This is a genomic window from Cecembia lonarensis LW9, assembly GCF_000298295.1.
Classification (GTDB): Bacteria; Bacteroidota; Bacteroidia; order Cytophagales; family Cyclobacteriaceae; genus Cecembia; species Cecembia lonarensis.
The window spans coordinates 1-43,607 of the sequence record NZ_AMGM01000033.1; the positions used below are offsets into that span (position 1 = coordinate 1).

Below are 43,607 nucleotides of genomic sequence, written 5' to 3' on the forward strand. Positions count from 1 at the left end.
CCTTTTCCAAAACAGGCGTAGACCGGTAGATTTTTTCTACTGATAGGTTGGAAATTTCAGCCAAAGACTTGGCTGAAGGAATAATATCGGTTAAAGCCTTGTCAAAAGCACCGGACAACATGTCTTCTTCATGATCTTTAAAGGCTTGAACACACTCATCGATCAGCTGTCCTATGGCCAAAGCCCGAAGAATAGCCAATTTTTGCGCATTGCTACCATATTTTTCTAATTTATCTGGTTGAAATTTATCGCCTAAAATCTGGCCCAATAGCGAAATACTTTGATCTATACCTACCAACCCCAGAGTAGACCCATCCTCCAAATCAATGATGCTGTAACAAATATCATCTGCAGCCTCCACCAAAAAAGCCAAGGGATGCCTTAACCAACTGTCAGAATTAACTTTTGCCAATCCCAAAACAGAAGCCAATTGTTCAAAATCTTTCTGTTGGTCATTGAAGAAACCAAATTTTTTCTGACTTCTCCTTGTAAGGTCTCTTTCAAAAATGAGGGAGGGACGTGGATATTTGGTGAATGCCGCTAAAGTTGCATAAGATAACAAAAGCCCACTTGTTTTGGAAACCAGCATCCTAAAGCCTTGCGCATTACCTTCAAAGTTGCAAAGATCTGACCATTCCTGTGCACTTACATGAGGTTGCCAGATATAACCATAAGGATGGTAATTGAAAAAATCAGAAATGGCTACTTCTCCTGCATGCCCAAAGGGCGGATTACCAATATCATGGGTTAACGCCGCAGCTGCCACAATTGCACCCACATCAGTTGCACTTACATTGGTAGCTTTAAGCTCAGGGTATTTGTCGATCAAATACTCACCTACAGACTTGCCTAGGGACCTTCCAACACTGGACACTTCTAGGCTATGGGTCAGCCGGGTATGGACAAAGTGATGTTCAGGTAAAGGGAAAACCTGTGTTTTATCCTGTAAATTCCTAAATGGAGCTGAAAATATAATCCTGTCGTAATCTCTTTCGAAGCTTGTCCTTATCGTTTCCAGATTTTCTTTTTGAGAAATCATCGGATCAAACCTCCCCGAAGTCAATAACTTTTTCCAATGCATCATGGCCAAAAATACTAAAGCTACAAGTTTATTCTCCTATCATTGGTAAAAAAAGAAGACTTAGCCAATTTTGGCATTAAGCTTGCCATTGTTTTGGCTAAACCAACATGATTAACTATGAAATATTTTATCAATTACCTGGCCCTAGCATCCTTCGTGCTGATTTTATTTTCTTCCTGTGACATAGATAGCAAAGAAGAGGGAATTAGCGATGGTCATGCACGGTTAAATGTCTTTTTAATTGATGCCCCGGCTGCTTACGATGAAGTATGGGTTGAAGTACTGGAAGTACAGATTTTGATGAAAGGAAATGAGGAATCCAATGAAAGTGCATGGATTAACCTTCCTTACGAGAAAAATGACCAAAAAATCAACTTACTTGCTTTAACCGGTGGTAATTCTGAGCATTTGGGCGAGGTAGAAATTCCTGCCGGAACCATCTCACAGATCAGGTTGCTTCTTGGAGATGACAATTACATTATCCAAAACGGTCAAAGAATAAACCTGAAGACACCCAGCGCTCAACAAAGTGGTCTTAAACTTAAGGTAGATAAGCCCTTATCTGCAGGTGTTTCTTACGACTTGATCATAGATTTTGATGCTTCCAGGTCTATTTTCAGGGCCGGAAATTCAGGATTGTATATATTAAAGCCTGTACTGAGGGTAGTGGCAGAAGAGCTGGCAACTGTAGAAGGAACAGTGCTTCCGCTTGTAGCGGGTCCTGTGAGGGTTTCCGCCATATTGGATCAAGATACTGTTGGCACTTTCACCGATGAAAATGGCCTATTTATCTTGCGTGGATTAAGAGGTGGTAATTATAATTTCTGGTTTGTTCCAAACAGTGAAGATTTTGAAGAATTCTTACTGGAAGGTAAAATGTTGCCAGTGGGTCAGACCACCAAACTTGAACCAATTACTTTAGATGAAGCTGCTGAAGAAGAACCCGAAGAAGAGGATGAGAATGAAGGTTAAAAACTAAACAAAAACCCGGCTTTTGGCCGGGTTTTTTAATTCTTTTGATAAATTATACCAATACCCTTACATTTGGGTGTGAAAAAAATCAATCAATTTCTGCTGATCTTTTTAATGTGTTTTTTATCCTGCTCGGATGATGGAGAAAGAAGCAATAGCTTGGTCAATGTCTTTATCATCGGTGCTCCAGGAGAATTCAATGATATTTTCCTTGAAATTTTGGGGGTTGAAATAAAAACCTTGGGAAGCAGAGGCACAGACAATACAGAATCGGTTTTTTTCCCTAATACGCTGGTTGATAAAAGGGTCAATGTCGCCACACTCACAGCCAATGCTCAATTTTTGGTAGGAAGAGGTGAATTGGCAACCAACCCCATCACTGAAATTAAATTAATGCTTGGTGGTGATAATTTTGTTACTGTAGGCAATAATAGAATACCCATACAGATTAACAACGAATCCGCTGCTAACCCTACCTTTCAGGTGAATTTTTCCTTAGTTGGTGGAATTTCCCATGATATTTTCCTGGACTTCGACCCATTTCGTTCGTTTATCATCACACCTGGACTTGAACCTCGTGTTGAGCTAAATCCCTTCATTCGGCCCTTCATGTCACTCGAAAAAGGCAGGGCCAGTGGTACGATCAGCCCGCCCAATCAAAGAGTTGGTATTTTTACTTTTGACGAAAATGGCCAATGGGTTTCCAGTACAGGCTCACAAGCTCCTTCAGGAAATTTTGCTGTAAGAGGATTACAGGAAAACAAATGGCACAGGATACTGATTTTACCCTTCAATGAAAGCTATCTGCCTGACACATTGGACAGTGTCAAGGTGAATATCAGAGAAATCACCCAATTGGGAACCATCAACTTGAGACTCATTGAAGAATAATGGATAAGCAGGAAAAATTCATGCTTCGTGCCATTGAGCTGGCTGAAAAGGGAAGAGGAAGTGTAAGCCCTAATCCAATGGTCGGCTGTGTGATAGTTCATGAGGAGCAAATCATCGGAGAAGGTTATCATGAAGTCTATGGCGGGCCTCATGCTGAACCCAATGCTATCAATTCGGTAATTCACCCAGCACTTTTGCGTCAAGCTACTGCCTTTGTAAGCCTTGAACCCTGTGCCCACTGGGGAAAGACTCCCCCTTGTGCCAATCTATTGGTAGAGAAAGGCCTGAAAAAGGTGGTCATAGGAGCAGTAGACAGTAATCCATTAGTGGGTGGCAAGGGCATTCAAATCCTAAAGCATGCAGGGATTGAAGTGGAGACAGGTCTACTTGAAAAAAAAGTACGGGACCAAAATATCCGTTTTTTCACCTATATGGAGAAAAAACGCCCCTATATCATCCTCAAATGGGCACAAACAAAGGATGGCTTTATAGCCCGCGAAAATTACGATTCCAAATGGATAAGCAATCCCTACAGTAGACAACTGGTGCACAAATGGAGATCAGAGGAGGACGCGATAATGGTAGGAACACTGACTGCACAATATGATAACCCTAAACTCAATGTGAGGGAGTGGTATGGCAAAAACCCTGTAAGGGTTGTCATCGATAGAAATTTAAAGTTAAATCCTGGATTATTTCTTTTTGACAAAAGCCAAACCACACTTTGTTACAATCAGATACATTCCCTAGTCGAACAAAATTTGGAAAAAGTAAAACTGAGCGAAGACTTTGAACTGGAGGAAATATTTGAAGACCTTTATCATCGGCAAATTCAGAGCATCATTGTAGAAGGAGGCGCCCAGATATTGAATAAATTGATTGAAATGGAACTTTGGGATGAAGCACGGGTTTTTACAGGAAATCAAAACTTTATAAAGGGTATCCCAGCTCCCATATTAAAAGGATCCCTAATTTCAGAATCAAATGTAATGGGAGACAAAATCTCCATTTGGAAACCTTATCATTGATATTACATGGCAGAATCCATTTATCTACCCGAAAATGCTTCAAAAGCAGAAAAATATGAAGCCATTTTACCTCAAATAGAGGCCTTAATCAGTTCAGAAACAGATCTTTACGCCAACTTGGCCAATGTCTCAGCAGTATTAAAAGAAGCCTTTGGTTTTTTTTGGGTAGGCTTTTACCTGGTTAAAGAGGAAAATTTGGTCTTAGGTCCTTTTCAGGGCCCTTTGGCTTGTACGAGGATTGCTTTTGGCAAGGGTGTTTGCGGAACAGCTTGGAAAGAGGCTAAAACCCAACTAGTTCCTGATGTGGATTTCTTTCCAGGTCATATAGCTTGCAGTTCTGCGTCAAAATCTGAAATTGTAATTCCTGGAATTGCAGATGGAAAGGTCTGGTGTGTTCTTGATGTAGACAGTGATCAATTGGATGATTTCGACACTACGGATCAAATTCATCTGGAAAATTTGATGCAATTATTGAGTAAAGTGAATTTCAAAGTGTATTAAGATCACTTTTCTTTCTGGATGGTTCTAAGGTAAAGGTCCTCCACTTTCTTTCTGGCCCAGTCGGTTTTTCTTAAAAATTTAAGGCTTGAATTGATGGATGGATCGAATTGAAAACACCGGATGGGGATGCGTTTTCCTAATTCTTCCCATCCATAATAATCGGCTAAATATTCCAAAATATCTACCAAACGGACGCCATGTAAGGGGTTATTGGGCTGACTCATCTGTTTTAAATATATGCTAAGGCTACTTTACTTCCCATTTTTCTATATGAGTAGGCTCAAATGCAGTCATTTTATCCAGTAACTCTGATGGATTATCACTAACAATCAACAAGTCTAACTGTGCTTGGTGAAGGAACCCCTCCTTGACGGCATGCTGTAAAAACTGCAGCAGGCCATCATAGTAGCCATTCACGTTAAAAAGTGCCAAAGGCTTCCGGATATAAGCCAATTGGTTCAATGTCATGATTTCAAAAAGTTCCTCAAATGTGCCTATTCCTCCCGGCATGGCGATAAAGCCATCTCCCTTTTCAGCCATCAACCATTTGCGGTCCCGCATGGTCTCTACTACCGTAAGCTCTGTACAACCTTCATGGGCTACTTCGATTTCAACCAATTTTTGGGGGATGATCCCATAGACTTTTTTACACGCTGTCAGCAAAGCATCTGCCAATACGCCCATCAGGCCTACATTTCCTGCACCATATACCAATGAAAGGTCCCTTTTTATCATTTCTTGAGCTAAAGCCAAAGCTCCTTGAGCAAAAACCGGATTTTTCCCTTTATTAGACCCGCAGTACACTGTAATCTTTTCCATGCTCAAATTTAACAAAGTATAAATAAAGAAAAAGCCTGGAAAAACCAGGCCTATATCAATTCATGATTTTTTATGGCTAAACTGCTTTTTGGTTTAAAGCATCGACCAGCTCACGTTTGAGCTTTCTTTCCCTCTCAAGCGTATTCTTTCTATGCTGGTCAAACTCTTCCTTTGTTTCATCCAAATCTTTTCTGGCCTTTGAAATCACTTTATAGCTTTGGGTATATTGATATAGGAAAAACAAAAATGCCCCAAGAAGCACTGCGACCAATGTCCACATCAGACTATTATAAAATGCTTTATGAATAGGGAAACCCAAAAAAGAAAAACTATCTCTTGCTTCCTCCGCTGCTGCCAACTGCTCTTGAAGTCCTGACATTTGTGTGTTCAAATCAGCAATATCAGTTTGACGGTCTTTCATGCCCTGTTTCAACGTTGCCAAATCTTCTTTGAAAACTTTCAAAGAGTCTGTAACATTTTGACGGATCTTATCAAGATGAGCCTTCTTTACTACTTTATATTCTTGATAATTGTTGGAAATGCTATTGAGGTAATCAAACTGACTTTCTATTGTACCACTATTGAGTGAACCAGTTTCTTCCTGAGCGAACAGGACTCCTGAAAAAGTTAAAAAAGTAAAAAGAGCGAGTATTAAGTTTTTTTTCATCGGATCTAGGTGATTTTGTACTTATTTTATTTAGAATAATTGATGACTTATTCCAAAGCCGACTAATCACAATAAATATGCCCAATTTGAATGATTTACACAAAAAATTATTTATAAAAAGATGATTTTTTTTATTCATTTTTAAGTTATTACACTATAAAATAGATGTATTTTATCATAATAAAAATTATTATTTACCTATATCAATATTTAATATTACTTTAATTATTTTGAAAAATATTTTGGCAGCTTATATTCTGACTTTTAAATAAATTTTATTGCCATTCAACCCAAAAGCACCATTTTATTTCACGAAAAATTGAAATTTAGGAAGTTATTGAACACTTTTTGTAAATTTCAAGTGAAAACAAAGCATTTTGAAATGGATAACAAATTGTTTTTAGACATAGGAGATTACTTCTTTACGGTTTTCCATTCTCTTTTAATCCTATTCAATCTATTTGCCTGGATCTGGAAGCCTTTGAGAAAATGGCATTTGTGGACTATTTCCCTGACTTTTTCATCTTGGATAATATTAGGAATTTGGTATGGCTGGGGATACTGCCCTCTTACAGATTGGCATTGGGAAATCCTAAGACAAAAAGGGGTATACAATTTACCTAATTCCTATATCAGCTATTTGCTTGCACGAATACTGAAGCTTGAACTTCCAGCTAAAACCGTAGATTTGCTGACCCTTGTCTTGGCTTTAGCAGCCCTTATCATTTCCATTTGGGTGAATTTTTTAAAAAAACCTAAATATAAAGGCAAGTAAAACCCAACCCTCAACAGAATTTTCTAATACAATCTCCCCTTTACACAGCATGTGATTTCATCAATTTATGAAATCACTACAACTCATTATAAAAACTTCAAAACAAAGCTAAAAAACAAACATCTAATTAGCGTTTTTTTATTTATAGACATTAAAAATTATTTTTAGTGTAATTTTTTATCATTTTTATTGAATTAATTTTAAAATAACAGATGTTTTATTAACTTTGAATCATCAACAAAGACAAAAGGTCTTCACATACTGTAGGATGTTGAAATTGGCAGACAAGCCCTCCTGTCTCGGGGGTGGGGATTCCGGAATAAAGCGAACATGGAGCTCGTGTTCTTGCCTAACTGCCCCGTGGAGGTTCGAATCCTTCTCCTACAGCTGGTTATTTTGGGTTTATTGTTAATTGACTAAAGCTGTGAGAGTGTTTTTCACAGCTTTTTTTATTTACAAATCATTCGGCTTTACCTTCGCTGCAATCAAAGCTGGTCTGTATGAGGCTAAAAATGTAATGGTTATCACAGCAAGACTGGTCCATAAAAAATCTGTCCATAACATTTTTACAGGATAATTTTCGATCACTGAGGAGGCAATCCCTAAAGAAACCAGTCCAAACCTGTCCTGTGCCCATACCAGCAAAAATCCCATGGTCAAACCGATCAGTGCTCCTGTAAAAGCAATTATTGCACCTTGCTTCATATAAATACCTTTGACAAGTCTATTTCTGGCACCTAAGGCAAAAAGCACAGCTGTATCCCTTTTTTTTTCAATGGCCATCATAGATAAGGAAAAGAAAATATTAAAAGAGGCCACTGCCAATATGAAGCTTAAAGTAATAAACACAAAAAGTTTTTCAATTTTAATGGTTCGTAATAATCCAGCATGCTGTTCATCCGTATCTTTCACCGTAAAACCATCCCCTAAATGTTCTCTCAATCTTTTTTTCACCTTTTGGATGGCATAACCCTCCTTCACTTTGATTTCAAGGGCTGTCCTTCTATCACCATAGTTGAGCAGATCAGCCACAAAAGATAATGGAGCAATGATATAATTATCATCAAACTCCTTATCTACACTGAAAAATGCAGAGGGCTTCAGAACCGCTGAATTATACATTTGGGAAGGGTCTATGGTACCCGCAGACCTGGGCGCTTTTGGATAAAAGACTTGGAGCATTTCAAATTCATTGTCCAAATCCATGGAAAGGAAAAAACCAACGCCTCTACCTACAATCGCCATTGGCCTTCCCGCTGTACCCAAGTCCAAATTGCCCCAAACATACCCTGCCCCAAACCGGTCATGATCCAGGTAATTATTGGAAACTCCTTTTAAACGGGCAAGGTGTTGAAAATCCCGGTACTTGAATAAAGCATTGTCTTCAATAACTTCAGTCACAATAGCAACACCCTCCACCTCATGTATAGACTGTACCCAAGCTTCATCGACATTAAATGATTTCCCAAGGGATGTCTCAACTTTCAGTTCGGCATCAAAAGAGGCGTACAGGGATCTCACCAAGTCTTCCAGACCATTAAAAACGGACAAAACTACTACCAAAGCCATGGTTCCAACGGCCACGCCAATCATGGAGATCCGGGATAAAACGGTAATGAAGTTCCGTTTTTTCTTACTCCGGAAGTATCGGGACGCTATAAAAAATGACAGGTTCAAGGCTTAATCGGATCAGTCTTCTTCCTCCTCATCATCTTCACCTGCCTCTGGAATATCCAAGTCAGAAATCACTTTGTCCATATGCTGAGCATAAGAGGCTGAATCATCCATGAATAGTGCCAATTCCGGGATAACCCTGACACTTTTACCAATCCTGTTGCCCAAATGTTTTCTTAATTCACTTTTCTTTTCATTGATTTTATCGAAAACTGGCTTATCCTTTTCAAGTAAAAAGCTCAAATAAACCTTTGCAAGACCCAAATCAGGACTTACCATAACACGGGAGACGGTTACAAAAGATGCCCCGACCAAGTGTTTGGCCTCTTTTTGGAAAATCTCCCCTACCTCTTTTTGAATCAATTTGCTGTATTTCTGCTGTCTTTTACTTTCCATAACTCATTTTAATTGATGCAAATTTAGTGAATTAAAAGCGTAACCTTTAATTTCGTGCATTCCGATTCTCACAACATAGCCCTTAATTTCTTACTTTGATCAGCTTTTTTAAAATCAATGACCCTTTACGCCTTTTTGCCATCATTGGCATCATGTTTCTTTTTAGTGGCATATATTGGGCTGTTCTTAATCCGCCTATAACCCAGCCGGAGTTAATATGGCTGTTAATCGGAGAAAAAATGGCAGAAGGAAAATTAATGTACCGCGATATTCTCGATGACACGGGCCCATTTTCTGCCACTGTTTATTGGCTACTGAACCTTATCTTTGGTAAAAGCCTGCTATCGCATAAAATCGTAGCGGGAGCCATCCTCTTCGTTCAAATGGCATACATCAATAAACTACTCAATCGGTATAAATCTTTTGAAGAGAGTAGCTACGTGCCAGCTTTTGTAACCGTCATCCTTGTCCATGCATCTTTTGATTTATTGAGTCTTTCTCCCGCTCTGATGGGAAGCACCTTTATATTGTTAGCCCTTGGACAGTTATTTTCTCAAACAGTACTCCAAAAAGAAGGCAGCGACTCAGTTTTATTAACAGGGATCTTTTCTGGTATTGCACTCTGTTTTCACTTTCCTATGATCTTTTTCCTTCCATACATGCTATTTATGGGTATTATAATCAGTGGATTTAGTTTAAAGCAACTTTTTCTTTCACTTGCAGGCTATGCCTTGCCATTTATGATATGCTCCACCTATTACTTTTGGCAAGACGCATTCACTGACTTCTTCTCCAAATACGTTCTGACCTCAAGAAACCTTGACCTCTATATTCATGTAAGACTTCGAGACATACTTATACTTTTCGCAGCCCCGATTCTTTTTTCCTTTTTAGGAATTTTTTTGGGAGCTGTCATCAAATCACTTACCGTTAACCAACAGAAACAACTTCAATTGATGGTGTTGTTTTTCATTTTTGCAACAGCCTCATTTTTCCTCACCAATAGAAGAGCCCCTTATCAGTTTGTAATCCTTCTACCACCATTTACCTATTTTGTTTCCATGCTCCTACTGGCCTTGCGTAAAAAAAATCTAGCCAATGCCATGAGCATCTCCTTTTTGATTTTGGTGCCATTCATTGGCTATTCTTGGCTCTTGGTAAAGACTGTTCAAAGTGATCTGAATAGCTATGGGGTTTTTGTGACCGAAAATCACGAAGTAGCAAAGGATATGAAAGTTTTGGTTTTGGATTATGATATCGCCTATTATCAAAAAGGAAAACAAACAAGTCCTTACCTTAATTATCAACTGACCAAGGATATTTTATCAAGTTCAGATCAGCCAAAAATTACTGCATTGGCATCAAAAAATATACTTTCTGATTTGCCGGAGTTGGTTGTGGACGGAGAGGGACTATTTGAAACATTCTTGGAAAAAGTCCCCTTGATCAAGGCAAAATACAAAAAGGAAGGCCGCTATTTTCACCTCATTAAAGAATAAGAAATACTGCCCAATACCCATGGACAGCATTTTCTTATTTTTTCAGTATTGGATCAGCCACAGGAAATCTTATTAACCCTGTTTTGATGCCTGCCACCTTCGAAATCAGTTTTCAGAAACGTAAAAACCATCTTTTCAGCCATTTCAAAAGGCACAAAACGGGCAGGAATAGCGAGCACATTGGCATCATTGTGCTGTCTGGCCAATGCTGCGAGATCTTCATTCCAACACAAAGCAGCCCTGATACCCTGATGCTTATTAGCAGTAATGGCTACCCCGTTTCCACTGCCACAAATAACAATACCCTGATCAAATTCTCCCTCTTCAATGGCTGAACTTAAAGGATGTACATAATCCGGATAGTCTACAGAGGCCTCTGAAAAAGGGCCAAAATCTTTAACTTCATAGCCAAGCTGCTCTAACTTGGCAACCACTTGCTTTTTATATTCGAAACCTGCATGGTCTCCTCCTATGGCGATTTTCTTGGACATGGTATGAATTTTAATAATTTTCCTCCAACTCTTGTTTTGCTCTTTTCCTTTCTAACCTTTTGGCAATTTGAATGCCAGCTTCATACAATACCAAAATCGGCATGGCAATCAAAATTTGACTGATCACATCGGGAGGCGTAATTACTGCAGCAAGTATCAAAATTACCACAATAGCATGTCTTCGGTATGCCCTCAACATGGCAGCAGTTACCAGGCCGGACATGGAAAGAAAGTAAATCACCACAGGCAATTGGAACATAATGGCTGAGGCCAAAACCAACATGGTCAGCGTAGTCACGTAAGAAGTGATGTCAAACTCATTTAGAATACTTGGATCCAATTGGTAATTGGACAAGAAATTGATCGACAAGGGCGCCAATATGAAGTATCCAAAAGCCGCACCGGCAAAAAACAGGAGGCTAACAAAGAATACAGCTCCTCTTGCCGCCTGACGCTCTTTGGAATACAGGCCCGGACTGATGAATCTCCAAACTTCCCAAAAAAGATATGGGAAAGAAGCTATCAGACCTACAACTACAGATGAGGTCAAGTGCATGGAGAACTGTCCTGTCATCTGCCTACTCTGAATGGTAAAAGGCAAATTATCAATACACAGTACCGGTGTTGAAAGTGCATCTGCGATCCTGCAAAGCATTTGATAAGTGAAAAAATCAATCCTGGAAGGTCCTAAAATCACTTTTCCAAACACTATGCTTTTTGCAAGAAATGCAGCAACGGTAAATATTAAAATGGCAGCAACGGAGCGTAACAGATGCCAACGCAACTGCTCCAAATGGTCCAAAAAGGACATGCCTTCATCTTCCTCTTCTTCTCTATACTGATCTAAGGCCACGCTTTAGGTAAATTATTAGTACAACGGAAACTGAACCATCCAATCATTTACTTCATTTTTCACCTGCTTTAAAACAGATTCATCGTCATGGTTGTGCAGCGCTTTATCAATCAAAGCAACAATCCGCTTCATATCTTCTTCTTTCAAGCCCCGAGTAGTCACCGCTGCCGTACCAACCCGCATTCCTGAAGTAACAAATGGAGAGCGGGTATCGAAGGGTACCATGTTTTTATTGATGGTAATATCAACTTTTCCCAAGGTTTCTTCTGCTAATTTTCCTGTGAGATCTTTGTTTCTCAAGTCAATCAACATCAGGTGATTATCTGTTCCTCCTGAAATAATCTGATATCCCAGGCGTACAAATTCCTCTGCCATCACTGCAGCGTTCTTTTTAACCTGAATCACATATTCCATGTATTCATCAGATAGGGCTTCTTGAAAAGCCACTGCCTTTGCTGCAATAATATGCTCCAAAGGCCCACCTTGAGTTCCTGGAAAAACGCCGGAATCCAAAAGAGAGGACATTTTTCTTAACTCACCCTTTGGTGTTTTCAGTCCAAATGGGTTGTCAAAATCTTCGCGCATCAAAATCAAACCTCCTCTTGGCCCTCTCAACGTCTTGTGGGTAGTAGTAGTCACAATATGGCAATATTCCAAAGGGTCATTCAAAAGCCCTCGGGCAATCAACCCGGAAGGATGGGATATGTCCGCCAACAAAATAGCGCCGACCTGATCTGCGATATCCCTTAACCTTTCATAATCCCAATCACGGCTGTAGGCCGAAGCACCACAAATCAATAATTTTGGTTTTACAGCTAAAGCCTTGGCTTCAACTTTATCATAATCTATCAAACCCGTCTCTTCCTCTACACCATAAAAATGGGGCTGGTAAAGTTTCCCGGAGAAATTCACCGGAGAACCATGGGTCAAATGTCCTCCATGCGCCAAATCAAAACCTAAAATGGCATCACCAGCATTCAAACAAGCAAGAAAAACTGCAGCATTGGCTTGGGCTCCTGAATGGGGCTGTACATTGGCCCAGCTTGCGCCAAATAACTCCTTAGCCCTATCTATGGCCAATTGTTCAATTTGATCTACAATCTCACAGCCTCCATAATACCTTTTATTGGGTAGGCCTTCTGCATATTTATTGGTCAATACAGAACCTGCGGCCTCCATTACTTGCTTGGATGCAAAGTTCTCAGAAGCAATCAATTCTATACCTGTCTTTTGTCTATTTTCTTCTTGGGAAATTAGGTCAAAAATGACTTGATCTCTTTTCATGAGGGGAAATTAAATGATGTGCCCAAAAATAGTTTGATTCAATGGATTATCCAATTGAATAGCCGATGGAAATCATCCTTTTTACAATTAATCCAAGCGCGGTAAACTCAACTTATATTTTACCGCGATCAAACGGATGGATATCACGATCGAAATAGATATCAGGAGGTTGTAGTCTCTGTCAAGTCCCAAATAATTCAGAACCAGGTAAAGTATCGCTCCGGTCAGACAAGCAGAAGCGTAAATTTCTTTTCGAAAAAGGATGGGAATTTCATTGACCAAGGTGTCGCGGATGACACCGCCCATCACTGCGGTAAACATACCCATGATGGCTGCAATTTCGGGCCTAAAACCCAAGCTTAGTGCCTTTTCAACTCCCAAAACAGTGAAAAAACCTATACCGATGGTATCAAAAAGAAACATGGTTTTTCTCAACTTCAGCAAAAACTTTGGAAAAACAAAAGCTGCCAATACCCCTAGCAAAATGGCATATAAAAAATGAACGTCCCCTATCCAAACCAAAGGATAGGCTCCCAAAAGCACATCCCGCAATGTCCCCCCTCCAATGGCCGTGATAAATCCTGTAAATCCGGCACCAAATAGATCATGCTCCTTATCCCTGACGGCCAAGGCCCCTGAAATGGCAAAGACAAATGTACCGATTAATTCAAGTGGATATTGTAAATCCATAGTTGACAGAAATAAGAAGGGTCTCCAGCCCCTCCTTATAAGCTTTTTATTGAAAACTTTCTTTCAAATACTTGGCAGTATAATTCCCCTCTTGCTCCATCAGTTCCTCAGGCGTTCCCTGGAAAGTAACATACCCCCCTTTCTCTCCACCCTCAGGCCCTAAATCAATTACCCAATCCGCCGCCTTGATCACTTCTGTATTGTGCTCAATGATGATCACAGAATGTCCTTGATCTATCAATGCATTGATGGAGTGCAACAACTTTCGTATATCATGAAAATGAAGACCTGTGGTCGGTTCATCAAAGATAAACAGGATATGGTCACCTACTTTGGTACCGCCTTTGCCCAAAAAAGAAGCCAATTTTACCCGCTGCGCTTCACCACCGGACAAAGTATTAGAAGACTGCCCCATTCCTACATAGCCCAACCCAACTTCCTGTAGGGGTTGTAGCTTATTGATGATCTGGGTCTTGCCTTTGAAAAAGTCCATGGCCTCATCAATGGTCATGGCCAAAATATCGGAGATATCTTTTTCCTTGTATTTAACATCCAATATTTCATTTTTGAAGCGCTTCCCTTTACAAGACTCACAAGTGAGGTGAATATCAGCCATAAACTGCATTTCCACGGTCACAGTACCTTCCCCCTGACAAGCTTCGCAGCGCCCCCCATCTACATTAAAACTGAAAAATGCTGGCTTATACCCCCGCTGCTTGGCCAAGGACTGATCCGAATAAAGCGTACGGATGGCATCATATGCCTTCACATAGGTTACCGGATTGGAGCGGGAAGATTTTCCTATCGGATTTTGATCCACAAATTCCACTTGAGTGATTTTTTTGTAATCACCTTCCAACTTATCGAATTTTCCTGTTTCATCCAGGACCGTTCCCATGATCTTTCCCAAAGCAGGATACAAGACCTTTTTGATCAAAGTAGATTTACCCGAACCACTGACACCTGTCACCACTGTTAAGGTATGTAGCGGAAATTGAACACTTAAATTCTTCAGGTTATTTTCCCTTGCCCCCTTGACAAACAGGCTATTTTTCCATTTTCTGTTGGCTGTTTTTTCCTGGATTTTTTCCTCCCCTTTTAGGTAGCGCGCCGTATGAGACTTCCCACTGACAATGAGTTCATTAAGATCGCCCTGGAAGACCAATTCACCTCCCAAAACACCCGCATCAGGTCCAATATCAATGATCTGATCCGCAGCTTTCATGATTTTTTCCTCATGCTCTACAACTATGACCGTATTGCCCAAGTCCCTTAAAGACTTCAGAACCTCTATCAATCGATCACTGTCCCTTGGATGCAGCCCTATACTGGGCTCATCCAAAATATACATGGAACCCACTAAAGCCGAACCTAAGGAAGTGGCCAATTTGATACGCTGGTATTCCCCCCCTGACAAACTAGAGGTCAACCTATTGAGGGTTAAATATCCCAAGCCTACCTTATCGATATATTCCAGGCGATTTAGGATTTCCTTTAGTAAACGGTTAGCTACCTTTTTTTCTGACTCGCTAAGCTCCAGCTGTTGAAAATAGCCCAAAGCCTTATCAATGGGCATCAGTACAATATCCGTGATGGACTTCCCTCCAATCTTCACATAAGAAGCATCTTTTCTTAGACGGGTACCCTTACAATCAGGACAAGTGGTCCTTCCCCTAAATCTGGACAACATCACCCGGTATTGTATTTTGTGAGTCTTGGACTGCAAATCAGCAAAAAAATCATTCAGACCTCTGAAATAGGAATTGCCCGCCCATATTAACGCTTTTTCGGATTCTGTCAAGTCCTCATAGGCCCTGTGGATGGGAAAGTCAAAATAAATCCCTTTTTTCACTAAGGGCTCCAACCACTTCCCTGTTGTCTCTCCTCTCCAAGGAGCGATAGCGCCTTCATATACAGAAAGGCTTTTATCTGGAATGACCAGGTCCGGATCAATACCCAAAACGGAACCAAAACCCTCACAGGTTTTACAGGCTCCATAAGGATTGTTAAAAGAGAAAAAATTCACAGTAGGCAATTCAAAATTCATCCCGTCCAGTTCAAACCTGTCCGAAAAAGTCCTTTTATCTTTCCCCGGAACCAAAACCGTACATTCCCCATGCCCCTCAAAAAATGCTGTTTGAACAGAATCTGCTATCCTAAACTGGTTATCCTCATCCTCATGTCTGATGGAGACCCTATCAATCAGAATTTCATAATCACCGTTGGGTACCTCAGCAGCACCGATCAGATCCTCCACAAAGTAAGCATCTCCATTGATCAGAATTCGGGTGAAGCCTTTTTGCAACAACAATTCCAGTTCCTGATGCATGGTCCTCCCCTTCATGAGATGTAAAGGGCAGGAAATCATCACCTTTTCTCCTTCTTCGAAGCCATGAATGAAATCCACCACATCCGTCACAGTATGGTGCTTGACTTCATCCCCGCTGACAGGAGATATGGTCTTACCTATTCGGCTGAAAAGTAATTTCAGGTAATCATAAACCTCCGTCGTTGTACCGACGGTAGACCTTGGATTCTTAGTAGTTACCTTTTGCTGAATCGCAATCGCGGGGGATACACCTTTGATGTACTCCACATCGGGCTTCTCCATCCTGCCCAAAAACTGCCTGGCATAGGAACTCAGGCTTTCAACATACATCCTTTGACCTTCAGCAAAAAGCGTATCAAATGCCAGAGAAGATTTGCCGGAACCGGAAAGGCCGGTAATGACCACCAACTTATTTCTGGGAATCGCTACACTCAGACTTTTCAGGTTGTTTACCCTGGCGTTTTTGATAATGATATATTCCTTGGGGTCAAGGAGGTCTACAGAAGGGGAAATCATTTCTTGGCTCAAACTCATAAACAGCAAAGTTACCAATTCAACCCTTCAAATGGTAATTTGTTGGAAACATTAGCGCTGAACAAGCCACAAAATATAGGCATAGACAAAATACCTGACGATTCTTAGCAAACTGTATTTGATATAGGTACTTCTATCCAAGCCCCCTGCACCAGACAAAAGCGCAATCGCAGAAAAAGGCAATGGGCTGACAGAGGCTACAATGACCAAAAACCCCCCGTATTTGGTAAAAAGATTGACATACTTCCTCACGAATTTATTTCTGGATTTCAGAAAACCACTGTTGTGCTGTATGAGACGCCCTACATTAAAATTCAAATATCCTGCTGCATAGGAGATAATGGAAAGAATACCTATACTGAAAAAATAAGGGCCAATCATCCCCGTTTCAAAGGACCAAAGCATAAAGATTTCTGGCGGAATGATCCCAAACAAGATCTCAGAGCCCACAAATACCAGCATGACCAAGTAGGGGTTGTTGTAGATGGATCCAAACCATTCCAACCGCTCATCTTCGGACAAGGCATTCCTGATCAAGAAAAAAAGGCCCACCAAAATCCCCAAATACAAAAACCCCCTGAGAATGCTCCGGATCAAAAACCTGCCTTTTTCTCCAATGAATGGCTTTTTATGTATAGAATTGCCCAATTGTTATCAAGTCTTTTGTCCAGATGTAAAAATAAATGCTGATCTTAGAATCTAAACCTTAATTCAGTAATTTATTCTTATAAATGATGGAAGAACATACCGGACTTTTCAAATTTTTTGATGGCATTCATCCAATTTCTGCCAAAGCCATAGAAGCCTTAAGAAAGATATGCTTTGAGTTAGCCATGCCAAAAGGAAAGGATTTGCAGTCCATTGGACATACCTGTAGAACCATATACTACGTGGAAAAGGGTCTTGCCCGAACCTACTATTACAAAGATGGAAATGACATTACGGAATTATTTGCCTTTGAAAATTCTCTTATTGCCAGGGCGGAAAGTCTTTTTACCGGAAATCCAAGTAAAAAAGGCATCCAACTTCTTGAAGATAGTATCCTGATTGGAATTCCATCTCCTGATTTATTTAACTTATATGACCAACACCACGATATTGAACGGCTTTTCAGGAGAATTTTTGAGGCAGCCTATGTAGAAACAGTCAATAGAATAGAAAGCCTACAATTTCATACAGCGGAAGAACGCTACAAGGATTTATTGAGCACCTCCCCAAATCTTTTGCAGCGGGTACCGCTCAAACATATTGCTTCCTACTTAGGAATTACCCAGGTAAGCCTCAGCAGAATCCGCGCACAAATTTGATTTTTTAACAAATGATAAAGGAAAAGTAGCAAATGGACAGGATCTTTGTAAAAACAAATTAAAATGATGCAAAAATTCCACTTAATTGCTACTGAAACCCTTGATGTCTGGATAAAAGCGGGGAAAAATATTTTCGAGGAAGATGCAACGGGTTATGACAGCTGGTTTGACAAACATCCGATTCTTTTTGAAAATGAGTTGCAAGCCATACGAATGTTGTTGCCTAATGAAGTTAAGGGCTTGGAAATCGGTGTGGGCACTGGCAGGTTTGCCCTTGCCCTTGGTGTCAAGGAAGGACTCGAACCTGCCAAAGGCATGGCCAAAATTGCAGCACAAAGGGGAATACAAGTAAAAGAGGGCATAGCCGAAGCTTTGCCTTATGAAGGTGAAAGTTTTGATTTTTTGCTGATGGTAACTACCCTTTGTTTTTTGGATGACATCCCCAAGGCTTTTGTGGAAGCCCATCGGGTTTTGAGAAAAAATGGCCATTTGGTCATCGGTTTGATCGATAAAAACAGTCCACTGGGGCGACAGTATGAGCAAGAAAAGGCAAATAATCCCTGGTATAAAAATGCCCATTTTCACAGTACAGAGGAAATCAGTGAACTTCTATCAACAGCAGGTTTTTCAGGTTTCAAATACTGCCAAACCTTATTCTCTACTGAGGAAATCCCTGAAAAACCCATTTCGGGTTTTGGTAAGGGGAGCTTTGTTGTCATCCAAGCAAAAAAATAATCATGGAAAAGGTCCGGTTAGGTTTAAAAGAAAACTGGCAACAGTTTACGCTCTTGGTCATTATCAACGCATTTGTAGGGGGGATGGTAGGATTGGAGCGGAGTATTCTGCCCCAAATTGCCGAAGTGGAATTTGCCATCGCTGCCAAAACGGCCATTCTTTCCTTTATCATCGTCTTTGGTATTGTAAAAGCCATAACCAATTACTTTGCGGGAGTATTTGCCAATAAAATTGGCCGAAAAAACCTACTGATTATCGGATGGCTTTTCGGTTTACCGGTACCTTTTATCCTGATGTACGCTCCGAGTTGGGACTGGATCGTAGCTGCCAATGTACTATTGGGCATCAATCAAGGTTTGGCCTGGAGCAGTACTGTGGTGATGAAGATCGACTTGGTGGGAGAAAAGGACCGGGGATTTGCTATGGGGCTGAATGAATTTGCCGGGTACCTGGCTGTGGCTACTGTAGCATTTCTAACCGGTTTTATTGCAGCTGAATTCGGACTAAGGCCATACCCTTTTATTTTGGGGATTGCTTTGGCCATAGGAGGTCTATTTGGCTCCATTTTCCTAATTAAGGATACAAGAAAACACGTGGCTGCAGAAAACACCTTATCTGATATCACCCGCCTATCCAATATATTCTGGCAGACTACTTGGAAACATAAAAACCTGGGTTCGGTGACGCAGGCAGGCCTGGTCAATAACCTGAATGACGGCATGGCATGGGGTATTTTTCCTATACTTCTGGCAGGAAAAGGTTTTAATCTGGAGGAGATTGGAATTGTCACCGCGATTTACCCTGCGATCTGGGGAATAGGACAGCTTTTTACAGGAAAAATGGCTGATATTTTCAATAAAAAAGGACTCCTTTTCATTGGTATGCTCTTGCAGGGTCTGGCATTGGGACTTTTCTTTTTTGCTGAAAGTATGACGCATTATGTGATCCTTTCTGCCTTATTGGGCTGGGGTACTGCCATGGTTTATCCTACCTTCTTGGCTACAGTAGCAGATAACACCCACCCTGAAGACCGGGCCAACAGCATTGGGGTTTTCAGGTTGTGGCGCGACCTTGGCTATGCCATAGGAGCCATTTTGACTGGATTAATAGCCGATGCGTTAGGGATTGAGGTGTCTATTTTAACCATCGCCGGACTGACCATAGTATCAGCTTTGATCATCGCTGTAAGAATGGATAGTGGAAAATAATTACTCTATGGTAATTCGTCGCCGAACAGAAGAAAATGGTCCATCAAGCTCCTTTCCATCCTTCTTGACCAAATGAAGGCTTATGCTGTATGCACCGGGACCCAATCCTGAAACCCTGACAGGGCTGACCTGCTCCATAGGGTACCTCATGCTGTCCACTTCCAAAATTACATTAAGCCTGTCCTTGTTCATGTCCCCACCCAAAAGGAGGAAATCTACGGTAATTTCCTCTCCCTGGGCATACCTTTGATCATTGTGGGGAAGGTTCATTATCACATAGGGTTCGGCCTGATAGGGAAAAGCCCTTGTCTCACCAACCATAAAATCCCTATCGACATAGTTACCGAACTCTTTCAGGGCCAAGCCCTCCTCATCAACCAAATAGGCTACTGCCCGATAAGTTCCTTGATTTAATTCTTTTTGGAAAATAGGGGAATTATACCCAACAGGATCATTACCATTGAGTACCATTTTCAATTGAAAGCCGCTTAAACCTGCGTCAAAAGGATAATTCTTGATGTTGAATTCAAATGGCACCTTGCCAGGTTTAAACTTTTGGTTTCCCAATGGGCTATACATTTCAACCATGGCGTCCGGGTATTCATTTTTCTCTTCATAAAAATAAAACCGGACTTCTGATGCCGATTCGACTAAACTGTCCAATACGTCTGTACTTACTACCAGTTCTCCCTGTTTTTCTCTAGAAGTACCACAACTTGCGGCAAAAAAAACAAGTAAAACATAGATTGATAGAATGCTCTTATTCATGCTTATGGCGGCTAATCCACCAATTTATTTAAAATTCCATGAAAATGGCGTACCTTTCGGCATAAATATTTACCAAATATGACTGAGATTTTATATGATGAAATCCCATCTCTGGATCTGGCTGATTTCACCTCCGGAGATGCAGAAAAAAAAGCTGCTTTTGTAAAAAAGTTGGGCGATGCGTACCAGAACATTGGCTTTGTGGCCATTAAAAATCATGGTTTAAATCAGGAATTGCAGGACAGGCTTTATGCAGTAATCAAAGAGTTCTTTTCCCTTCCTGATGAAACCAAAGGCAAATATGAAAAACCCGAAATTGGCTTCCAAAGAGGCTATACAGGAAAAGGTAAAGAACATGCCAAAGGTAGAAATACGGGGGACCTTAAGGAGTTTTACCATGTAGGTCAGGAACTGGCCGATATTCCGGATTCAGATCCCATCAAAGCAGAATATCCCGCCAATATCTGGCCGGAAGAATTACCCGAGTTCAAAGCAGTGGCTTTGGAAATCTATAAGACTTTGGAAAATGCGGGCAAAAACATGCTCCAAGCGATTGCCCTGCATTTAGGACTGGAGGAAGATTACTTTGAAAATAAAGTGGCCTATGGCAATTCTATCCTTAGACAAATCCATTATTTCCCCATTGAAAATCCTGATGCCGTACCGGCAGATGCAGTACGGGCTGCAGAGCATGGGGACATCAACCTGATTACACTATTGATGGGTGCTTCTGCTGATGGATTACAGGTTTTGAGGAGAGATGGAAAATGGATTCCAATCACCGCCTTGCCGGATCAATTGGTGGTAAATGTTGGAGATATGTTGGAAAGACTCACCAATAAAAAACTGAAATCCACCATCCACCGCGTAGTCAATCCACCACGTGAAATGATGCATACCAGCAGGTATTCTATTCCATTCTTTATGCACCCACGTTCAGAAATGGATCTTACCTGTCTGGAGAGTTGTATTGATGCAAACAACCCCAAACAGTTTGAAGATGCGACAGCTGGGGAATTTCTCGAAGAGCGTCTCAGGGAATTGGGACTTAAAAAATAAAAGATGTCAGTCCAGAAAGTACGATATTACATCTACCTAAAGGACGTTTTACTACTTTCTGTCACTGCATTTGGTGGCCCTCAAGTCTTTCTCTCCATGGTGCTCGAACTCATGGTGAGAAAGCGGGGTTACATCAAAGAAGAGGAACTTTGGGAACTGAATGCGCTCTGTCAGATTCTTCCCGGCCCAACCTCTACCCAGACCATTTCTGCCATTGGATACCGCATAGGGGGTCCTTCATTGGCCTATTTGTCACTTTTTGTTTGGATATTACCGGCCACTATCCTGATGATTACGGCAGCTTTTTTGATCGATTACTTACAGGAAAATACCCCCGGAGCCCTCAATTTTGCCAAATTCATTCAACCCATGGCCATAGGTTTTATCATCTATGCCGCCCAAAAAACCATATTCAAAATGGTGAAAACTTCAGAGGCTACCGTACTGATGATGTTTTCTGCCTTTGTATCCTTTTTCTACAATTCACCCTATGTTTTCCCGCTTCTCCTAGTCGTGGGAGGAGTCAGTACGTCATTGAAATTCAGGGACCAACCCAAAGAAGAGGGGGATAAAAAATTGGTAATTTCATGGGCCAACTTTTTCTTATGGGGAGGAGTATTGGTCGCCGCAGCTGTATTGGGTGCCATTACCAAAAACCAATCTGTACTGCTTTTTGAAAATTTCTACCGAAACGGCTCACTGATATTTGGAGGAGGTCAGGTTTTGGTACCCTATCTTTTCACAGAATTTGTGGAATTCAAAAAATTCCTCACCTCTCAGGAGTTCCTCACCGGCTATGGCATCGCACAAGGTATTCCAGGACCAACCTTTAGTATCAGTTCATACGTAGGCGCACTTTCCATGCGGGAATATGGTATTCCAGGGCTACTTACAGGAGGATTTGTGGCAGCCGCGGGTATTTTCTTGCCCGGGACTTTCCTCATCTTCTTCGTTATCCGGTTTTGGGACCAACTGAAAAAATACAGACCCGTCCGAGCCGCCCTTGAAGGTATAAATGCGGTGAGTTGCGGGATGTTGATAGCTGCCGCTTACCTGCTTTTCGAACCCTTGGATGCCAATCTATTCAATATCCTGGCGATTTTTGGCACCTACTTGCTGCTTCAATTTACCAAATTGAGCTCTCCAATCATCATCATCATAGGGGTAATGGCGGGTATTGGGTACAATTGGATTTTCTGACTTCTTTTTTTAGGTTTTGCCACAAAGGCGCTATGACACTAAGTTATTTAAGATTTTAGATGTAAGAAATAAGATTGAAATAGAATAGAAACTGGTGCTTTTTCGAAAGTTCCGAACACCAAATGTTCGGGATAAGTTGAAATTGGGATATGCATTCTAAATTCTAAATTCCTCATTCCACATTATTATTTCTTCATTTATGCCTTTGCGTCTTCGTGGCAAAATCAAACCTTGAGCCTTTCTAAGCAAAGGGTTTTTCAACAGAAGGACTGGGCTGGGTAAAATACTCTGGTCCATTCTCTGTCATGTAAAAACAGTCTTCCAAGCGTACGCCAAACTCACCCACGATGTATATGCCAGGTTCGTTACTGAAGCACATTCCTGCCTGCAAGGGGGTATCATTGCCCCGAACCAAATTGGTCCACTCGTGTCCGTCCATACCGATGCCATGCCCTAGGCGATGAGAGAAGTATTTATAATCTGGTCCAAACCCTGCTTGATCAATCACAGCTCTCGCTGCTGCATCCATTTGTTCACAGGTAGTGCCAGGTTGTTTGGCCAATTCAAAAGCTGCCGTCTGTGCTTCTTTCACCACATCCCACACCTCCTTCTGTCTGTCATTGTGCTCTCCAAAAACAATGGTCCTGCTGATATCTGACTTATAGCCTTCTACTGTACAACCACCATCCGCCAAGACAATATCTCCAGGTTTTAGGGTTTGTGTTTTGCTACTGCCATGTGGGAAGGCAGACCATTCTCCAAAATTGGCTCCAATGGAACCACTAAAGCCCAATTTTCGATGTGCTTCAGATGCAATGTCCCTAAAGTCATATTGGTTCATACCTTCGTACAAAGAGTCGAACAGGATTTTATACGCTTCCAAAGTGGCCGTATTGGCCGCTTGCATCAAGGCAATTTCAGCTGGAGATTTGAAGATCCTACAACCTGCGGTCACCCCATCTCCATTGACGAAATTGATCCGTGCTGTTTCACTTTTGATGCCATCATAAAGAAAAAAGCGACAACGCTCTTCAATGGCCACCTTTTGATTCGGTGTTCCTATATCCCGCAATAGTTTTGCGGTAAGGGCATAAGGGCTTTCATGCTCTTCCCAAGTCAGTACTTTATTACCGAACTTTACCAACTCCTCCACTTTGTCCTGTTCAAACCCTGGACAGATGTAAGCAATGTCTCCTTTGGCAGGGATGACTGCGGCGACCATTCTTTCGGAAAGGAAAAAATCAAAATCCAGAAAATATTTCATGCTCGTGCCCGGTTCCAGGAAAAGCGCATCGATTTTTTGTTCCTGCATCAATTGCTGTGCTTTGGCGATTCTGGACAAGCGCTCTTCTTTGGAAATCGGCTGGATATTGAGATTAAGAGGCTTTACTCCATCCATTTTCTTGCCTTCTGCTTCATTTTCAGAGCTGGCACAAGAAATCATAGGCAGTGCAATTGCAGGAGAAAGGGATGCCCATTTGACAAATGATCTTCTGTTAAGTTTCATGGCTGACTGGTTTTTTCTTTGAATTTAAGGACAAGTGCAGAAAAAGCGATTGGAATTTTAGCAAGAGGCGTGAATTTACTTTGGAAACAATTTCTTAGCAGTTAATCGGAAAATTAAACCCTTCTTGTAAATGTTCCCTTCTTTGACTTATTTAGCATCTGAATTAGGAACTTTAGCTCAGTTGGTTTAGAGCGCTGCCTTGACAGGGCAGAGGTCGTGGGTTCGAATCCCTCAAGTTCCACTTTTTTAGACTTTTAGAAGCGAGAAACGAGAGAATAGACTCGATTTTGACCGTATAGGCGATTGCTTATAAGAAACAAGAACCAAGAGACAAGAAGCAAGACTCGTTTTTCAGAAGAGTTGGCGATCTTTTTTAGAAACGAGAGACGGGAAGCGAGCTTGCCTAGCTTTAGGTAGGAGGTTAGACTCGATTCACTTTGGAAGAACTATCTGGTCTTTTGTCTTTAAATATGCTATTCGAAATAAGTTGAAAAAGCCTTTGACGAAATATTTTTTGCGTGCACGCCAATAAAATATGACCCATTCTGGGTCAAATACTCCAAGCTGAAATGTTGATTCTACAAATATATGACCCTTTCAGGGTCGGGAAATCGGAAATCCCTATTAATCAGATTATTTAAATCAGGCTAAAATTATCCCGAAGGGATAACATATCTATAGAAGAAATTCGGATATATGAGCCCTCCGACCCCGAAGGGTGTCGAATATCATTAAAATGGCGTGACTCTTTGAGGGCTGGTATTCACCATATAGATTCCTTTTTTGTAACTACATATGGTTATCCGATAAATTACCAGTAAAGGAGACTTAGGAATAAAGGGAATGGGATATTTATTTTATTTGTACGCATGGTTTCGTGGATCTATTGCTTCAAATTCAATTTTCTATGGATGGCAAGCGATAAATAATGATTTGTGGATTTATCTCCGGAAAACTTTCATGGTCACGCAAAATGGAGTAAAACAGGTCCCCATTCAACGGCTTTGGAATCATTTCATCTGTCATCTCCTGATCAAATAATTGCCTTAAATGAACTAAGGGACGATTGTTTTCCAAATCAATTACTACAAAATAGGAACGATGGTCATATACAACACGTACAAACGCTTTTTTATCGGACATCACCACTTGGCTTATCCCCAGCTGAAGGGTGTTGTCAAATCCGCTTAAATGAAGCAGGTATTCAGGAACCAAATAATCCTCCTTTATACTAAAGATCGTGTCTGTGTTAGCATAAGATGATATATCTCCCCGGATGATTGACATATAAAACAAGGTTGTGTTGTTTATCCGACTTAATATCCTGGGGATAGAATGGATAATTGTGTAATTTGAATGATATCGGTAAAGCGGCTTTTCTTGGTGTTTGACTTCAAGGGTTTTGGGATCAATTGAGCTTATCAACACCTGACGGGGTTTTTCTCTGGTGCCAATTAGCGTCTCCTGAACAACCAGAAGGGTATCATTATCTTTATAGAAGGAGATAGGATGCCCAAGCAGTTTATTGCTTGTTGATTCAAATTTTCCTTCGAGGGAATAGGAAATCACGGTCATTTTTTGCCAATCCGCCACAAGCACAATATTTTCCTTTTCATCTAAGTGAATCGCATAGGGCATAGTATATTCATCTGGCCCCTCTCCATTCTCCCCGATTTTCCCTAAAAAACTACCCTTGTTGTCAAATTTTAATAGACCCTGTCTTCTGTCTATTAGAAGAAAGAAGTCTTGCGAAAAAGCCAAATCGTGGACTGAAGTAAGAGGAGGGTTTCCCGTAGCTTCAAGGTTGATTGTGTCCAGAATTTCAATCTGCAACTCCGGGAAATCACCCAACAAAAAATCTTTACGGATTTCAATGGTTTTGAATGATGACAGGGCCTCGGAACTGTCTTTATTGCGACAACTTTGCATGAATAGGATGAAAAGGCCCAAACAAGTCAAAAGGAAAATTTCAGGGCTGTAAAAATGGTGGTTACCCTTTTTCACTTTCATGTGGTTATCATTTCAATTTTCCTTATCTGATTCCTGCCCAACACCTTACCGGGACTAAGTCTTACCATTTCTAAACTAAAGAATAATTTTTAAAATCCCTAATCCAGCATTGATTATAACCTTTTAGTTCCCAGTTAACTGCATCATTCGAGGATCAAGAAAAACCAAAGATTATTCTAAAAAATCCGTTCTACACCCTCTCCCCAAAACTAATTAATAAGTAAACTTAAAATATGCTGAATTTTGGCCTTTTTCTATAGTTTTTAAAAATAATGTTCGACTACACCATCATCATGATCTTCAAGGCATGCCTGGTTTCCCATGCCCAACTCAGCAATAGTGGTTTGAATTGGAGATTTGATGCTTAGTTGACGCGTAAGTTCTTAATTTTAGCTAAATTTATGAACTCAACTTCATATTTTTAGCTAAATTTGTGAAGCTAGATCCCGGCAAATTATGGAAATACAGAGAAAAATCCTTTGTCATTTTCAGGCTTTCAGCTTTTAGCAGGAATCTGAGGAAAGAGATTAACAAAAGCCAAAAAATTTATTTTTACGATCTGGGAATCCGAAATGCCATTATCAGAAATTTCAGCCCCTTGGATGTCCGATTGGATGTCGGAGGCTTATGGGAAAATTTCTGTATCAGTATATGGTTAAAATACAATCACAACAATAGAAGATTTGTCAACACCTAGTTTTGGAGGACCTATGACCAACAGGAAATCGACTATATCGAAGAAGTGGATGGAAAGTTTCACTGTTTTGAATTCAAATATACCCTCCGTACCAAATCCAAATTCCCTAAGATATTTCAGGAAACCTATCCGGAATCAGCGTTCAAAGTCATAAGCCCAAAGAATATTTATGAATTGGCGGGTTTGGGATAATCATAGCCTGAATTATATCTGCCTATTAGCAAGTTGGGGAAACCCTCACCATAAGATTTTCGCTTTGAGTCATTTTGATTAAATTTAGGTTAGGAAAAGGATGTCGAAAAACTTTGGTTAATGGAAAATACCAGGCCTCCCGCTTAATGACCATAGGCGATATTGCCAAATCGGCTGTTCTTATAGGTTTGAATTGAATTTGGAGGCGTTTTTTTGGGGATTTTAGGTAATTAGAGACATTTCCCAAACCCAAATTAATCGCTAAAATCACAACTTATGCTTTTTGTATCAGTATACTAAAGTGTACATTGTTTATCATTTAACACCAAAAAAATGGATTTAACGAAAAAAGCAAAAGAAGAATTAGAAGAACGATTGGAAAAAATTGAAAATTTTATTGCAAAAAAAGGTTTGGGATCAACCTACCTACAAAAGGCCCAAAAAACACAAAGAGACATCAACCTGCTTCTCGCTTTAGGTGGTGTTCTTACCATTGCCGGCCTTGTCCTATGGATGAAAGTGAGGAACGACGAAGAATAAACTGGTTTTTAAAGATTTTCGATCAATGGGTTGATTAATTTCAACCCTTTGATCCAATCAAAGTCATTAATATTTGCTGTATCAATCGAGCGTCATCTGTACTAATTGTAATTCTATGCTCTGTGACTAAGTGATTTACATTTAATTTTACCAAATTCTTTCCATTTTTTAGATAAATATCATTTTTAACTCATGCATTGCTATATCCAATATCTACTAATATCCAATATCCACAAATATCTCTTTCAAATCCATTATCCCCCTTCTCCAAAATTCACCTTGTCCCCTTCTTCAAATACCCTTATCTTACGGGATTAAAATTTACATCTATGAAGAAACTATACACGCTGATTCTTGGCTTGCTGCTCAGCTTCCAGGTATTTGCCCAAAAAAGCCCTGAAGATTTTCTGGGCTACCAAATGGGAGAAAGATTTACCCCCCATCATAGGGTAGTGGATTACTTCGAACATTTGGCCTCCACCCTGCCCAATGTTAAATTGGTATATTATGGGGAAACCTATGAAAAAAGACCGCTATTCGTAGCCATTGTTTCCAGCCCAGAGAATATTGGAAACCTGGAGAATATCCGCTTGGATAACCTCAAAAGAACGGGCATGGCAGAGGGCAGTCCAAGCACTTCCGTCGCCATCAACTGGATGTCCTACAATGTGCACGGCAATGAAGCTGTGGGCACGGAAGCTGCCATGAAAACTTTTTGGCAGATCGCTGATCCCAACAATGACTTATCCAAAGATTGGCTGAAAAGTCAGGTGCTCATCATTGATCCATGTGCCAATCCAGACGGAAAAGACCGCTATACGGTTTGGTACAACCAAAAACAGAATAAAAGACTACAGCCAGACCCTCAGTCTATTGAGCACTTCGAACCTTGGCCTGGAGGTAGACCAAACCATTACCTGCTTGATCTGAACAGGGATTGGGCCTGGCAAACGCAGGTAGAATCTGAACAAAGATTAAAGCTTTACCATGAGTGGATGCCACACCTTTTTGTGGATTTCCATGAGCAAGGCATCAATGACCCCTTCTATTTTGCGCCTGCTGCCCGACCTACCCACGAGCAGCTTACCCCTTTCCAACATGAGTTTCAGGAAATCTATGGAAGAAATACTGCCCGGTATTTTGATGAAAATGGTTGGTTCTATTTTACCAAAGAAAGATTTGACCTCCTTTACCCGTCCTATGGCGACACTTATCCCATGTACAGTGGTGCTATCGGAATGACCATAGAAAAAGGTGGGTCTGGACGTGCCGGATTGGGTATGTTGGACGCCTTGGGAGATACAGTTACGCTTAAAGAGAGAATAGAGCATCAGCATTATGCCGGTATTTCCGCCATTGAAGTTACCTCCCAAAATGCCGGAAGACTGGCAGAAGAGTTCAGCAATTATTTCAAAAGCAACAGCACCAACCCAAGAGCCAAATACAAGAGCTTTGTGATCAAAGGAGACCAAAATCCGGAGAGAGTAAAAGCCCTGCTTGCCCTAATGGATAAAAATAAGATCCAGTATGGATTTGCGGGAAACAGGTCGGGATTGAGAGGCTTGGATTACAATACAGGAAAGACAGCGACTTTCTCTACTACTGAAAAAGACATTGTCATCAATGCTTACCAACCCAAATCGGTATTGACCCAGGTACTCTTTGAACCCGAGGCCACCCTACAGGACAGTATCACTTATGACATCACGAGCTGGGCAATGCCTTATGCTTACGGCGTACAGGCTTATGCCTTGGAAAGCCGTTTGGATGCTGCCAAGAAGTTTGAAAAACCTGCTTTCACCCCAAACAAAGTGGACGGAAAACCATTGGCTTACCTGGCCCCTTGGCATGCTACTGTCCACGCTAAATATTTAGCAGCTTTATTGAATGAAGGAATCAGGGTAAGGTTTGCAGAATTTGACTTTGAAATCGGTGGTCAGTCCTATCCGGCAGGCACCTTAATTATTCACAGGAATGGCAACCAATACGTGGCCGATTATGACAAAAAAGTCGTAGACCTTGCCAATACATTCGAGATCAGCCTGCAAACCAGTAATTCCGCTTATGTAGACAAGGGGAAAGATTTCGGTTCACCCGATGTCCGACCCATTGTCAAGCCTAACGTTGCCCTTCTCGGTGGTAGCGGCACCTCTTCCCTGAATTTTGGAGAGCTTTGGTATTTCTTTGAGCAGGAGTTAGATTATCCAGTGAGTATTCTGGAAGCAGAAAACCTGACAAGATTTGACCTTTCCAAATACCATGTGATCATTTTGCCATCCAGCTGGGGTTCCTATCTCAATGAAAGCAATATGAACAAGGTAATGGACTGGGTCAGAAATGGCGGCAAACTGATTGCTATTGAAAATGCATTGAATGCTTTCGCTGACAGAAATGGCTTTGACCTAAGCCGCTATGATACAGAGGAGGAAAAAAAGGCTGCTGAAAAAGAGCAAAAGGAAATTCAGAACGTGGAAAGGTTAGAACCTTATCAGGAAAGGGAAAGGTTGGCCATTGCCAATGCTGCCGCAGGAGCCATTTATGAAGTAACCTTTGACAAAACCCATCCACTGGGATTTGGAATGGGAGGCAAATTCTACACCTTGAAAAACAACAGTTCCCGTTATTCTTACCTCAATAATGGCGTCAATGCAGGAATCATCCCAAGCAATGATGCTTACCGCTTTGGCTATATCGGCCACAAAATCAAACCTAAAATGCCAAAGTCTATGGTATATGGCGTAGAGCCCAAAGGCAGGGGACAGATCGTCTACATGGTGGACAATCCGATGTTCCGTTCCTTCTGGGAAAGCGGCAAGTTGTTGATGGCGAATGCGGTGTTTTTGGTAGGACAGTAGTTTAGAAGCTAGAATTAAGAAGCTAGAAGCAAGACTCGATCTGTGTATAAGTGGAGATTTTGTACGAAGTACCATGTACCAAGAAAAATTTCGAGCAAATAGCAAGCGAGCTTACCTACCTTCAGGTAGAAAATGAGAGTTTAGAAGCGAGAGTTTAGAGACAAGAGACAAAGAAGCAAAAGGTCGGATTTCGGAAGGCTGATGTAGGAATGATTTGAAGTAAGTTAAGGTCTTATTCCTTGTGTCTTTTGTCTCATATCTTATAATTCGAAAAAAGCGGAAAAATCTGCGAAAATCAGCCCAATCTGCGTCATCCGCGTTCCATTATTATTGGAAGCATTGAGACACTAAACCTCCTGGACATATCCTATCCAGGAGGTTTTTTTATGGTAAGGCTAAAGAATAAAAATCAACTTTCAGAAATACTTCCTGAAAAAATCTTCTGACCATGGTTGCATACAGGCAAACTGAAATTGAAAATCAGCATAGGTATCCGTAAATAATTGATACTTTTTATGTTTAGCCATTCGTTCATCAAACTTAGCTTCTATCGCTATTGGTGGATGTTCATCAGGTAGAACAAAGTCAATCTCCTTCCCATCAGCTGTCCGCCAAAACCGGATTCCATCCAGCCCAAACTTATCAACCACCAAACGGAAAACGGCTTGTTCCCAGATTTCCCCCTTATCCAAGCGTTGATGGATTGGCGTAAAGTTGTTGAGGAGGGAATTTCGTAATCCTGCATCTAGTAAATAGCCCTTAGGCATTTTAACCAATTCCTTTCGCAGATTGGCATAAAAAGGTCTAATCAGGGAAATATGAAAACACTTTACCATCACTCCAATATAATTTTGAATAGTCTCATTTCTGGACTGTAAGGTATTGCTCAATTCATTAATGTTAACCAACTGACCTGTCTGAGAAGCCAACAATTGAAAGAGTCGATAGAATACAACTTCATTCTGAACCCCCGATTCAATGATATCTCTTTTGATAAATGAATCCCTTATTTCTTTGAGCATTTCAATTTTTTCAGGAATTGATTTTTCAGAAATGACGGCAGGGTATCCTCCATACAGCATAAACCCTTCCCATTCCAGTTGCAGCTCATGGAGTCTTAGACTCTTCGCATGAGGCTGATTTTTAATCCGAGCAGCTTCCTCCCAAAGTTCTTCTTTCCCACTTAATTGCAAGTACTCTTCAAAATCAAAGGTGAATAGATTAAAAATCCGCTTTCTACCAGCCAATGAATCGTTAAAAGTTGAATCTATATAAAAAGCACTACTGCCGCTGGCTACAATCTTCAATAAATGGTTGTATTCATCAAACAAAAGTTTCAGAAAATTGGACGGGTCAGATAGGTATTGAATTTCATCGAGAAAAACAATGGTTTTAACTTCCTGATTTGGGAGATAAGCCAAAAGGTTAAGAGGGTTGGCGTCCAATTCTGCCAAGAGCATTTTATTCTCTAAATTTATAAATATTTCGGGTATGCCGTTTCGCTTACAATGTTTTCGCAAATCATTCAAAAGTGTAGATTTACCCGTCTGCCTAGCACCTGTCAGTATCGTGAATTCTTTCTTTGAAAGATGCTGTACAAGCTTGTTAAATAACTTCCTAATCATTCCCATTTAGTATCCAAACACCAATATTAGTAAAATTATCCGATATTTTATCTATTTAGATAGTAAAATAATCTGATATTTTATCTATTACACTAGTAAAATTATCTGATTTTACCCTGCAAACAACTATCCCCAATAGTCTGATAGTACTTAAGCGTAAAAATTCAAACTTATATTCTCACATTAAATTTTTGATTTTTTGTTTCTCAATTTTTTCATTAACTTTTTAGTCTCAAAACTGAGGCTTTATGAAATATACGCTAGCATTAGTTCTTTTCCTTTCACTAATCTTTGCCTGTAATCCATCAAAGGAAGCTAAAATGGATTTCAGCCAACGCACAATTACTATGGATACGGTAATGGTGGATGCTAAAGACGAGATACTATTTTTAATCGGGGACTTGATGATGTCGGACCTTTCTTCTGACAAACAATTCCTGTACTATTTTAACCCCATGAACCTGACTTTGGAAATTGTGGACCTGGACAAATTGGAGTTTGTAAGGCGGGTTTCTTACGAAGAAGAGGGTCCAGATGGAGTAGGAAGGTTTCCCATGCAATTTCAGGTGCTGTCTGGCGAACAGTTGTTTATTGGAAGCTTTACCCATCGGGGAATTTTTGACCAGAAAGGGAGAAGAGTAAAAGATTTAAATTTTAAAATAGATGAATTTATAGGTGAAAAAGTTACTCCTAATTACTTTGAAAAAACATTAAAAGTACATCCAACAAATCCACAAAAATTGATTTCAATTTGGAATGACTGGGGTGATGCTCCCAATATTTTCGGAATAATTGACACGCAGAAAAAAGTTTTTGAAAATTTACCCATACCAGCATTCGATTATCTTTCAGAATTTCGAATGATTTATGCTGATGGAGGCATTACCCGGGCAGTTTTAGGAGAAGACTCACAAATCACTTTAGTAAATAACAAAAGTATTTTGTCGAACAACATAGGTTCAGATGTCTATATATATGACTTTGAGACTGAAAAATTAAACCACATGCCCACAAGACATCAATCACTCCCGTCAAGAAAGTCTCTTAAAATTCCGCAAATAGTAGAGTCAATGCCAGAATTTCATGAACTCAACCGCAAACTAGGAGAAGACATCAACTTTACCGCACCTGTATGGGATGAAGAAAATGAAATTTACTATCGCTTTGCCTACTACATGAAAAACAAAGAAGTAGATGGCTTGCATCAACAGGCAGGGGCTGAGGTGTTTTTAATTGCGCTGGATAAGAACTTTGATTTAATATCCGAAACGCTACTGGAATTGTATCATAAAATCCCTGGGTGCCATTTTATCAAAGACGGCAGGATCTGGATTTTTGAGAACATGGACGACGAAATGGCATTTGTCCGTTTGAATCTCTCCCACAACTAAAAAAATTTATGAAAAAATATGCACTCACCTTCTTTTCGATAATCTTATATGCCTGCGGAGGGAATACAACTGAAACCCAAACTGATTTCTCCAATATCACTTTCACCATGGATACAGTGATGGTCGATCCTGGAGAGGAAATTATCAACCTCAGAGGTGGCTTGTGGAACAGTACGATGAATTCGGACTACTCCAAGCTTTATCTTTGGGACAATCAAGCTTTTACTTTAGATATTATCAATCTTGATGAATTGGTTTTGGAGAGAAAAGTACCTTTTGAAAAAGAAGGTCCAAATGGGGTTGGTCCCAATGTCAATTGGATAGATTTGGTAGATGAAAATCAAATTCTCCTCGCCAACTTTCAGGGAATTGGCAAATTTGACCTTAACGGGATTAAGTTATCGCACCATAAGCTTGAAAAGGATAAGTTTGAAGGAGACAGTTTATTAGAAGGAGAAATTTTTCAAAGAAAATCTTTTCCTGTAGCAGGTGGAAGTGTGATTTACGGTTTGCTGGTAAACCCTTGGTTGAGCCCAAAAGTATCATTGTCCAAAGTAGATTTTGAAGCCAAAACCATCAAAAAAATGAAATTGCCCGGTGAAGAAGAGTTGCCGGATTATGTGGTGAATGGAAATACTGAAAATATATCAACTATTATTACTTCTGAAAAAAACCTCCAAAAATTTGGCAATAAGCTGATTCTATCCAGCACAGGCTATACAGATCTATATATTTTGGATTTGAAAAATGACAGTGTTTACCATGTAGATTATTCTCCAAAGCTATCGGCGAAAGCAAAGAAAGGTGGCTATCCATCAGAAGTCAATACAGTGGAGCGTTTGAAAGAAATCATTCAGGTCATACATGGAGAAATCAACTTTCAACCACTGATTTGGGATGATAAAAATAAAAGGTTTTACAGGTTTTCCTTCGAAACCAGCCCCATGGAAAACACTGATTGGCCCTTATTTCAACCAGCTGTACTAAAGCCTTTATCAAAATTATTTTTGAGCATCTTAGATGAAGATTTTAACCTTTTAGGTGAATCCGAAGTAAGCCACTTGGGTAGTGTGCCTATTTATGCCTTCGTCAAAGACGGAAAAATCTGGTATTACGTGAATGTGGATGATGAACTTGGTTTTGTGAGGATGGCTTTTGATTGATGATTCCTCCATTAAACTCATACCATGACTCTGAGTCAAGGCATGAGTACGGCTCTAAGCCATAGCATAATTTTTTTTTACCATGAAAAACGCAACCCAAACTTTCATTTTTCATGCATAAAACTTTTAATTCAAAATTTTTAAACCTAGATTTACCATGAAAATCGAAACTCAAACTTTCATATTTCATGGTAAAAAATCGCTACATCTGGACTTTGCTTCAGGAATATCTGGATTTATTTCCTGCTGTGGGGATAGTTGGGCCAAGACAGGTCGGAAAGACTACCTTGGTACAAAATCTTACCTTGGAAAAAGAAAGGATATATCTAGATCTGGAAAAGTCCAGTGACCGGGCCAAGCTTTCTGACCCAGAACTTTTTCTTAAAGCCCATGAGGATAAAACCGTCATTCTGGACGAAATCCAAATGATGCCGGAATTGTTTGCTGAACTCAGGAGTCTGATTGACGAAAAAAGAGAACCGGGAAGATTTATCATTTTAGGTTCTGCTTCCCCGGAATTGATCCGCAAATCTGCAGATTCCTTGGCGGGAAGGATCGGGTATTTGGAATTGACTCCATTTCATTTAGGAGAATTGGAAAATGGTGACATGGACCGATTATGGATCCGCGGTGGTTTTCCGCTTTCATACTTGGTAGCCTCAGAAAGGTCAAGTAGGTTGTGGAGGGAAAACTTTATCAAGACCTACATTGAAAGGGATCTTGGCCTTTTGGGTTTGAATACGGATCCTTATCTGGTGGAGCGGTTTTGGAGAATGTTGGCCCATGCCCAGGGCGGATTGCTTGTTTCGGAAAACTTCGCAAAAGCGCTTGGGATTTCCAGGCCCACGGTCAATAAATATCTGGAATTTTTGCACGGTTCCTTTATGGTCAGACTTCTCCAACCTTACTTTCCCAATGTGAAAAAACGCCTCGTCGCTTCTCCAAAGGTGTACATCCGGGACTCCGGTATTTTGCACAGCCTTACGGGAATTGACTCTTATGAAGACCTCATTAACCAACTTTTGGTCGGCAATTCTTGGGAAGGATTCGTGATAGAACAGATTTGTAATGTGTTGGGAGATGAATACGAATATTATTTCTACCGTACGCATCAGGGTGCGGAATGTGACTTGCTATTGATCAGGTCCGGAAAAGTGAAGTATGCCATCGAAATCAAAAACACCTTATCTCCAAAAATCAGCAAAGGCTTTAGGATCAGTATGGAAGATACGAAGGCAGAAAAAGGAATTTTGCTGTCAAGGATACAGGACAGCTATCCATTGGATACAAATCTGCAAGCTATGGGGCTAGGAGAGTTTTTCAAAACAGTGGAAAGGTATTCAACAGCTTCATAAAATTATGTTCTCAATGTCCAAAACCTATTCATGCCATGACTCGAGGTCATGGCATGAATTTCGCACGACGATAAAATATTCCTAATCATAAAACAATCCCGGCAAATAAAGCGATATCTCAGGCACATAAGTAACCAGCAGCAAAATAATCAAGCTGACCAATAAAAACGGAAATCCTGCCCGGCTGATTTTTTCTAAAGAAATATTCCCAATGCTGGAGGCTACAAATAAGCAGACACCAACCGGAGGTGTGGTCAAACCAATCACCAAATTCATCACCATAATAATCGCAAATTGAACAGGATCTACACCCACATGAACAGCTACTCCCAAAAGTACCGGAAATAAAATCAACAAGGCCGCAATGGTCTCCATAAAGGCCCCAACAAATAGCAGCAGCACATTGATCAATAACAAAATCAGGAATTTATTTTGAGTCAAATCCAAAAGCCCAGCGGCAATCATTTGAGGAATTTCCTCCACTGTCATGATCCAGGCAAAGAGATTGGCGAAGCCCACCAAAACCATTAAAGAAGCCGTCATTTTCGCAGAATCCAACATGATTTTAGGAAGCTGAACCCATTTCAATTCTTTGTAAACCAACAATCCTATGACCAAGGCATAAACCACCGCTACAATAGAGGCTTCTGTAGGCGTAAAAACACCTCCGATAATACCGAACAAGATCAAAAGTGTCATCATCAATGCCCAAAAGGCCTGATAAAAACGCTTGGCCATGACCATCCATGAGGCCCTTCCCTTTTTGGGGTATTTTCGCTTGACCGAGATAAAATAGGTCAGGCCAAGCAATCCCAACCCAAGTAACAGGCCTGGAATGATTCCAGCAACAAAGAGTTTGCCTACCGACAAACCGGTCAAGGTAGCGGCAATGATCATCGGCAAACTGGGAGGAATTATTGGCCCCAAGGTAGAAGAGGTGGCCGTCACTGCGCAGGAAAAGGCCTTGTCATAACCTTCCTTTTCCATGGCAGGGATCATCACCGAACCAATGCTGGCTGTATCTGCTATGGCCGTTCCGGAAATTCCACCAAAAAGCATGGACGCACCCACATTGGCCAAACCCAGTCCTCCACGTATATGCCCTAACAGGGCATTGCAAAAAGCAATAATCCTTTGGGTAATGCCTGATGCATTCATCAGGTTACCTGCAAGGATAAATCCAGGGATGGATAGCAGTACAAAAACATCCAAGCCTGCATACATTTTTTGGGGAATAACAATCAAAGGAATATCTGAAAAAAGCAAATAGACCAAGGATGACAACCCCAAAGCAAAGGCTATGGGAATGCCAATAATCAGGAAAACCAGGAAGGACAAAAACAGGAGTAGTATCATCTGCTATTTCTGATGTGGTTAACATTTTTTATTAATTCCAGATAAGCATATAAAATGACCAAGAGTGCCATAAAAAACATGGAAAGATAAATCAACGCCATGTTGATTTTCAAAGAAGCTGACTGCTGCAACTGTACAATCCTGATCAAAGGAATGGAATACCATAACATCAGTCCCATCAACAAGATGATCAACATCAGGATAAAACTATCCAAGATAACCCTTTTCCTTTCCCCCAATGACTGTAATAGGATGTCCACATTGACATAGGACCGGTCCTTAATAGCCAATCCAGTCCCTAGACTCACCATATAAATAAAGGCAAACCTTGCCAATTCCTCTGTCCAAGGAGGAGACCAAGGAAGCGCATACCGGGCAAAAACCTGCAGGCAAACCGTCAGTATCATCAGGATAAAGCAGCCTATGACAGCCAAGTCCAAAACCTTATCTAAGCTCCTGAATGCGCTCATACAATTCAATTTGTCCTTTGGTAAAACTTTCTTGGACAGCCTTCCTTGCCAACTTCTCAAAAGCCCCCTTATCTACTTGAATAAATTCCATCCCTTTATCCTTTAAGTATTGTGCATCCAATTCTTCCTGTTCTAAAAAAAGTTGGTGTTCATACTCCTGCATGACCTGGGCCGAGGCGATAATCACTTCTTGCATGTCGGCTGGTAATTTTTCAAATTGTTTATTCCCCATCACCACATAAGCCCAACCCTTGACATGTTCGGTTAAGTTGACATATTTCTGAACCTCATAAAGTCCCGCATTTCTGATCAAGGCGAAAGGATTTTCCTGTCCATGTATGGTGTATTGTTGCAATGCTGTAAATACTTCCGAAAAAGCCATGGGTGTGGGCTTGGCACCCAAAGCCGACCAAGTGGACACATATAAGGAGACATTGGGCACCCGAATGATCAGCCCTTTCAGATCATCAGGATGGCGGACAGGTACGTTGGTAGTAAGGTTTCGGGCACCTCTTTCGAAATAAGCAATGGGACGTAAACCTGCCACATCAATGATATGTTGCGCGATTTCTTGACCGATTTCACCTCCTGCTACCTTATGGAGATGCTCTGAATCCCGGATCGCATAGGGAGTGGCACATAAAATGGCATAAGGAAGACTCCAGTTTTCCAAAGACTCGGCGGTGACCATGATATCCATCACCTCTCCCAAAATTCCGGTAATCATATCCATTTCTTTCCCCAACTGCTCATTGGGATAGACCTTTACTATCATTCGGCCCTGAGAGCGCCGCTGTACTTCTTCCGCAAACTTCAATGCAGCTTTATGCCATATATTCTGCTCATTAGCCAAGTGACCAAAACGCAAGACATATTCCGCTTTTTCCTGTGCAGGGTCTTTACCACAGGAAAATATCAGTAGTGAAAAAAAACAAATCCCAAAGAACCGAAGGTGGGGCATAAGAACTGATGGGTTAGCAGTTCTAAAAGTTATTAAAAAATATGGAAAAGTATGGAATTATATGAGGAAAGGCCCCTCCAAGGGTTTGAAACCCTTGGAGGGGTATATTTTTAAAAAGGAATCCTCACATTCAATGCAATATTTCTACCCAGTTGGTTGATCCCAAAAGGCCTGAACAAGGACATATGGTCCAGATAGGTCTGGTTCAACAAATTCGTCCCACTCACATAGACATCCAATACATTGTTGGCTACTTGGATATTCCCGCCAATATTTAAGCCTAATAAATAGTAACCGGGAGTTGCTTCTTCCAAAGGCGCTGCCCTATTTTGGTCAAACACAAAAGAGCCCAGCAAGCTGATGTAAGGCCGCTGAATTCTTCCTATATTTTTTAACCTGAAATCTACATTTTGTGCCCATTGGAAGGCTGGGATATAAGGCAGAAAAGTATCATCTGATCGACGCTGACCTATAACCCTGCTATAAGAAGAACCAAAGTTCACCCACTTGGCTGCATTGGGCTGATACCCCAATTCCAATTCTCCTCCATACAACCTGGCATCTGCCTGTTCAAAGACCCAAACCGTCAAATCCTCCACCATCTCATTGGTAGGCGAGAAGAAGATATAATTGTCGATGTGGTTATAAAAGATCTCTCCCGAAATGGAAAAGCCATTATTGGTGTACCGGATACCAAAATCTGTTTGTACGTTTTGCTCACGAACAAAAGATGCATCTCCACGCTCAAAACGGCTAGTACCAGGATGGGGGCCATTGGAAAACAACTCCGCCAAATCAGGGGCTCTAAAGCCCTGCGCTACATTCAGTCGGAACCTCCAATGGTTATCTGGTCTAAAAGTAGCTCCTCCGCTGGCAGTTACACCATCAAAAGTCCTCTCCAAACGCCTATCAGCAGGTTCACCTGGCAATACAAAGCCATAATCTACCAAATTTGGAGCACTGGCATCAGCAATCACTTTCCGGTAATCATAGCGCAATCCACCCTGAATGACCCATTTATCCTTATTGTAATTCAGCAAAGCATACACCGACCTGTCATCTTTGGAGGCATCTGGGATCAGGATTTCCTCCGCCTCTTCCATATTGGTATTCTGCAAATAAAAACCCTGCACACCAAAAATGGCCTCAACATGTTCTGTTATGGTTTTGTAGTATTTGATATCATACATGAAATTGGACTGACGCAGTCCAAGGTCCACTTCATCAAAATCATCTTCAATTTCTTTTCTCAGGTTCATATGGTAGCCAAAGGTGGCTTTCAACCTGTCCTCTCCAATAAACACATTGGTTTCGGAATTGAAGAAATGATCCCTTACATCCTGAAAAGGCAACTGCATGGCCCGGTCATTTCTTGTGGTTACCAATTCATCCAATTCATCTTCTTCCAAAATTCCCAATCGCTGTTTCAGGTAGGTATACCTGATTCGGGTATCCCCCCATTTTTTCTGTAATCCTACACCTGCTTTTACATTTTGGGTATTGAAGCGGGTATTTCCCACCGTATTACCGTCTCCGTCCAAATAGTCCGCATGGGATTCCGCTGCCCCTCTTAAAGACCAAACGAAGCCATTTTCAGAAGCGCCCTTAACACCAACTTCAGACCTTCCTCCTAGAGAATTGCTAAACCCTCTTAGGTTGACATCCCCTTCTATTTCTCCTGCTTGTGCATCTCTTTCTTCAATCAAATTGACCACTCCTGCCATGGCGCCGGAGCCATAGATGATGGAGGCCGGACCCTTGATCATCTCGATATTGGCAATACCAGTTTCAGTCATGCCCAACCCATGGTCGGCACCCCATTGCTGATTTTCAAACCTGGCCCCTTGGTACAAAGAAAGCACCCTGCTAAAAGAAAGTCCACGGATTACGGGTTTGCTTATACCAGGCCCTAGAGAGATTTCACTTACTCCAGGTGTTCTTGCCAAAGCAGACATCAAGTTAGGTGCAGGCATTTTAAGCAAATCCACCCTGTCCACTTTTTCTATACTAATAGGAGAGCTTTCTTTACTCATGATATAAGCCCCGGAAACTACCACCTCATCGATAGTCGTAGCATATTCTTCCATTTCAAAAAGCAAATCCTTATCTGCATTTGCTTTCAGTGTTTTGACAATAGTGGCATAGCCTAAAAATGAAATCTGGAGTTTAATATTCTTTTCAGGGATTCCTGCGATTTTGAAAATCCCGTCGAGGTCAGTCACTACCCCCCTGTTTAATTCGGGCACAAAAACTGAAACCCCTGGCAGTGGCAAACTGGTATTTTTATCGACAACTTTCCCGGAAATGGAAAAGTCCTGTGCTGCCAGTGCCCCTATAAACATAAAGAACATGGCTAGCAGAAATATATATCTCATTGCTTGTATTTAATGATGTTGGTAAATTGGAATTGGTATGCCACTAAGGGCATCGATGAAAAATCAAACGTAGATCGGGGGACCTCGCAGGTCAAAACCAACTGCCACTTCCAACCGAAAATCATGGGAGTAAATAGCTGAAACCTGATCTACTTCCTGCACAGGAATTTCAGGTATGGCAATAGAAAAATCACAGACAAAATAGTCTGCATGCGCCAAAAGATCTAAGAAGAACAATTCTTTCTCGCTATGGCCATGGGCATCAATATCGCCTAAATCTGAACAAAGAATGGGGTGGGCATGCGTAATAATCCTTCCATTATCCAATTCGTGGGAGTGGAAAAACAAAACACCATTGGCCAGAATGGTCAGCATCAAAGCTAAACTCAAATGGCTAATCAACGGAAGTATGTTGCGAAGGATTTTCAAAGTGTAGTTTTACACATGTTAATAAGGTAAATTTAGTAAATTTTGTTTGATTAGACCTAGCTATTTTATTTTTAAGGCATAACGAATCTTAAATTTAGGCTAAGCTTAAAAGCTTATATGTGCCTCTTTCTCCTTAAATTTCAACCATGATTGATTTTGATTTTAGGCCAACGTCTTATTTTGACGGTACTGGACCGTCTTCTTTACTGGTCAAATTAACTTATCCCGAAAGCCAATGGGGTGACGAAATAAATATCTACTGCACTGTGCTGGACGGTGAATATCAATTTGAAGCCATTGACTTTTATGGAAATGAAATTCAATTGAATCCTGAAAAATCAAATGAACCACTTAGTGTACAGGAAATAATATTATTAATAGAGACCATGGAGGTCAAAAACAAAAATCCGCAGGGAAACATTGAATTGACCTTAGCTGGTATCCCCGAAGTAGAAAGTAAATGCTATCCGAATTTGAATAGGTACTTTGAAGAAAAAAGGAAAACCTTTGGATTGGGTTAAAAGTCAAGAATGGTTTCGTATGACCTGCTCAAGATATGATATGTCCTAAACCAATAATCATAGGTCTCAAAGGGAACACAATCATTCAGTTCAATGCCTTGATAATTAATCCTTTCCAAGCTGTTCTTAGGCAGCCAGCTTCTCAGATCATTGGCCTGATCTATGGTAAGCTGACCCAACTGGATCATTTTTTTACCCTCTATCTGAAATGGTATTATTCGGTTCATTTTTTTATTGTTTTCACAAATGAAAAAATAAAGATGCTCAAACCAGTTAATCAAAAATTATGATTGTGTTAATTTTAAGATCATCCAAATAGACAATATGCTCAATATCCTTTTGATACCCATTTTTCTTCTTTTTGGTATACTCCTTCAAAAGGTAAAAAAACTACCTTCTGGACTTTCAGCCTATCTCAATCAGTACCTCATTTATGTAGTGCTCCCCGCCTTGGCATTGAAATATCTTCCGTTTGTGGATATGGATGTTAAATTACTGCTTCCTATTGCATCAGCCTATATCAGTTTTGGCCTTTCATGGTTAATTTTTGGTTCCTTAGGCAAAAAGTTAATATGGTCAGATGGTATTACCGGTTGCTTAATCATCACTGCAGGACTGGCCAATACATCATTTGTTGGCTTTCCCATTGTTAGAGCGCTATACGGTGAGGAAGGCGTAGAAATAGCACTGCTGATAGATCAGGCAGGCTCCTTCATCATCGTCAGCAGCATTGCCATTATTGTGGCCTCCATTTATGGAAAAGGTAAAAAAAGGAAGCGGGACATCAGCTGGAAAATACTCAGCTTCCCACCTTTCATTTTCTTTGTTCTGGCCATCGGGATGAATTGGCTGAAGGTTTCTACACCATCTTTCATCATGCCGGCCTTGGACTGGATTGCTTTCAGTCTGACTCCTGTAGCCTTGACATCTGTGGGCCTTCAGGTAAAAATCAACTGGCAAGGCATGAAATCATATTATCTATGGTATGGGCTTCTTTATAAACTGATTTTTATTCCCTTGGTGATCTGGGGATTGTTCAAGCATGTCTTTGAACTGGAAGGCTTACCACTTCAGGTATCTGTCATAGAATCAGCCATGGCACCCATGATTACCGGTTCCATCATTGCGATCAGTCATGACCTGGAACCTAAATTGGCATCTCTACTGGTAGGCGTAGGCATCCCGCTTTCTTTCGTTACCATTGCCTGCTGGTATTGGTTGATTGGCTAATTAGGGCATGCTGAAAAACGCCAATTGGAGAAAAATTTCTTTCAATTTTGAGGAATACCCCATTTATTAAGAGTAGTCTTTTTAAGCAGGTGCAAACTTATTGAATGATCTAGTTTGATTTGTGTGCACTTGAAAATTTCAAAATTCGAAATTTTCAGGCTAGCCCCAT

41 protein-coding genes, 1 tRNA gene and 1 pseudogene are annotated in these 43,607 nt (G+C 40.8%); 21 read left to right on the forward strand and 22 right to left on the reverse strand.

What is annotated here, in order from left to right:
* Nucleotides 1-1,084: dGTP triphosphohydrolase (gene dgt, locus B879_RS11185; protein WP_040400540.1), on the reverse strand; the 1,084-nt coding region annotated here is incomplete at its 3' end.
* 114 nt (nucleotides 1,085-1,198) lie between these two features.
* Here dgt and B879_RS11190 point away from each other — a divergent pair.
* The 4 genes from B879_RS11190 to B879_RS11205 all read left to right on the forward strand — a co-directional run bounded on the left by B879_RS11190 (nucleotide 1,199) and on the right by B879_RS11205 (nucleotide 4,473).
* Nucleotides 1,199-2,053, forward strand: a complete 855-nt coding sequence (locus tag B879_RS11190) for a DUF4382 domain-containing protein (RefSeq protein WP_009185293.1) — start codon at nucleotides 1,199-1,201, stop codon at nucleotides 2,051-2,053.
* 78 nt (nucleotides 2,054-2,131) lie between these two features.
* Nucleotides 2,132-2,944, forward strand: a complete 813-nt coding sequence (locus tag B879_RS11195) for a DUF4382 domain-containing protein (RefSeq protein ID WP_202949621.1) — start codon at nucleotides 2,132-2,134, stop codon at nucleotides 2,942-2,944.
* Complete coding sequence (ribD, locus tag B879_RS11200; RefSeq protein ID WP_009185295.1) at nucleotides 2,944-3,972, forward strand: bifunctional diaminohydroxyphosphoribosylaminopyrimidine deaminase/5-amino-6-(5-phosphoribosylamino)uracil reductase RibD; 1,029 nt, start codon at nucleotides 2,944-2,946, stop codon at nucleotides 3,970-3,972. Before B879_RS11195 ends, ribD begins: the two co-directional genes overlap by 1 nt.
* 6 nt (nucleotides 3,973-3,978) lie before the next feature.
* Complete coding sequence (locus B879_RS11205) at nucleotides 3,979-4,473, forward strand: GAF domain-containing protein (RefSeq protein ID WP_009185296.1); 495 nt, start codon at nucleotides 3,979-3,981, stop codon at nucleotides 4,471-4,473.
* Between the two features lie 2 nt (nucleotides 4,474-4,475).
* Here the strand turns inward: B879_RS11205 and B879_RS11210 are convergent, their stop codons facing one another.
* The 3 genes from B879_RS11210 to B879_RS11220 all read right to left on the reverse strand — a co-directional run bounded on the left by B879_RS11210 (nucleotide 4,476) and on the right by B879_RS11220 (nucleotide 5,959).
* Nucleotides 4,476-4,697 (reverse strand): VF530 family protein, encoded by a 222-nt coding sequence (locus B879_RS11210; RefSeq protein WP_009185297.1) that lies wholly within the window; start codon nucleotides 4,695-4,697, stop codon nucleotides 4,476-4,478.
* Between the two features lie 22 nt (nucleotides 4,698-4,719).
* Nucleotides 4,720-5,292, reverse strand: coding sequence for an LOG family protein (locus tag B879_RS11215; protein WP_009185298.1), 573 nt, complete (start codon nucleotides 5,290-5,292; stop codon nucleotides 4,720-4,722).
* Nucleotides 5,293-5,368: 76 nt separating this feature from the next.
* Nucleotides 5,369-5,959 (reverse strand): LXG domain-containing protein, encoded by a 591-nt coding sequence (locus B879_RS11220; protein WP_009185299.1) that lies wholly within the window; start codon nucleotides 5,957-5,959, stop codon nucleotides 5,369-5,371.
* Nucleotides 5,960-6,341: 382 nt separating this feature from the next.
* On the opposite strand from B879_RS11220, the gene B879_RS11225 reads away from it, so the two are divergent.
* On the forward strand, nucleotides 6,342-6,734 hold the full coding sequence (locus B879_RS11225) for a DUF2784 domain-containing protein (protein ID WP_040400549.1): 393 nt from the start codon (nucleotides 6,342-6,344) through the stop codon (nucleotides 6,732-6,734).
* Between the two features lie 453 nt (nucleotides 6,735-7,187).
* Here B879_RS11225 and B879_RS11230 read toward each other — a convergent pair whose 3' ends face one another.
* Together B879_RS11230 and rbfA are read right to left on the reverse strand one after the other, a co-directional pair.
* The gene (locus B879_RS11230; RefSeq protein ID WP_040400542.1) at nucleotides 7,188-8,411 is read right to left on the reverse strand and encodes an ABC transporter permease; all 1,224 of its coding nucleotides are present in this window, start codon (nucleotides 8,409-8,411) and stop codon (nucleotides 7,188-7,190) included.
* Nucleotides 8,412-8,423: 12 nt separating this feature from the next.
* Nucleotides 8,424-8,804 carry a 30S ribosome-binding factor RbfA gene (gene rbfA, locus B879_RS11235; protein WP_009185302.1) on the reverse strand — a complete coding sequence of 127 codons (381 nt, stop codon included), beginning with the start codon at nucleotides 8,802-8,804 and terminating at the stop codon, nucleotides 8,424-8,426.
* A gap of 239 nt (nucleotides 8,805-9,043) precedes the next feature.
* Here rbfA and B879_RS11240 point away from each other — a divergent pair, with 239 nt between their 5' ends.
* Nucleotides 9,044-10,303, forward strand: a complete 1,260-nt coding sequence (locus tag B879_RS11240) for a hypothetical protein (RefSeq protein ID WP_009185303.1) — start codon at nucleotides 9,044-9,046, stop codon at nucleotides 10,301-10,303.
* Between the two features lie 53 nt (nucleotides 10,304-10,356).
* Here the strand turns inward: B879_RS11240 and rpiB are convergent, their stop codons facing one another.
* From rpiB to B879_RS11270, 6 genes are all read right to left on the reverse strand, one after another.
* Nucleotides 10,357-10,794: a ribose 5-phosphate isomerase B gene (rpiB, locus tag B879_RS11245; RefSeq protein ID WP_009185304.1), complete on the reverse strand. Its 438-nt coding sequence runs from the start codon at nucleotides 10,792-10,794 to the stop codon at nucleotides 10,357-10,359.
* 10 nt (nucleotides 10,795-10,804) lie between these two features.
* Entirely contained in the window at nucleotides 10,805-11,647 is an 843-nt protein-coding gene (gene tatC, locus B879_RS11250; RefSeq protein ID WP_009185305.1) for a twin-arginine translocase subunit TatC, read from the reverse strand.
* Between the two features lie 15 nt (nucleotides 11,648-11,662).
* Nucleotides 11,663-12,931, reverse strand: a complete 1,269-nt coding sequence (gene glyA / locus B879_RS11255; RefSeq protein WP_009185306.1) for a serine hydroxymethyltransferase — start codon at nucleotides 12,929-12,931, stop codon at nucleotides 11,663-11,665.
* An 87-nt stretch (nucleotides 12,932-13,018) separates the two neighbouring features.
* A complete protein-coding gene (locus B879_RS11260; RefSeq protein ID WP_009185307.1) occupies nucleotides 13,019-13,621 on the reverse strand; it encodes a trimeric intracellular cation channel family protein in 603 nt (200 codons plus the stop codon).
* A 46-nt stretch (nucleotides 13,622-13,667) separates the two neighbouring features.
* Nucleotides 13,668-16,484: an excinuclease ABC subunit UvrA gene (uvrA, locus tag B879_RS11265; protein WP_009185308.1), complete on the reverse strand. Its 2,817-nt coding sequence runs from the start codon at nucleotides 16,482-16,484 to the stop codon at nucleotides 13,668-13,670.
* A 51-nt stretch (nucleotides 16,485-16,535) separates the two neighbouring features.
* Entirely contained in the window at nucleotides 16,536-17,132 is a 597-nt protein-coding gene (locus B879_RS11270; protein ID WP_009185309.1) for a VTT domain-containing protein, read from the reverse strand.
* A gap of 83 nt (nucleotides 17,133-17,215) precedes the next feature.
* Between B879_RS11270 and B879_RS11275 the strand changes: the two genes are divergently transcribed.
* The 3 genes from B879_RS11275 to B879_RS11285 all read left to right on the forward strand — a co-directional run bounded on the left by B879_RS11275 (nucleotide 17,216) and on the right by B879_RS11285 (nucleotide 19,734).
* On the forward strand, nucleotides 17,216-17,791 hold the full coding sequence (locus B879_RS11275; protein ID WP_157231596.1) for a Crp/Fnr family transcriptional regulator: 576 nt from the start codon (nucleotides 17,216-17,218) through the stop codon (nucleotides 17,789-17,791).
* 63 nt (nucleotides 17,792-17,854) lie between these two features.
* On the forward strand, nucleotides 17,855-18,526 hold the full coding sequence (locus tag B879_RS11280; RefSeq protein WP_238542123.1) for a class I SAM-dependent methyltransferase: 672 nt from the start codon (nucleotides 17,855-17,857) through the stop codon (nucleotides 18,524-18,526).
* 2 nt (nucleotides 18,527-18,528) lie between these two features.
* A complete protein-coding gene (locus B879_RS11285) occupies nucleotides 18,529-19,734 on the forward strand; it encodes an MFS transporter (protein WP_009185312.1) in 1,206 nt (401 codons plus the stop codon).
* Here B879_RS11285 and B879_RS11290 read toward each other — a convergent pair whose 3' ends face one another.
* Nucleotides 19,735-20,502, reverse strand: coding sequence for a hypothetical protein (locus B879_RS11290; RefSeq protein ID WP_009185313.1), 768 nt, complete (start codon nucleotides 20,500-20,502; stop codon nucleotides 19,735-19,737).
* Between the two features lie 78 nt (nucleotides 20,503-20,580).
* Between B879_RS11290 and B879_RS11295 the strand changes: the two genes are divergently transcribed.
* Complete coding sequence (locus tag B879_RS11295; RefSeq protein WP_009185314.1) at nucleotides 20,581-21,561, forward strand: isopenicillin N synthase family dioxygenase; 981 nt, start codon at nucleotides 20,581-20,583, stop codon at nucleotides 21,559-21,561.
* Nucleotides 21,562-21,564: 3 nt separating this feature from the next.
* A complete protein-coding gene (gene chrA, locus B879_RS11300; protein ID WP_009185315.1) occupies nucleotides 21,565-22,761 on the forward strand; it encodes a chromate efflux transporter in 1,197 nt (398 codons plus the stop codon).
* A 241-nt stretch (nucleotides 22,762-23,002) separates the two neighbouring features.
* Here chrA and B879_RS11305 read toward each other — a convergent pair whose 3' ends face one another.
* Nucleotides 23,003-24,268: a M24 family metallopeptidase gene (locus B879_RS11305; protein ID WP_009185316.1), complete on the reverse strand. Its 1,266-nt coding sequence runs from the start codon at nucleotides 24,266-24,268 to the stop codon at nucleotides 23,003-23,005.
* A gap of 166 nt (nucleotides 24,269-24,434) precedes the next feature.
* On the opposite strand from B879_RS11305, the gene B879_RS11310 reads away from it, so the two are divergent.
* Nucleotides 24,435-24,509 (forward strand) — tRNA-Val (locus B879_RS11310).
* Between the two features lie 656 nt (nucleotides 24,510-25,165).
* Here B879_RS11310 and B879_RS11315 read toward each other — a convergent pair.
* The gene (locus tag B879_RS11315) at nucleotides 25,166-26,278 is read right to left on the reverse strand and encodes a DUF4934 domain-containing protein (protein WP_009185317.1); all 1,113 of its coding nucleotides are present in this window, start codon (nucleotides 26,276-26,278) and stop codon (nucleotides 25,166-25,168) included.
* A 433-nt stretch (nucleotides 26,279-26,711) separates the two neighbouring features.
* On the opposite strand from B879_RS11315, the gene B879_RS23000 reads away from it, so the two are divergent.
* From B879_RS23000 to B879_RS11330, 4 genes and pseudogenes are all read left to right on the forward strand, one after another.
* Nucleotides 26,712-26,975 carry a DUF4143 domain-containing protein gene (locus B879_RS23000; protein ID WP_009185318.1) on the forward strand — a complete coding sequence of 88 codons (264 nt, stop codon included), beginning with the start codon at nucleotides 26,712-26,714 and terminating at the stop codon, nucleotides 26,973-26,975.
* 12 nt (nucleotides 26,976-26,987) lie between these two features.
* Nucleotides 26,988-27,167 (forward strand): annotated as a pseudogene (locus tag B879_RS23685) (ATPase); the annotation flags it as partial.
* Between the two features lie 333 nt (nucleotides 27,168-27,500).
* Nucleotides 27,501-27,707, forward strand: coding sequence for a hypothetical protein (locus tag B879_RS11325; protein ID WP_009185319.1), 207 nt, complete (start codon nucleotides 27,501-27,503; stop codon nucleotides 27,705-27,707).
* A 329-nt stretch (nucleotides 27,708-28,036) separates the two neighbouring features.
* Nucleotides 28,037-30,562, forward strand: a complete 2,526-nt coding sequence (locus B879_RS11330) for a M14 family metallopeptidase (protein ID WP_009185320.1) — start codon at nucleotides 28,037-28,039, stop codon at nucleotides 30,560-30,562.
* Between the two features lie 416 nt (nucleotides 30,563-30,978).
* Here the strand turns inward: B879_RS11330 and B879_RS11335 are convergent, their stop codons facing one another.
* Nucleotides 30,979-32,193 carry an ATP-binding protein gene (locus B879_RS11335; RefSeq protein WP_306413698.1) on the reverse strand — a complete coding sequence of 405 codons (1,215 nt, stop codon included), beginning with the start codon at nucleotides 32,191-32,193 and terminating at the stop codon, nucleotides 30,979-30,981.
* Between the two features lie 242 nt (nucleotides 32,194-32,435).
* Here B879_RS11335 and B879_RS11340 point away from each other — a divergent pair, with 242 nt between their 5' ends.
* From B879_RS11340 to B879_RS11350, 3 genes are all read left to right on the forward strand, one after another.
* Nucleotides 32,436-33,578 carry a DUF4221 family protein gene (locus tag B879_RS11340; RefSeq protein ID WP_009185322.1) on the forward strand — a complete coding sequence of 381 codons (1,143 nt, stop codon included), beginning with the start codon at nucleotides 32,436-32,438 and terminating at the stop codon, nucleotides 33,576-33,578.
* An 8-nt stretch (nucleotides 33,579-33,586) separates the two neighbouring features.
* Entirely contained in the window at nucleotides 33,587-34,741 is a 1,155-nt protein-coding gene (locus B879_RS11345) for a DUF4221 family protein (protein ID WP_009185323.1), read from the forward strand.
* Nucleotides 34,742-34,929: 188 nt separating this feature from the next.
* The gene (locus B879_RS11350) at nucleotides 34,930-36,096 is read left to right on the forward strand and encodes an ATP-binding protein (protein WP_009185324.1); all 1,167 of its coding nucleotides are present in this window, start codon (nucleotides 34,930-34,932) and stop codon (nucleotides 36,094-36,096) included.
* Nucleotides 36,097-36,177: 81 nt separating this feature from the next.
* Here the strand turns inward: B879_RS11350 and B879_RS11355 are convergent, their stop codons facing one another.
* The 5 genes from B879_RS11355 to B879_RS11375 all read right to left on the reverse strand — a co-directional run bounded on the left by B879_RS11355 (nucleotide 36,178) and on the right by B879_RS11375 (nucleotide 41,687).
* Nucleotides 36,178-37,452 (reverse strand): TRAP transporter large permease, encoded by a 1,275-nt coding sequence (locus B879_RS11355; RefSeq protein WP_009185325.1) that lies wholly within the window; start codon nucleotides 37,450-37,452, stop codon nucleotides 36,178-36,180.
* Nucleotides 37,449-37,922, reverse strand: a complete 474-nt coding sequence (locus B879_RS11360; protein ID WP_009185326.1) for a TRAP transporter small permease — start codon at nucleotides 37,920-37,922, stop codon at nucleotides 37,449-37,451. The genes B879_RS11355 and B879_RS11360 overlap by 4 nt, the downstream gene beginning before the upstream one ends.
* Nucleotides 37,897-38,883 carry a TRAP transporter substrate-binding protein gene (locus tag B879_RS11365; protein ID WP_009185327.1) on the reverse strand — a complete coding sequence of 329 codons (987 nt, stop codon included), beginning with the start codon at nucleotides 38,881-38,883 and terminating at the stop codon, nucleotides 37,897-37,899. The genes B879_RS11360 and B879_RS11365 overlap by 26 nt, the downstream gene beginning before the upstream one ends.
* Nucleotides 38,884-38,993: 110 nt before the next feature.
* Nucleotides 38,994-41,258 carry a TonB-dependent receptor gene (locus B879_RS11370; protein ID WP_009185328.1) on the reverse strand — a complete coding sequence of 755 codons (2,265 nt, stop codon included), beginning with the start codon at nucleotides 41,256-41,258 and terminating at the stop codon, nucleotides 38,994-38,996.
* A 63-nt stretch (nucleotides 41,259-41,321) separates the two neighbouring features.
* The gene (locus B879_RS11375) at nucleotides 41,322-41,687 is read right to left on the reverse strand and encodes a DUF8478 family putative metalloprotein (protein WP_009185329.1); all 366 of its coding nucleotides are present in this window, start codon (nucleotides 41,685-41,687) and stop codon (nucleotides 41,322-41,324) included.
* Between the two features lie 146 nt (nucleotides 41,688-41,833).
* Between B879_RS11375 and B879_RS11380 the strand changes: the two genes are divergently transcribed.
* Nucleotides 41,834-42,208, forward strand: a complete 375-nt coding sequence (locus B879_RS11380; protein ID WP_009185330.1) for a hypothetical protein — start codon at nucleotides 41,834-41,836, stop codon at nucleotides 42,206-42,208.
* On the opposite strand, the gene B879_RS11385 is transcribed toward B879_RS11380, so the two are convergent.
* Nucleotides 42,205-42,435 carry a hypothetical protein gene (locus B879_RS11385; RefSeq protein WP_009185331.1) on the reverse strand — a complete coding sequence of 77 codons (231 nt, stop codon included), beginning with the start codon at nucleotides 42,433-42,435 and terminating at the stop codon, nucleotides 42,205-42,207. The genes B879_RS11380 and B879_RS11385 overlap by 4 nt on opposite strands.
* 97 nt (nucleotides 42,436-42,532) lie before the next feature.
* Between B879_RS11385 and B879_RS11390 the strand changes: the two genes are divergently transcribed.
* Nucleotides 42,533-43,438: an AEC family transporter gene (locus B879_RS11390; protein WP_009185332.1), complete on the forward strand. Its 906-nt coding sequence runs from the start codon at nucleotides 42,533-42,535 to the stop codon at nucleotides 43,436-43,438.
* Nucleotides 43,439-43,607: the final 169 nt, after the last annotated feature.

Coding starts and splice junctions, on each gene's coding strand:
- B879_RS11190 (WP_009185293.1), top strand. CDS start 1,199: ATGAAATATTTTATCAATTACCTGGCCCTAGCATCCTTCGTGCTGATT.
- ribD (WP_009185295.1), top strand. CDS start 2,944: ATGGATAAGCAGGAAAAATTCATGCTTCGTGCCATTGAGCTGGCTGAA.
- B879_RS11205 (WP_009185296.1), top strand. CDS start 3,979: ATGGCAGAATCCATTTATCTACCCGAAAATGCTTCAAAAGCAGAAAAA.
- B879_RS11210 (WP_009185297.1), bottom strand. CDS start 4,697: ATGAGTCAGCCCAATAACCCCTTACATGGCGTCCGTTTGGTAGATATT.
- B879_RS11215 (WP_009185298.1), bottom strand. CDS start 5,292: ATGGAAAAGATTACAGTGTACTGCGGGTCTAATAAAGGGAAAAATCCG.
- B879_RS11220 (WP_009185299.1), bottom strand. CDS start 5,959: ATGAAAAAAAACTTAATACTCGCTCTTTTTACTTTTTTAACTTTTTCA.
- B879_RS11225 (WP_040400549.1), top strand. CDS start 6,342: ATGGATAACAAATTGTTTTTAGACATAGGAGATTACTTCTTTACGGTT.
- rbfA (WP_009185302.1), bottom strand. CDS start 8,804: ATGGAAAGTAAAAGACAGCAGAAATACAGCAAATTGATTCAAAAAGAG.
- B879_RS11240 (WP_009185303.1), top strand. CDS start 9,044: ATGGCAGAAGGAAAATTAATGTACCGCGATATTCTCGATGACACGGGC.
- rpiB (WP_009185304.1), bottom strand. CDS start 10,794: ATGTCCAAGAAAATCGCCATAGGAGGAGACCATGCAGGTTTCGAATAT.
- glyA (WP_009185306.1), bottom strand. CDS start 12,931: ATGAAAAGAGATCAAGTCATTTTTGACCTAATTTCCCAAGAAGAAAAT.
- B879_RS11260 (WP_009185307.1), bottom strand. CDS start 13,621: ATGGATTTACAATATCCACTTGAATTAATCGGTACATTTGTCTTTGCC.
- uvrA (WP_009185308.1), bottom strand. CDS start 16,484: ATGAGTTTGAGCCAAGAAATGATTTCCCCTTCTGTAGACCTCCTTGAC.
- B879_RS11275 (WP_157231596.1), top strand. CDS start 17,216: ATGATGGAAGAACATACCGGACTTTTCAAATTTTTTGATGGCATTCAT.
- B879_RS11280 (WP_238542123.1), top strand. CDS start 17,855: ATGATGCAAAAATTCCACTTAATTGCTACTGAAACCCTTGATGTCTGG.
- B879_RS11285 (WP_009185312.1), top strand. CDS start 18,529: ATGGAAAAGGTCCGGTTAGGTTTAAAAGAAAACTGGCAACAGTTTACG.
- B879_RS11290 (WP_009185313.1), bottom strand. CDS start 20,502: ATGAATAAGAGCATTCTATCAATCTATGTTTTACTTGTTTTTTTTGCC.
- B879_RS11295 (WP_009185314.1), top strand. CDS start 20,581: ATGACTGAGATTTTATATGATGAAATCCCATCTCTGGATCTGGCTGAT.
- chrA (WP_009185315.1), top strand. CDS start 21,565: ATGTCAGTCCAGAAAGTACGATATTACATCTACCTAAAGGACGTTTTA.
- B879_RS11305 (WP_009185316.1), bottom strand. CDS start 24,268: ATGAAACTTAACAGAAGATCATTTGTCAAATGGGCATCCCTTTCTCCT.
- B879_RS11315 (WP_009185317.1), bottom strand. CDS start 26,278: ATGAAAGTGAAAAAGGGTAACCACCATTTTTACAGCCCTGAAATTTTC.
- B879_RS11325 (WP_009185319.1), top strand. CDS start 27,501: ATGGATTTAACGAAAAAAGCAAAAGAAGAATTAGAAGAACGATTGGAA.
- B879_RS11330 (WP_009185320.1), top strand. CDS start 28,037: ATGAAGAAACTATACACGCTGATTCTTGGCTTGCTGCTCAGCTTCCAG.
- B879_RS11335 (WP_306413698.1), bottom strand. CDS start 32,193: ATGGGAATGATTAGGAAGTTATTTAACAAGCTTGTACAGCATCTTTCA.
- B879_RS11340 (WP_009185322.1), top strand. CDS start 32,436: ATGAAATATACGCTAGCATTAGTTCTTTTCCTTTCACTAATCTTTGCC.
- B879_RS11345 (WP_009185323.1), top strand. CDS start 33,587: ATGAAAAAATATGCACTCACCTTCTTTTCGATAATCTTATATGCCTGC.
- B879_RS11350 (WP_009185324.1), top strand. CDS start 34,930: ATGGTAAAAAATCGCTACATCTGGACTTTGCTTCAGGAATATCTGGAT.
- B879_RS11355 (WP_009185325.1), bottom strand. CDS start 37,452: ATGATACTACTCCTGTTTTTGTCCTTCCTGGTTTTCCTGATTATTGGC.
- B879_RS11360 (WP_009185326.1), bottom strand. CDS start 37,922: ATGAGCGCATTCAGGAGCTTAGATAAGGTTTTGGACTTGGCTGTCATA.
- B879_RS11365 (WP_009185327.1), bottom strand. CDS start 38,883: ATGCCCCACCTTCGGTTCTTTGGGATTTGTTTTTTTTCACTACTGATA.
- B879_RS11370 (WP_009185328.1), bottom strand. CDS start 41,258: ATGAGATATATATTTCTGCTAGCCATGTTCTTTATGTTTATAGGGGCA.
- B879_RS11380 (WP_009185330.1), top strand. CDS start 41,834: ATGATTGATTTTGATTTTAGGCCAACGTCTTATTTTGACGGTACTGGA.
- B879_RS11385 (WP_009185331.1), bottom strand. CDS start 42,435: ATGAACCGAATAATACCATTTCAGATAGAGGGTAAAAAAATGATCCAG.
- B879_RS11390 (WP_009185332.1), top strand. CDS start 42,533: ATGCTCAATATCCTTTTGATACCCATTTTTCTTCTTTTTGGTATACTC.